The organism is Streptomyces sp. NPDC006552 (genome assembly GCF_040611655.1).
Classification (GTDB): Bacteria; Actinomycetota; Actinomycetes; order Streptomycetales; family Streptomycetaceae; genus Streptomyces.
Genome location: NZ_JBEXOS010000041.1, coordinates 1 through 57671 on the forward strand (window position 1 = coordinate 1; position 57671 = coordinate 57671).

A 57671-nucleotide genomic window follows, 5' to 3' on the forward strand; every position below is an offset into this window, starting at 1 on the left:
ATCGGATCGCCCGCAGCATGAACGTCGCCGCCTCCCCCCCCGCCCCGGCGGGCGGCCCGCGCGCGGGCCGCCCGGTCCGGGTCGGCGCCCTGATGGCGGCGCTGCTCGCGGCCAGCTTCGCCTTCCAGCTCAACGCCTCGATGCTCAGCCCCGCCCTGACCACGATGGCGGACGAGCTGCACACCTCGGCCTCGGCCATCGGCGCCACCCAGACGGCCTTCTTCACGGCCGCCGCGCTCTTCTCGCTGTTCCTGCCGCGCCTCGGCGACCTGATCGGCCGGCGCAAGGTGCTCACCGCGATGATGGTCCTGATGGCCGTCGGCTGTGTGATCTCCGCCCTGGCCGGCTCCGTCGGCACGCTCGCCGTGGGCCGCGTCATCCAGGGCGCCTCGGGCCCCACCATCCCGCTCGCGCTGATCATGCTGCGCGTCGAGGTGCCCGACCCGAAGCGGTACGGGACCCTGCTGGGCCTGGTCACCGCGGTCAACGGCGGGATCGCGGGCGTCGACTCGTTCGCCGGCGGCTCGCTGGCCGAACACCACGGCTACGCCTCGATCTTCTGGGTCATGACCGGCTTCGCGGCCCTCGCCGCCCTGCTCGTGCGCTTCCTGGCGCCCGACTCGCGCGCGGACGAGCGGCCCCCGATGGACTGGCCGGGCGTCGCGTTCCTGGTGGTCTCCGTCGGCGCGCTGCTGATCGCCTTCAACGAGGCGGGCAAGCTCGGCGACGCGAACTGGCCGCTCGCCGTCGGTCTGCTGGTCGTCGCGGCGCTCGCCTTCTGGGCGTTCTGGCGCACGGAGACGCGCTCCAGGCACCCGCTCGTCACCACGCACCTGCTGAAGCGGCGCGCCACCTGGTCGCTCCTGCTGTCGACGATGCTCACCATGACCGGCGTCTTCGCCGTCATGAACGGCCTGCTGCCCGGCTTCACCCAGGACACCGCGGCCGGCCTCGGCCTCGGCGCCGAGGGCGCGACCTGGTGGACGCTGACGCCGTACGCGCTCGCGGGTCTCGCCATGGGACCGCTCGCGGGCCGGCTCGCGGCGAGCTTCGGGTACGGCCGCGTCCTGCGCACCGGCCTGGTCGCCACGGCGGTGGCCACGGTGCTCGCCCTGCTGACCTTGCGGACCGACTCCCCGGGCCTGCTGCTCGCGTGCTCCCTCCTGCTCGGCGCGACCTACGCGGGCACGGTCAACATCATGCTCAACGGCCTCGGCATCCTGCTCTCCCCCAAGGAGAACCCGGGCTTCCTGCCAGGCCTGAACGCCGGCTGCTTCAACCTGGGCGCGGGCCTGAGCTTCGTCGTCCTGTACGCGGTGATGGACGCGGTCGCCCCCGCCGGCGGAACGTCCGTCGGCGGCTACAGCGCCGGCGTGGTGGCCGGCCTGGTGCTGATCGTGGCGGCCCTCTGCGCCTCACTGCTCATCCCGAAGCCGGTGGACGCGGAGGCGAGCACGTAAGCCCCGGTACGCGCCCCGACCGGCGCCTGCCCGCCGACCGGCCGGCCCTAGAAGAGGGCCGTGCCGCGTTCGAAGTCGAGCAGGCGCCGTTTGCGTTCCAGTCCGCCGCCGTAGCCGGTGAGTCCGCCGCTCGCACCGATCACCCGGTGGCAGGGGACGATGACGCCCACCGGGTTCTTGCCGTTGGCGAGCCCCACGGCCCGCGAGGCCGCCGGATTGCCGAGGGCCGCCGCGAGATCGCCGTAGGTACGGGTCTCGCCGTACGGGATCAGCCGCAGCTGCTCCCAGACGCGACGCTGGAAGGGCGTGCCGCGCAGGTGCAGCGGCAGGTCGAACGTCGTCAACTCACCCTGGAAATAGGCATTCAGCTGGTCGATGGCGGCGCCGAAGGGGCGCTCGTCGCGCTCGCCGAAGGTCTCCTCGGCGGGGCGGTGACGCTGCTCGGTCATGTAAAGACCGCACAGGGCGCCGTCGGCGGCGACCAGGGTGAGCGGCCCGTAGGGGCTGTCGAGGTGCGTGTGCTGCTTGTGTTCCATGGCCTTACGTCCTCACGCGGGCAGGAAGTTGATGGGATGGCTGTCGGTGGCCCACAGGTACTGGACGGCGTACGCCCGCCAGGGCCGCCAGGCCGCCGCGCGTGCGGTGAGGGCGGCCGGGGTGTGCGGCAGGCCCAACTCCCGTGCGGCGCGCCGCATTCCGAGGTCGGTGGGCAGGAAGGCGTCCGGGTCGCCGAGCGCGCGCATGGCGATGGCCTCGATGGTCCAGGGCCCGAACCCGGGCAGGGCGGCGAGACGGGCGCGGGTCTCGTCCCAGTCGGACTCGGGGCCCAGAGTCAGTGCGCCGTCGGCGAGTTGACGTACGAGGGTGAGGAGGGTGGTCCGGCGACTGCGCGGCAAGGCGAGTGTCTCGGGGTCCAGGGAGGCGAGCGCGGCCGGCGCCGGGAAGAGGTGGGTGAGGCCGCCCTCGGGGTCGTCGACGGGTTCGCCGTGGGCCTGGACGAGGCGGGCGGCGTGGGTGCGGGCGGCCGCGGTGGAGACCTGCTGGCCGAGCACGGCCCGCACCGCGAACTCGGCCTCGTCGACGGTGCGCGGCACCCGGCGGCCCGGCGCCTTGTCGACGAGGGGCGCGAGCAGCGGGTCGGTGCGCAGCCGCTCGTCCACGGCGACCGGGTCGGCATCGAGGTCGAGCAGGCGGCGGCAGCGGCTGATGGCGACGGTCAGATCGCGCCGGTCGCTGAGGACGAGCCGGCAGCCGATGTGCGTGACGCCAGGTGTCAGGGTCACGACGCCGTGCCCGTACGGGAGCCGCAGCGTGCGCCGGTAGGCGCCCGCGCGCCACTCCTCGACCCCGGGGACGGCGGTCGCCGCGAGATGGCCGAAGAGGTTGTCGGGGTTGAGGGGCGCGCGGAACGGCAGCCGGAGCGTGAGTGCGCCGGGGGCGCTCGGCGGGCCCTGGGGGGCGCGGGTGCGCAGTTCGCTCGGGGAGAGCGCGAAGACCTCGCGGACGGTGTCGTTGAAGGTGCGGATCGAGGCGAACCCGGCGGCGAACGCGATGTCCGCCATCGGCAGCCCGGTGGTCTCGATGAGCAGCCGGGCGGTCCCCGCGCGCTGGGCCCGGGCGAGGGCGAGCGGCCCGGCGCCGAGTTCGGCGCACAGCTGCCGCTCGATCTGGCGCGCGCTGTAGCCGAGCCGGCGGGCGAGGCCCAGGACGCCTTCGCGGTCCACGGTGCCGTCGGCGATGAGCCGCATGGCGCGGGCGGTCAGGTCGGCGCGCTGGTTCCACTCCGGCGAGCCGGGGCTGGTGTCGGGCCGGCACCGCTTGCAGGCCCGGTACCCGGCCTGCTGGCAGGCGGCGGCGCTCGGGTAGAAGACCATGTTGCGCGGTTTGGGCGGCACGACGGGGCAGCCGGGCCGGCAGTAGATGCGGGTGGTCAGGACGGCGGTGAAGAACACCCCGTCGAACCGGGTGTCCTTGGCCTGCACCGCGCGCACGCACCGTTCGGTGTCGGTGTGCATGGCGGCGGTGCCGGGTGCGTGCTCGGCGGTGGGCATGGTTCAAGGATCGGCCATGGTGAGCGGCTCGGCTGGCGGAAATCCGACATCATGGTGGGCCGGGCGCGGCCGGCTCGGCGGGGCCCGCAGGAGTCCCGTCGAGCGTGTTCAGCGCGGTCAGCGCGCGCACGGCCAGGTCGAGCGCGCCCTCCTCGCGGGCGCGGTCCAGGGTGTCCGTCAGGACGGCGACCGCGTCCCGCAGCCGCTCCTCGTCCACCTCGTCGGTCTCCCGCGCGACCGACAGAAGCGCTTCGCCGAGACAGACGCAGGCGAGCATGGGGCCCCGGCGTTCGACGGCGGTGGCACCGCACGCTCCGGCTGCTGCCGCCTGCGACGCGTACAGGCTCACCGACCTCTCGGCCGCCGCGAGCATCCGTGCCGGGCGGTTCAGATCACGCAGCACATCGGCCTTGAGGGCCCATAGCAGCGCGGCCCGTCGCGGGTCCGGCGGTTGTCCGGCGTGCAGGCAGGCGTCGAGCGTCTCCACGGCCCGCGAAGGGTGACCGGCCGCCACGAGCAGGCCGGCGAGGTTGATGCGGACGTCACCGAGGCGGGCCGCGGTGTCCTTGCCCCGGGCCGCTTCCGCGCACAGGATGCGTACCGCTTCCTCGGCCGGTGCCAGCCCCTGCGCCGCGCGGTCGGGTAGGTACAGGCAGGCGAGGTCGGACAGGCTCGCCGCGAGCCGCAGCCATCCGTCCGGGGTCCGGTCCGGGCCCTCGCGCCGCAGCCGGACGGCCTCGGCGAGGTCGGCGAGGCCGGCCTCGCGGTCGCCGGCGGCGGCGCGCCGATTACCGCGCCGATTCAGCAGGACGGACCGGTCCAGGCCCGGGTCCGCCGCCGAGTGTGCTCCTGACGCGTACAGCCGCAGGGCGCGGTCGAGCGTGGCGACGGCCCGGCCAGGGGCGCCGAAGTCGGCGAACGCCCGCTCCAGTACGAGGAGGGCGCCGAGCAGTCCGGGAGTCGGCGTCCCGTCCGCCGCCGCGGGCATGTCGCCGAGCACCTGCACCACCCCGTTGGCCGCGCGGAGGGCCAGGCGGTGTTCGCCGCGCAGCTGCCGCAATCCGCGGAGTTTGTCGAGCACCTCGGCGAGAACCGGGCGGAACGACGCGTCGTGGCGCACCCGGGCGCGGCACCACTGTTCCGCCTCGGCGAGCGCGTCGACGGCTGCGTCGGTGTCACCGTCGGCCCCGGCGCGGACCCCGGCCAACTGGAGAAGCCCGACCAGGTGGTGGGCGTAGGGTCCTGGCTGCCGCCGCGCGAGGGGGCGCAGCAGGCCGAGCCCTTCCTCGATCAGTGGCGCGGCGGCCGCGGTCTGTCCACCGCGCATCCTGACCCAGGCGGCCTGGGTCAGGATGGCACCGAGTTCGGCACGGCCGCTGTCCGGCACTGCCTGCGCTCTGCGCCGCACGTCCGGCAGGATTTCCTCGAAGACGGCGGCCGCTTCCTGGGGCCGTCCGGCCAGCTCCAGTTCGCGTGCGAGGTTGCCCCGCCACCCGTATGTGTCGGTCGTGCACTCCAGCGGCCGCGCCTCCCTGAGGCGCTCGCCCACTTCTTCGAGCGACGCGACCGCCTCGTCGTGCCGGTCGAGCCGGCTGAACACCATGGCCCGGGTGTTGAGCGCGCCCAGCAGCCGGCTGCGGACCTCGGGAACGTCGGCGGCGCTCCGGCCCCGGTCCACCGCCTCGTCGACCAGCGGCAGCGCCTCCTGCGGGCGGCCCGTGTCGCCCAGGTGCATGGCGCGCAGGTGGAGCGCGGTCACCAGGCCCGGCAGGTGCTCCTCCCCCTGCTCGCGGACGAGAGTGGCGGCGGCGCCGTGGAACAGCTCGAATATCGCGTCGGTGTCCCGGCCGTGCCCGCCCTGGCCGACCCGCCAGGTGAGTTCTTCCAGCGCCACGACGAGGTCGGCCAGCCACGGGGCCCGTCGCTCGTCGCCCTTGTCCGGCGCGTCCTTCATCAGCCCTCGCATCAGCACGGAGGCCATGTACATGGCATGACGCGCGAGGGCGTCGCTCTGCCCCGGCATGGCCTTCAGCATGCCGACGAGCATGTCCTGGCGGAGCCGGCGGGGCTTCAGGAGCAGCTCGACGGCGCGGACGACGGGTGCGGGGTCCGTCAGTTCGGCCACGGCGGCCACCGCGGCGGGGCCGAGCCGGGGGCCGTGCGCCACGATCAGCCGGGTGACGGCCTCGCCGAGCTCCGGTTGCTGCTGCCAGCCCCGGCCGAGGGCGGTGAGGGCCTGGTAGGAGAGGTGGCCGGGCAGGGCGGGCAGGAAGGCGTCGAGGAGGTCCGGGGTGGTGCGGACGGTCTCGGCGAGGTGGCGTTCGGCGAGCCGGTCCGGGCGCGGCGAGTCCCACAGCGCGGCCGTGTCGACGGGCGGGTAGAGGTCGGCGAGCCAGCCCGCCATGTCGAGGAGCTGTGCCTCGGGCTGGTCGCGCAGGCCCGGCATCGCGGCGAGCGCGGTGAGCGCGTCGGCCTCGGTGGCCGGGCGGACCAGGCAGGCCACCGTGACGGAGCGGCGCAACGCCCGGCCGGCCGGGGCCAGGCCCCGGTCGCGCGCGGCGCGGTCGCCGTAACGCCACTCGTGGTCGAGCAGCACGTCTTCCGGATCGGCTGTGCCGCCCGCCCGGGCGGCCACGGGTTCGGGTCCGCTCTGCAACAGGGCCGCCAGGACGTCCATCTGCCGCTCCAGCGCGGTGTGAGCGCTGCCCGCGCGGGGCCCGGGCGCGGGCAGCGCCGCGGCGAGCGAGGTCCAGTCGGTGTCCTGGTACTGGCCGAGCCGGGACAGCGCGGCCGCGAAGGCGTCGGCCACGGCCCGGTGCGGGGCGCCGGCCCCGTGCGCACCGGGAGCGCCGGCGTCCAGGACGGGCAGGGCGTGTTCGGGACGGGCCGCCTCGCGCAGCACCGGATGCCGTGTGCGCAGCCGCTGCCACCACTCGCCGGAGCCGCGCGCCAGCAGGAGCAGGCGGACGGGTCCGCCCGGGCCGCGCGCGGCGAACGCGCCGAGGAGCACGTCGAGCGCTTCGGCGCGTCCCTCGGCGTAGTCGACGGCCAGCAGGACGGGGGCCTGCGCCTGCGTCAGGTCCCGTACGGTCCGCTCGGCGGGCTTGCCCTCCGCGAGCAGACCGGCGATCCAGCCGTCCGCGCGCTTGCGCCGGGTCAGTTCCCGCGCGAAGCGCGTCTTGCCCTGGCCGCCGGGCCCGGTCAGCAGCAGCACGGACAGCTCGCCCGCCTCCTGCGCGCACCACTGCTCGGCGGTGGTGAGCAACTCCGCCCGCCCGTGGAACGGCACGGTCTCGGCGTCGGCGCGGAGCAGTCCCATCGGGGTGGCGGGGCGGTGCGGGGCGTGCGGGGCGAGCAGCGGTGCCAGTTCCACGGACTCCAGGGTCACCGGCGCCCCGGAAGCCGTCTCGACCAGGTGGCGGAACGCGGGGTCGGCGACCAGGAGTTCGATGGGGACGGCCTCGACCCTGCCGTGCCGCCAGTGCCGCGGGTCGACGACGATGACGCCGGTCAGCAGGTCGCCGCAGAACAGCGCGGCGCCCGAGGTGCCGGACCACGGGGAGTCGCCCAGGTCGGCGGGGGCCGTCCCGTCGACGAGGGCGAGGTATCTGCGTCCGCGGCGCCCGGTGCCGGGGTTCAGCGTGCCGCAGAGGTGCTCGGACTCGCGCAGGGCGCCGGCGTCGGGGGCCGCGTCCGGGAAGCCGACGGCCTGCCAGGGGATGCCGGGGGCCGTCCCGGTCAGGCGGCCCCAGCGCTGCGGTCCGGGGACGACGGACCGGCGGTCCGCGGCGACGATCCGCAGCAGGGCCGCGTCGACCGGCCCGTCGTCGCGGCTCCAGACGACCTCGCACCGCAGCCACGGGTCGCCTCCGTCGCTGTCGAGCGGCTGTACCTGCACCCGGGCTCCGGCGCGGACCGCGTCCGCGACGACATGACAGGCCGTCAGGACGAGGTCGGGGGCGACCAGATAACCGGACCCGTAGCCCCCGCACCACACCGTCATCACCCGCTGCCACGCGTCGTGCCGCACCGAGTCCCGCCTCTCCCCCGGACGCCGTCCGCTCCGCTCCGTGGTCAGGGGGCCGGTGGGGGCGGCGGTGTGCTGCCGCCCTTCGAGGCGATACGGGCGGCCTTGCCGTCCTGGGTGACGGGGTTGAGGGTCACCTTGATGCGGCTGGTCGCGGCCGTGGCCTGGTCGCCGCCCGCGGAGGCGTTGAGCACGTAGACCTTCACGCCGGCCGAGGCCGACCGGCTCTTGCGCACGTCGACGCCGAACTCCATCTCGATCGGGCCGAGTTCGAAGAGGATGCGCTCGTCCGTGCCGTCGTCGAGCGCCGCGTCGAGCTCCTCCCGGATGCCGCGCACCGCGTCGGAGAGCCCCACCCAGGGTTCCTGCTCCACCAGTTGCTCCGTTTCCCCGTGCCGCCCGGTCGGCGGCGTCTGTCCCGGACGGGAACGCTATCGCCAAGTGGCCGGGCGGGACAGCGGGTTGCCGTTACTCCAGCGCCCGTGCGAACACCTCGTGGGCCCGCTCGTCGAAGACGACGAACCGCACCTCCTCGATGCCGGGCGCGGGCGCGGTGCGGACCGTCGTGACGGCGATGCGCGCACCGTCGTCCAGCGGCCAGCCGTAGATGCCCGTGGAGATCGCGGGGAACGCCACCGTGCGGGCGCCCAGGTCGGCGGCGGCCTTCAGGGACCGGCGGTAGCAGGAGGCGAGCAGCTCGGAGCGGTCCTCGGTGGCGGACCAGCGGGGGCCGACGGTGTGGATGACGTGGCGGGCCGGGAGGCGGCCCGCGGTGGTGGCGACCGCCTGGCCGGTGGGCAGTCCCTTGCCGTAGTGGGAGGCGCGGAGCGCGCGGCAGGCGGCGAGGATCTCGGGGCCGCCCGCGCGGTGGATGGCGCCGTCGACACCGCCGCCGCCGAGCAGCGAGGAGTTCGCCGCGTTCACCACCGCGTCCACGTCCTGCCGGGTGATGTCGCCCTGGACCAGGACCAGCCGGGGGTTCACGCGGCGGCCCGCAGCCGGCGCCAGACGGCCTTCGCCGCGTTGTGCCCGGCCATGCCGTGGACGCCGGGCCCGGGCGGGGTCGCCGACGAGCAGAGGAAGACGGCCGGGTGCGGCGTGGTGTACGGGGAGAGGGAGAGCTTGGGGCGCAGCAGCAGCTGCAGGCCGCCGACCGAGCCGCACGAGATGTCGCCGCCGACGTAGTTGGCGTTGCGCGCGGCCAGTTCGGGCGGGCCCGCGGTGGCACGGGCGAGGACCAGGTCCCTGAACCCCGGGGCGAAGCGTTCCAGTTGGCGTTCGACGGCGTCGGTCAGGTCCCCGCTCCAGCCGTTCGGCACGTGGCCGTAGGCCCAGAACGTGTGCTTGCCCGCGGGCGCCCGGGTGGCGTCGACGACGCTCGGTTGCACGGTGATGAGGAACGGCCTCGCGGGTGCCCGGCCGTCGACCGCCGCGGCGCGCAGCGCGGCCGCGATGTCGGAGCGGTACGGGCCGATCTGCACGGTGCCGGCCCGCCGGGCCTCCGGCGCGGTCCAGGGCACCGGGCCGTCGAGCGCGTAGTCGAGTTTGAAGACGGCGGCGCCGTACCGGAACCGGTCGTAGTAGCGGCCGAGGCCCGCGATCCGGGCGAGGGCGGTGGGCGAGGTGTCGAAGACGTAGGCGCGGGCGGGCGGCAGGTCGTCGAGCCGCTTCACCGTGTAGTCGGTGTGGATCGCGCCGCCGAGATCCGACAGGTAGGCGGCGAGCGCGTCGGAGAGGGACTGGGTGCCGCCCCGGGCCAGCGGCCAGCCGCGCGCGTGGGCGGCGAGCGCGAAGACGAGGCCGATGGCGGAGGTCGCGAGGCCGGAGAGCGGGGCGATGGTGTGGGCGACGAGACCGGAGAAGAGGGCGGGGGCCCGCTCGTCGCGGAAGCGGCGCATCAGCCAGGTGGCGGGCGGCAGTCCGCGCGCGCCGAACCGGGCGAGGGTGAGCGGGTCCCGGGGCAGCGCGCTGAGCGGCAGGGACATGAAGTCCTGGACGAGGGCGTCCCAGCGGGGCAGGAGCGGCTCGACCAGGCGGCGGTAGGCGCCCGCGTCGCGCGGCCCGAAGGAGGCGGCCGTCTCGGCGACCGACCGGGCGAGGACGGCGGCCGTGCCGTCGGGGAAGGGGTGGGCCATGGGCAGGTCGGGGTGGGCCCAGCTCAGTCCGTACCGCTCCAGCGGCATCGCCCGGAACGCCGGGGAGTTGACGGCCAGCGGGTGCGCCGCCGAGCAGGGGTCGTGGCGGAAACCGGGCAGCGTCAGCTCCTCGGTGCGGGCGCCGCCGCCGACGGTGGACTCGGCTTCGAAGAGGGCCACGGACAGGCCCCGCCTGGCCAGTTCGACCGCGGCGGTCAGTCCGTTCGGCCCCGCACCCACCACGACGGCATCGAGCATCGACGGCACCTTCGGACTCCTTCGTCAGCCGACGGCCACTGCCCGCACAGGATATGCCGGACCGCCGGCGCCGCCGGGCGGGGGTGCGCCCGACCGGCGCCCGGGTGCGCTCAGGCGCCGCCGGCCAGGAGGGCCTGGATCCGGCGGGCCGTCGCGGCGTCGCGCGCGGCCGTGAACGGCAGGGCGTTCCCCCCGGTGAGCCGGAAGGGGACGCCGTCACGGGTGAGGTGGGCGCCGCCGGTCTCCTCGACCAGGAGCAGGCCGGCCGCGTGGTCCCACGCCAGCTCCCAGCCGAAGGCGACGGCGTCGAGGTCGCCGCGGGCGACGGCCAGGTACTCCAGGCCCGCCGAGCCGCACGGGCGCGGGGCGACGCCGTCCGTGCGCAGGCCCAGCAGGGTGCGCTTCTGCTCGTCGGTGGTGAAGTCGGGGTGCGAGGTGGCGACGCGCAGGTCACGGCCGGGCACGGGGGCGCCGGCGGGCAGGACGCGGCCGTCGAGCCGCGCGCCCCGGCCGCGCACGGCGACGGCGAACTCGCCGAGCGCGGGCGCGTACGTCCAGGAGGCGAGGACGACGCCGTCGAGCGCGAGGGCGACGAGGGTGCAGAAGCCGGGGTCGCCGTGGACGAACTGGCGGGTGCCGTCGACCGGGTCGACGATCCAGACGGGGGCGGCGCCCCGGATCGCGTCGTACGTGGCCGGGTCGGCGGCGACCGCTTCCTCGCCGACCACGACGGAGCCCGGCAGCAGGGCGGGCAGCTCGCGGGTGAGGTACTCCTCGGCGCGCCGGTCGGCGACGGTGACGAGGTCGTGCGGAGCGCTCTTCTGCTGGATCTCGTGGGCGGCGAGCTGCCGGAATCGCGGGGTGATCTCGGCGGCGGCCGCGGCGCGGACGGTGCGCTCGACGTCCGTCAGGAGCTGGGCGGTGACGTGGCGGGTCAGAAAGTCATCGATGCTTTCTGTGACTGTTTCGATCATGTCTCCATGAGAACACGCCTCACTGACACCGCGTACTGATCGGGTGAACTGTGGGTGGAATCACCGTGAAATCGGTGATTCCACCCACAACCGGATCCGGCCGGTCACCTGCCGACCGCGTACCCCTGCATGCCGCGCGGGTTCGCCGCCGCTGACAGGACGCCGGTGCGCGGGTCGCGGGCGACGGCGCACAGCCGTCCCTCGGACCAGGCGTCGCCGAGGGTCACGTCGTGTCCGCGGCGGCGCAGCTCGTCGACGATGTCCTTGTCCGTCCGCGACTCGACGGTGACCGAGCCCGGCCGCATGCCGCGCGGGAAGAAGGAACCGGGGAAGGAGTCGTTGTGCCAGTTCGGGGCGTCGATGGCGCCCTGGAGGTCGAGGCCGCCGCGGACGGGCGGGCGCAGCGCCACCGCGAGGAAGAAGTGCAGCTGCCACTGGTCCTGCTGGTCACCGCCGGGCGTGCCGAAGGCCAGCACCGGGACGCCGTCCCTCAGGGCGAGCGAGGGGGTCAGGGTGGTGCGGGGCCGGCGGCCCGGGGTGAGCGAGTTCGGCAGGCCCTCCTCCAGCCAGGCCATCTGGAGGCGCGTACCGAGCGGGAAGCCCAGCTCGGGCACGACCGGGTTGGACTGGAGCCAGCCGCCGGAGGGCGTCGCGGCGACCATGTTGCCCCAGCGGTCGACGATGTCGAGGTGGCAGGTGTCGCCGCGGGTCGCTCCGTCGGCGCCGACGTCGGGCTCGCCGGGCACCGGGGAGGTGGGGCTCTTGGCGACCGTCGGTTCACCGGCGCCGGCCACTCCCATGGCGTCGAAGCCCGGCTCTCCGGCGGCGACCGCGGTGGCGTGCGCGCTCAGCCGGGGTCCGGCGCCGAGCGGGCTGCCCGGCCGAAGCGCGTACGACGCCTGCGCCGGGTCGATCAGGGCGCGGCGCGCCGCGTTGTAGTCGTCCGACAGCAGGGCGGCCACCGGGACGTCCGCGGCGTCGCCGTACCAGGCCTCGCGGTCGGCCATGGCGAGCTTGCAGCCCTCGATGAGCAGGTGGACGTAGTCGGCGGACCCGTAGGCGGGCAGTTCCGGCGGGAGCAGGGCGAGCTGCTGGAGGAAGGCGGGGCCCTGGCTCCAGCCGCCCGCCTTGCAGAGGGTCCAGCCGTTCCAGTCGTAGGTGGCCGGGGCCTCGTAGGTCGCTTCCCAGGAGGCGAGGTCGGCGTGGGTGAGGGTGCCGGGGTGCCGCTCGCCGCTGGTGTCCAGGGTGGGGCGTGCGGCCTGGCGGACGAGCGCGTCGGCGATGAAGCCCTCGCGCCAGACCCGCCGCGCCTCCTCGATCTGCGCGGCGCGGTCGGTGCCCGCCGCCTCGGCGTCCGCTATGACGCGCTTCCAGGTGGCGGCGAGCCGGGGGTTGCGCAGCAGTTCGCCGGGGGCGGGGGCGTCGCCGCCGGCCAGGTAGATCTCGGCCGAGGAGGGCCACTCGTTCTCGAAGAGGTCACGTACGGTCTCGACGGTCTCGCCCACGCGCTCGACGGGGGCGTGCCCGTCCTCCGCGTAGCCGATGGCGTACTTCAGGACGTCGGCGAGGGACTTGGAGCCGTGGTCCTTGAGGAGGAGCATCCAGGCGTCGAAAGCTCCGGGCACAGCGGCGGCGAGGGGGCCGGTGCCGGGTACCAGGTCGAGGCCGAGCGCCTTGTAGTGGGCGACGGTGGCTCCGGCGGGCGCGACGCCCTGGCCGCACAGCACCCGTACCGCGCCGCCGGCCGGGGCCAGGATGATCGGCACCTCGCCCGCGGGGCCGTTCAGGTGCGGCTCGACGACGTGCAGCACGAAGCCCGCGGCGACGGCGGCGTCGTAGGCGTTGCCGCCGTCTTCCAGGACCGCCATCGCGGACTGGGAGGCGAGGTAGTGCGTGGAGGAGACCATGCCGAAGGTGCCCTGAAGGGTCGGCCGGGTGGTGAACAAGGAAGCTCCTAGCGGGGGCGGCAGTTCAGGAGTGCGGCATCGTACGAGACGCGGGCGCGGCGGCGGCGTAGAGGGACGGGCAGGGCAGATCGCGCCAGGCCCGCCCGCCCGTGCGCAACGCACGGGGCCCGGACCGAGCAGGTGAACTCGGCCCGGGCCCCGGGGTCCTACGGTGAACGATCTTCGGCCGTGGCCGGGCAACGGGTCAACCGCCCGCCCGGCCGGGACGGATCAGCTGTCCACCCAGCCGTGCTTGCGGCCGCTCTGCACCAGTTCGCGGCGGACCGCGAGGATCTGGTCGCCGGTCAGCGACGGAGCGGCGCGCAGCAGCAGTTCGGTGACCTCGTTCGTGAACTCGTCGACGCGCAGCACATCGCACATCACGTCGTCGCCGTCGGCCGCGACCCGGCCGGGCGCGGGCACGGTGGCCCCCTCGGCGAGCTGCACGGACGAGGCCTTGGGGCCCCGGTCGCCCTCCTCGATCTCGAAGGCCACCTTCAGCCCGGTGCGCAGGTACGACTCGGGGATGAGGAGGTCGTTCACGTGCAGGAAGACGTCCTCACCTCCGTCGTCCGGCGCGATGAATCCATATCCGCGCGCTCCGTCGAAGCGCACCACACGACCAGCGACCACGCCGACCCCCAACCACCACGGCGGACCCGGGGTCCGCGCCCTCCAGCAACTTCTGCGGATACTAGAGGGTCCCGCTCAGCGCCTGCGCCAGGCCGTGGTGCCGAGCCGGCCCGTGCTGCCCGGATCAAGGGGTGGATCGGGCCGCAGTGTCTGCGTGCCGCGGCCCAGGCGCGGGTCGACGGTGACCGGCGGGTGACCGGAGGCGCCCGCCTGCGGCGCCGTGTCCGGGGCCTGCGCCGCGCATGCCGTGACGAGCAGCGCCGCCACCGCGCACCCCGCGGCACGCCGGGCCGCCGCCGTCCCCACGTACCCTCACGCGCCCCGTGCGTGGTTGCGGGCCGCGACCAGGCCCGACTCGTAGGCGAACACGACGAGCTGGGCCCGGTCACGGGCGCCGAGCTTGGTCATGGCGCGGCTGATGTGGGTCTTCGCCGTGAAGGGGCTGATCACCATGTGCGCGGCGATCTCCTCGTTGGTCAGGCCGCGCGCGGCCATCGCGGTGACCTCGCGCTCGCGCGGGGTGAGGCACTCCAGGCCGGGCGCGCTCGTGCGGTCCGGGGGCCGGGCCACGAACGCGCCGATGAGGCGGCGCGTGACGGAGGGCGACAGCAGCGCGTCACCGCGGGCGACGACCGCGATCCCGGTGAGCAGGTCCTCCGGTTCGCTGTCCTTGAGCAGGAAGCCGGAGGCGCCCGCGCGCAGCGCCTCGAAGACGTAGGCGTCCAGGCCGTAGTTGGTGAGCATGACGACGCGGACGGGGGCCAGGGCGGGGTCGGCGGTGATGCGCCGGGTCGCCTCGATGCCGCTGGTGCCGGGCATCTGGACGTCCATCAGCACCACGTCCGGGACCCGCTCCCGGACGAGGCCGACGCCCGCGTCCCCGTCCGCGGCCTCCCCCACCACCTCGATGCCGTCCTCCGCGTCCAGCAGGGCCCGGAAGCCGGCGCGCATCAGCGCCTGATCGTCGACGAGCACGACGCGGATCACGGGGCGGTGCCCCGGCGTGCCGGGCGCCCGGCCAGAACCGCGTCCGGCGCGCCGCCGGGCGGGCCCGGGTACGGACCGGCGTCCGGCACCCCGGTGAGCGGCAGCACCGCGTGCACCTCGAAACCTCCGGCCTCGCGCGGCCCCGCCGTGAGCGTGCCGCCGAGCGCGCCGACCCGCTCCCGCATGCCGGTCAGGCCCGTGCCCTCGGTGACCGGCCGGGCCGAGGACCCCGAGCCGGTGTCCGTCACCCGGACCGTCAACGCGGCGTCGCCGTAGGCCAACCGGACCTCCGCCCGCGCCTCGCGGCCCGCGTGCCGGGCCACGTTCGTCAGGGCCTCCTGCACGATCCGGTACGCCGCCCGGTCCAGCGGGGCCGGCAGCGGGCGCTCGGCGCCGGTCACGGTGAGGTCGGCCGCGATGCCCGCCGCGCGGGCCCGCGCGACCAGCAGCGCGGGGCTGCCCGTGGGCTCGTCCGTGCGCAACACCTCAAGGGTGGACCGCAGTTCGCGCATCGCCTCGCCGCTCGCCTCCTGGATCGCGAGCAGCGCGGGCGGTATCTCCTCGCCGCGCTTGCGCGCGAGGTGGACGGCGACCCCGGCCTGCAGCTTGACGATCGAGATGGAGTGGGTGAGCGAGTCGTGCAACTCGCGGGCGATACGCAGCCGTTCCTCACCGGCGCGGCGCAGTCCCGCTTCCTCTCTGGTGCGCTCGGCCTCCAGCGCGCGCTGCTCGGTCTGGTGGAGGTACGCCTGCCAGTTCTTGTCGGCGAGCCCGGTCACGACGGCGCACAGGAACCAGCCCGCGAGCAGCATGCCGCGGGTCGCGGCGCCGTCCGTCGTGAGCGCGTCCCGGGTGACGTACGAGGTGAGGAAGACGCCGGCGGTGGCCGCCGCCAGGCCCCGGTGACCGGCCCGGGCCGCCGTGTGCACCGCGGCGAGCACGGGGAACGCCGCCCAGGGCCCGGGATGCGCGTGCACCACGTAGACCGTGGCGAGCGCCGCGGTGGCGAGCAGCACCGTGCGGGGCGCCCTGCGGTAGCCCGCCAGGGCGGCCGCCGAGGCCGTCATCAGGGCGAGGTCCAGCGGCCCGGGCCCCTCGTCCCCGAGCGCCGCGGCGAGCACCACGACGGCGCCGGCCACGGCGGCGAGCACCCCGTCCCCGAGATACGCGCGCCAGGAAGGCGCCGGCCCGGCGCCCCCGGCACCGGTGGCCGCCGCTCCCCCGCCCGCTCGCGTGTCCGCGTCCCCCGTCATGCCCCGAAGGCTAGAGGGCGCCACTGACAACGGCGTCCGCCGTGAGGACGGCTCCGGGCCCGCGGCTACTCCCCCGGGAGTAGAGCGAGGTGGGCTCCGCCGTACGACGCCCGCCGCACGGGCACCGGGCGAGGCTGGACGGGTCCACCAGCCCCGGCGCCACCGGCCCGAAGGAGCCCGCATGTCCGGCCCGTACCGCTACACCCGACCACCGTCGCCCGCGGCCGCCACCGGCACCGCCGCCACGGTCTGGGCGCAGACCGCCTCCGACTTCGGCATCGCCCGTCCCCCGACGCTCGTCGTCCTCACCTCCGCGCCCGAACTCCTCGCGCCGGCCTGGGCGTTGCTGCGCGAGTCGCTCATCGCGGGCAGTGGTTCGCGCACCGACCGTGAGCTGGTCGCGGCCGGTGTCTCCCAGGCGAACCGCTGCCCGTTCTGTGTCGACGCGCACGCCGTGCTGCTGCACGCGACCGGTGACCACGCGCTCGGCGAGGCGGTGGCCGCGGCCGCGGCCCCCCGCGACGAGCGGGCGGCCCGGCTGCTGGCCTGGGGGCGGGCCACCCGCGTGCCCGGCGCACCGGAGCTGACGCCACCGCCGTTCGCCGCCGCGGACCTCGCCTCGCACCTCGGCACCGCGCTGGCCTTCCACTTCGTCAACCGGATCGTCTCGGCGTTGTGCGACGAGAACCTGCTGCCCGCGGGCGCCCAGCGGCTGCGGGCGGTCCGTTCCCTGGCGGGCCGCAGCGTCTCCCGCGTCGTCCGCGCCGCGCACGCCCCGGGCGCTTCGCTCACCCTGCTCGACTCCCCGGGCCCGGGCCCGCGGTGGGCGGCCGGCACGTCGGTGGGTCCGGCCTACGACGCCCTGCGCGCCGCGGCGGCGTCCGGCGCGGACCTGCTGGACGACACCGACCTCGGCCTCGTCCTGGAGACCGTCGCGCGCTGGGACGGCTCGCATCCGGGGCCCGGCCCGGACGGGCTGCCGGACCGCGCCGAGCGGCCCGGGGCGCGGCTGGCCCTGCTCGCCGCGCTCGCGCCGTACCGGATCACCGCCGCGGACGTCGCGGCGTGGCGCGTACCGCCGTTCACCGACCGCTGTCTGGTCCGGCTGATCGCGTACGGGGCGTTCGCGGCCGTCGACCGGATCGAGTCGGCGCTGCCCGTGCCGGTGCCGCGGGAGCCGCGATGACCACCGCCAACCTCCGCCAGGAGCTGGCCTGGAACGGTCCGCTGGGCCGCCATTGGGCCGCCCACCACCGCCGCTTCGACGCGCTGCTGGGCGGGGCCGACGAGGCGTTGTTCGCGGCGGCCGCCCTCGCCCCCGGTGACCGGGTCCTGGACATCGGCTGCGGCGCCGGGGCCACCACCCGCACGGCGGCCCGGCTCGCGGCGCCGGGGCACGCCCTCGGCGTGGACATCTCGGTGCCGCTGGTCGAGCGGGCCCGCGCCCGCACCGCCGAGGAGGGGGTGCCGGGCGCGGCCTACGAGGTCGGGGACGCGCAGACGCATCCGTTCGCGCCGGGCGGCTACGACGTGGCCATCAGCCGCGGCGGGGTGATGTTCTTCGAGGACCAGGCGGCGGCCTTCGCGAACGTGGCGCGCGCCCTGCGCCGGGGCGGCCGGCTCGTCTTCGTCTGCCCGCGCCGGCCGGACGCGGGGACGGAGGAGAGCGTGGTGCTCGCCCGGTTCGCCCGGCAGCTCGCGGCGGGCGCGCGGGGCACGGTGCCCGCGGAGCCGGACCCCGGCGCGCGCGCCGCCGGCGCCGCCATGGCGTCCCTGTCCGAGCCGTACCGCGTCCACGGCGCGCTGCACCGCGCGTTCGGCCGGATCGCCGTCCGCCCGCTGGACGTGCACACCCGCTGGGGCGAGACGCCCGCGGACGCCGTCGACTTCCTCCTCGCGCGCACCCGGGCCCGGCAGGTGCCCGCCGCGACGCGCGCCGCCCTGGAGGACTCGCTGCGCCCCTATGCGAGCGCGCGCGGCGTCCGGACGCGCGCCGGGGTGTGGCTGGTCACGGCCGTACGCCGGGACGATGCCGGTCCGTGATTCCGGGGTGACGGAAGTGGCAGTATCGCCGCACAGGAACTCGTGTGAAACTGGCGTCCCCCACCCGCCGCTACGTAAGGGACGTACTGCGTGCGTTCTCTCCCGCTGCCGCTCACCCTGACCGCCCGGCTGCTGCCGGTCGCCGTGCTCGCCTGCGCGGGCTGGGCCTGGTCCACCGGGCCGATGTCCGACTCCGGCGACGCGGAGCACAAGGCGGCGGCGCCGCGGTCGTCGGCGCCGCACGACCCGAGCAGGAGCGTCGCCGCGAAGACATTCGCGAAGCCGCCCGCCCCGTGCGCCACCGTCACGGGCGCGACCGTCACCGCGCTGGTGCCGGGTGCGAAGGCGGCGGGCAAGGAACTCGCGGCGACCGACGAGTCGGTGCGCCGCGGCTGCTCCTGGAGCGCGCTCAAGGAGTACGACTACCGCTGGCTCGACGTCTCCTTCGAGGTGAAGGAGAGCGACGCCCTCGCCAAGGAGGCCTTCGTCTCCGGCGGTGACGCGGAAGGCACGGCGCAGGACCTCGGCGACCAGGCGCGGCTGACCACGGACCTCACCACCAAGGACAAGCAGCAGACCCGTGAGGCCGTGGTCACGGCCCGGGTCGGCAACGCCCTGGTGACCGTCACCTACAACGGCAGCGACTTCGAGTCCAAGGGCGCCCCGTCCGCCGGCACCGTGACGAAGGGCGCCCTGCGCGCGGCGGGCGACGCCGTCACCGCGCTACAGGCGGCGGCCAAGGACGCCTCGCGGCCGTCCTGACCTCGGCCGGTCCGGTCAACTTGCCTTTTGCAGCGGCCAGTTGCGGAACTTCTTGGGGCGCGGCGGCGCGTACGTGCGCACCTTGGACGTGGTGAGTCCGAGCCGGACGAGCGACTCGGCGACGGTCACGGCGGCGGCGACGCCGTCGACGACCGGGACGCCGGTGCGCTCGGTGATCCGCTCGGTGAGTTCGGCCATGCCGCCGCAGCCCAGGCAGATCACCTCGGCCCGGTCGTCCCGCACGGCGCGCGCCGCCTCCTCGACGATGGCCTCCACCGCGGCGTCCGGGTCGCGTTCGAGGTCGAGGACGGCCATGCCGCTGGCCCGCACGGACGCGCACCGGTCGGTGAGCCCGGCCAGCCTGAGCCGGTCCTCGATGAGCGGCACGGCCCGGTCCAGGGTGGTGACGACGGAGTAGCGGTGGCCGAGGTACTGGGCGGTGGACGCGGCGGCCTCGGTGATGTCGACGACCGGCACGTCCAGGAGTTCCTGGAGTCCCTCGCGCCCGTGTTCGCCGTATCCGGCCTGGATGACGGCGTCGTAGGGCTCCGGGTAGGCGCGCACCGTCTCCATGACGGCGATGGCGGCGAGGTAGCTCTCGTAGTTGCCCTCGACGGACTCGGCGCCGAACGCGGGGGTGAGCGCCACGATCTCGGTGCCGGGCGCGGCGACGGCCCGGGCCTGCGCGGCGATGGCCCCGGTCATGGACTCGGTGGTGTTGACGTTGCAGACGAGGATGCGCATGGCAGTGAGGGTGCTGCTTTCTGTGCGGGTGCCGGAGGCTCGGCTGCGGCCTCGGGCGCGGGTGGTGCGAAGGAGCCCGGCGTCAGGCGGCGTCGACCGCGATCGCCTCGCCGTCGATGTCGTGGGCAGTCCTGCTGCGGTCGGCGAGCACGACGTAGAGCAGCGCGGCGAGTCCGGCCCCGATGAACCAGGAGAAGCCGGAGACCGGGGTGAAGGCGGGCACCAGGGCGACGACGACGGCCACGGCCGCGGCGGGCCCGAAGGCTCCGACGGCGCGCAGGTGGAAGCCGGAGCGGTAGTGGTAGTCGCCGTCGGCGGCGTCGGTGTAGAGGGCGGGGACGTTCACGCGGGTCCTGCGCACCAGCCAGTAGTCGGCCATCACGACGCCGAAGGCCGGGCCGAGCAGGGCGCCGAGGCCGCCGAGGAAGTAGTTGACGACGGTCGGGCTGTTGTAGAGGTTCCACGGCAGGATGACCAGGCCGACGGCGGCGCTGACCAGGCCGGCGCGGCGGAAGTCGAGCTTGCGCGGGAAGAGGTTGACCAGGGCGTAGATGGGTGCGACGAAGTTCGCGAGGAGGTTCACGGCGATGGTCAGGGTGAGGAAGGCGAGGGAGGCGAGCACCATCAGCGGCGTGCTGGGGATGGTGGCGACGATGTCCTCGGGCCCGGTGACGACGGAGCCGTCGAGCGTGAACTGGCCGCCGGAGAGGACCACGACGATGCCGGCGAAGAAGAGCATGTTGAGCGGGATGCCGACGAGGTTGCCGACGACGATGGCGCGGCGGCTCTTGGCGGAGCGGGTGAAGTCGCAGAAGTTCAGCACGAACGTGCCGTAGATGACGACCCACAGGGCGGCGCTCTCGAAGACCTGCCGCCAGGCGTCGAGGCCGGTGGGGGCGGAGCCGGTGGAGACGGCGACGGTCAGGTCCGTCCTGGTCAGGATCCACCCGGCCAGGCAGCACATCGTGATGAGGATGGCGGGGGCGGCGAACGCCATGTACTTGCGGATCAGCTCCATGCCGTAGCTGACGATCACGACCTGGACGAGCCACAGCGCGAGGAAGGTGATCCAGCCGAGCGTGGACAGGCCGAGGACCGAGTTGTGGTCGAGGGAGGCTGCGCCAGGCGCGAGTTTCTTGACGACCGCGCGCAGGACGGACGACGCCAGGTAGGTCTGGATGCCGAACCACGCGATGGCGACGGCGCCGCGCACGGCGGCCGGAAGCTGGGCGCCCCGGGTTCCGAAGGAGATCCGGCTCATCACCGGGAACGGGACGCCCGTCTTGTGCCCCATGTAACCGGAGAGCGTGAGCAGGCCGAAGAGGAGCGCGGAGGCGATCGCGAAGGCGATGAGGATCTGCCAGACGCTCATCCCGAGCGCGAACAGGCCCATGGCGAAGGCGTAGTTGCCGAGGCTGTGCACGTCGTTGCCCCAGAGCGTGAAGACGTTGTACGCACCCCAGCGGCGGCCGGCCCTGCGGGTGGGGGCGAGGTCCGGACTGTAGAGACCGGGACTGGTCCCGTCCGGCCCCGCGGCCGCGGTGGTGGAGGTCTGTTCGTGCACGGCGACCATGACGCGCTCCTAAGTTCGAATGCGCCCAACTCGCCCACGGAAAGGGGCATTTGGGCGCACACCTCCGTGGGAGCGACGGCGCGCTCCGACGTCTTTGGTATACCAATATCGACGCGTGGAGGGCATCCGTCAATGGAATGCGTCATTCAGTTGAAGGCCGGACGACGATCCGCCGTCAGCGCACGACGTCGAACACGTTCTTCTGGAGCCCGTTGGCGTAGGCCTCGTGCTCGACGAGCTGCAACCGCTGGGCGTCCTTGTCCGCCGTGCTGAACAGGCGCTTTCCCGCGCCGAGCAGCAGCGGGAAGACCAGGAGGTGGTAGCGGTCGATCAGGCCGGCGTCCGAGAGGTGCCGGTTGAGCGTGGCACTGCCGTGGACGATGACCGGCCCGCCCTCGGTCTCCTTCAGCGCGGCGACCTCGTCGAGCGAGCGCAGGATCTCGGTCGGCCCCCAGTCGCCGGCCAGGGACTCCTCGCCGAGCGTCGTCGACACGACGTACTTGGGCATCGCCCGGTAATCGGCGAACTCCGGCATGCCCGGCCACACCGGGCTGAAGGCCTCGTAACTGACGCGGCCCAGCAGCATCGCGGTGGCCTCCCGCTGCTCGCGGCCCTTGATCTCGAAGGCCTCGGGCAGGAACTCCACGTCCTTGTGGGTCCAGCCGGCGTTGCGGTACCCGGCCTCGCCGCCCGGTGCCTCGACGACGCCGTCGAGCGAGACGAAGGCGGTGCTGATCAGTGTGCGCATGGGGATCTCCGGTGGTCGAGCGCGTCTGCGGCCGGTACGCCGCCACACGTCCCCGTGCGGTGCCGTGCCGACCCGGCCGGTCTCTTGGACCGCGGCCGCCGGCGGAACTCATCGCCGTAGTGCCGGACGGTTCCCGCCGAGCGCCATCAGGGCCAGGTACACGCACAGCGACGCGCCCAGGCCCACCGCCCAGCCGTAGTCCGCCAGCGGCTTCAGGAACGGGACGAGGCCGTCCGTCGGGAAGGGGCCCGCCTTCTCGCCCCGCGCGTTCAGCGTCGAGTACGAGCCGCCGACCGCCAGCACACCGCCGGCCACGAACGCGGCGACGGCCCGCCCGTTCCAGCCGTGCCAGTACCAGTAGCGGCCCTCGGCCACATACAGGTCGGTGAGGTGCAGCACGGTCCTGCGGATGATCCAGTAGTCGGCGATGAGGATGCCCGCGACCGTGCCGAGCAGCCCGCCGACCACGCCGAGCCACGTGAAGATGTAGAGCTCGGGCGTCGACGTCAGCTTCCACGGCATGACCAGCACCCCGACGACGCCGGTGATGATCGCGCCCGTCCGGAAGGAGATGAGCCGCGGGGCCAGGTTCGCGAGGTCGTACGCCGGGGAGACCACGTTGGCCGCGATGTTCACCGAGATCGTCGCCACGAAGACCGTGACGAGGGCGAACAGCAGCCCGAAGACGCTGTCCGTCTTGCCGGCCAGTTCGACCGGGTCCCAGATCGCCGCCCCGTAGACCCGCTCGGAGCCGGCCGTCACCAGGACCGACATCAGCGCGAAGGCCGTCATGGTCGTCGGCAGTCCGAGCACTTGCCCGAACACCTGCGCCCGCTGCCCCTTGCCGAACCGCGTGAAGTCCGGGATGTTCAGCGACAGGGTCGACCAGAACCCGATCATGCCCATGAGGCCCGGGAAGAAGACCTTCCAGAAGTCCGCGCCCCAGCCGACCTTCGACGGCTCGTGCAGCAGCGGGCCGAAGCCGCCCGCCTTGTGCGCGATCCAGACCAGCAGCACCACCGCGCCGACCAGCACGAACGGCGCCGCCCAGTTCTCGAACCGGCGCAGCGTGTCCATCCCCCGGTAGATCAGGGCGAGTTCGAGCACCCAGAAGACCACGAAGCACAGCCACAGGGTCCACGGGTAGCCGCCGACCCGCGCGGCGTCGGTCCACCCCCCGAAGATCTTCCCCAGCAGGACGAAGATCCCCTGGCCGCCGATCCACGTCTGGATGCCGAACCAGCAGCACGCGACAGCGGCCCGCACCATCGCGGGCAGATTGGCGCCGCGGATGCCGAACGAGGCGCGGGCCAGGACCGGGAAGGGTATGCCGTACTTCGGCCCGGCGTGCCCGGTGAGCAGCATCGGCAGCAGCACGATGACGTTGGCCAGGGCGATGGTCAGGACCGCCTGCTTCCAGTCCATGCCGAGCGCGACCAGACCCGAGGCGAGCGTCCAGGACGGGATGCAGTGGGCCATGCCGATCCACAGGGCCACGAAGTTGTACGTCGTCCAGCGGCGCTCGGCGAGCGGGACGGGGCGCAGGTCCTCGTTGGCGTAGCGGCTGTCGCCCGGGAAGGCGTCGGGCGCCAGGTCGGCCGCGCGGACGGGCGGGGCGGTGTCGGTCATGGGCGGTCCGTTCTGCTCGCGAGGAACGGTCAGGGGGCAAACGCCGGGATCACGTCCCGGCCGTACCGGTCGATCACCGCCTCCTTCGCGTCGTGCATGGCGTACACGGCGAACTGGTCGACGCCCAGCTCCCGCAGCAGGCCCAGCTTCTCGATGTGCGCGGAGGCCGGGCCGACGAGGCAGAAGCGGTCCACGATCTCGTCCGGCACGAAGGCCGTGTCCGGGTTGCCCGAGCGGCCGTGGTGCGCGTAGTCGTACCCCTCGCGCGCCTTGATGTACTCGGTCAGCTCGTCGGGGACCAGGCCGGAGTGCGCGCCGTACTTGGCCACGAGGTCCGCGACGTGGTTGCCGACCATGCCGCCGAACCAGCGGCACTGTTCGCGGGCGTGCGCGAGGGCCGCCGGGGAGTCGTCGTCGGTCACGTAGGCGGGCGCCGCGACGCAGATCTTCACGTCCTCCGGGGCGCGGCCCGCCGCCGCGGCCGCGTCCCGCACCGTCTTCACCATCCACTCCGTCAGGAACGGATCGGCCAGTTGCAGGATGAAGCCGTCGGCCTGCTCGCCGGTCATCTTCAGCGCCTTGGGCCCGTACGCGGCCATCCAGACGGGGAGTTCGGCGCCCTCGCCCACCCACGGGAAGCGGACCACCGCGCCGCCGCCGAGGTCCGCCTCCTCGCCCCGGCCGAGCGCGCGGATCACGGTGATCGCGTCGCTGATCCGGGCGAGGGTGTTCGGCTTGCGCCCGGCGACCCGCATCGCGGAGTCGCCGCGCCCGATGCCGCACACGGTGCGGTTGCCGTACATGTCGTTCAGGGTGGCGAAGGTCGAGGCCGTCACCTCCCAGGTCCGGGTGCCGGGGTTGGTCACCATCGGGCCGACGACGAGCCGCTCGGTCTCGGCGAGGATGCGGCTGTAGATGACGAACGGCTCCTGCCACAGCACGCACGAGTCGAAGGTCCAGCCGTGGGTGAAGCCGGCCCCCTCCGCGCGCTTCATCAACTCCACCACCCCCGAGGCCGGCGGGTCGGTCTGCAGGACGAGTCCGAAATCCATGAGGGCCCCTTCACTCCGTAAAGCCTGTGCGGTGCTCGGTCGTCGCTCAGCCCAGGTACTGACAGGTGCCGCGCGGGGTGTACGTACCGTGTCCGGCCCGCCCGGTGAACTCCCCGTCGGTCACCACGAGTTCGCCGCGGGACAGGACCGTCTCCACGCGTCCGGTCAGCCGCTTGCCCTCGTACGCCGAGTAGTCGACGTTCATGTGGTGGGTGGCGGCGCTCAGGGTCTGCTCGGCGTGCGGGTCGTAGATGACGATGTCGGCGTCGGCGCCCGGCGCGATGGTCCCCTTCTTCGGGTACAGGCCGAACATCCGGGCCGGGGTCGCGCAGGCGATCTCGATCCAGCGGCGGCGGGTGAGGTGCCCGTCGACGACGGCCTGGTGGAGCAGGTCCATCCGGTTCTCCACGCCGGGCAGCCCGTTCGGGATCTTCGAGAAGTCGCCGCGCCCCAGCTCCTTCTGGCCGGTGAAGCAGAACGGGCAGTGGTCCGTCGAGACGACCTGGAGGTCGTCGGTGCGCAGGCCCCGCCAGAGCGCCGCCTGATGGTCCTTGGGCCGCAGCGGGGTCGAGCACACGTACTTCGCGCCTTCGAACTCCGGCTCGGCGAGGTTGTCCGCCGACAGGAACAGGTACTGCGGGCAGGTCTCGCCGAAGACCGGCAGCCCCTCGTCGCGGGCGCGCGCCAGCTCCGCGAGGGCCTCTTGGGCGGAGACGTGCACGACGTACAGCGGCGCCCCCGCCACCTGCGCCAGCTTGATCGCCCGGTGGGTCGCCTCCGCTTCGAGCAGCGCCTTTCTGACCTCGCCGTGGTGGCGCGGGTCGGTATCGCCGCGGGCCAGCGCCTGCTGCACGAGGACGTCGATGGCGATGCCGTTCTCGGCGTGCATCATGATGAGCCCGCCGTTCCCGGCGGCGCGCTGCATGGCTCGCAGGATCTGTCCGTCGTCGGAGTAGAAGACGCCCGGGTACGCCATGAACTGCTTGAACGAGGTGACGCCCTCCGCGACCAGCAGGTCCATCTCCTTGAGCGTCCCGTCGTGCACGTCGGAGACGATCATGTGGAAGCCGTAGTCGATGGCGCACCGCCCGTCGGCCTTGGCGTGCCAGGCGTCGAGCCCCTCGCGCAGCGAGTGCCCGACCGACTGGATGGCGAAGTCGACGATGGTCGTGGTGCCGCCCCAGGCCGCCGCCCGGGTCCCGGTCTCGAAGGTGTCGGCGGCGAAGGTGCCGCCGAACGGCATCTCCATGTGGGTGTGCGCGTCGACGCCGCCCGGGATGACGTACTTCTGGCGCGCGTCGAGGGTGCGCGCGTCCGTCCAGGACGCGGCGGCGTCGCTGCCGGTGGCCGCGAGGGCCACGACGCGCCCGTCCTCGATAAGGACGTCGGCGTGCATCTCGTCGGCCGCGGTGACGACGAGACCGCCGCGGATGACGGTACGGACGGCGCTCATGCTCTCCTCCAGGTGCCGGATGCGGGGACGTGCGGGCTACGGGCGGGTGAGCGGCTCGTACGCTCCCGGGGCACGGTCCCGGTAGAACTGCCAGCGGTCGCGGACCTCGCGCAGCTTGGCGATGTCGAGGTCGCGTACGACGAGTTCGGGCGCCTTGTCGTCGGCGACCGCGCCGACGAACTGGCCTTCGGGGTCGGCGAAGTAGGAGGTGCCGTAGAAGTCGTTGTCGCCGTACTCCTCGACGCCGACGCGGTTGATGGCGCCGACGAAGTACTCGTTGGCGACGGCGGCGGCCGGCTGTTCCAGCTGCCACAGGTAGCGGGAGAGGCCCCGGCTGGTCGCGGAGGGGTTGAAGACGATCTGCGCGCCTTCGAGGCCGAGCGCGCGCCAGCCCTCGGGGAAGTGCCGGTCGTAGCAGATGTAGACGCCGATCTTGCCGACGGCCGTGTCGAAGACGGGCCAGCCGGAGTTGCCCGGCCGGAAGTAGAACTTCTCCCAGAACCCCTTCACCTGGGGGATGTGGGTCTTGCGGTACTTGCCGAGGTACGAGCCGTCGGCGTCGATCACGGCGGCCGTGTTGTAGAGGACGCCGGGCTGCTCCTCCTCGTACATGGGCAGGACGAGGACGATGCCGTGCTCACGGGCGAGGTCCTGGAAACGGCGCACCACGGGCCCGTCCGGGATCGCCTCGGCGTACTCGTAGAACGCCGCGTCCTGGACCTGGCAGAAGTACGGCCCGTAGAACAGCTCCTGGAAGCAGAGGACCTGGGCGCCCTGCGCGGCAGCGTCGCGAACGGCCTGTTCGTGCACCTCGATCATGGACTCCTTGTCGCCGGTCCATGCGGTCTGGAAGATCGCGGCGCGGATCACGGGACTCATCGGGACCTCCGGCTGAGGGGGGAGCGCGGTGTGCTGACGACGATAGGAACACCGGCCGCGGCGGCCGAGTCACACCGTGTCACGTCGTGGACCCGGGGGCGATGCACGCTGTCACGTTTCGTGCTGCGCGTCGTGCGCGAGGAGCGCGATGTGGACGGAGGCCGCCTGCTCGAAGTCGTCGAGGGCGACGCCGAGCAGCGTCTCGATCGTCTCCAGACGGCGGTAGAGGGCGGGCCGGCTCATGTGCAGGAGCTGGGCGGTACGGGACTTGTTGCGGCCGGTGGCGAGGTAGGTGCGCAGGACGGGCAGGAGCCCGCCGGCGTCGGCGGCGCGGAGCAGCCCGGACAGCTCCCGCTCGGCGAAGGACTGCAGGTGCGGGTCGTCGCGCAGCAGCCGTACGAGGCCGCGCAGCCGCACGTCGCGCAGCCGGACCACGGCCGGCAGGCCGGGCGGCGCTCCGGTGACGGCCTCGGCGACGTGCAGCGCCTCGCGCAGCGCCTCGGGCACATCCTCCCAGGCCGTGCGGGCGGGGCCGGCCGCGACGCGGGCCGGGGCGCCCGTCTCGGCGCTCAGCCGCGCCGCGAAGTGGGCGGCGAGCGGCTCGGGGGCCTGGTCGCGGGCGAGGCTGAGCAGCACGGCGGTGGTGTTCTCGGCGACCTCCGCCACCAGCGCCGAGAGCCCCGACAGACGCAGGACGCGCTCGATCCGGGCGGGGGCGAGGTCGCGCACGGCGAGGGGGACGAAGGTGCGGAGGTTGACCGGGAGGCCCGCGGCCCGCGCCCGGGGCAGCAGATGCCGGGCGGCGACTCCGCCGCAGGCCAGGTCGGTGAGGAGGCACCGCGCGGACTGCTCCTCCCAGCTCGCGGCGGAGCCGGCCAGCATGCGGTGCAGGACGAGCGCCTCGGCGGCGCGGTCGGCGAGCAGCCGGGCGGAGGCGGCGTCGCCGCGGTAGCCGCAGAGCACGACGGAGCCCCACCGCTCGCCGCGCCCGCCGAGCCCGGCCCTGACCCAGCCCTCGCCGTCGCTCTCCCCGGGCTGCCGGGCGATGCGGTCCCAGTCGCGCAGCACGTCGTCGACGGCGGGCCGCTCCCCGGCGGTGGCGAGGACGCGGTGCGCGAGGTTGGTGACGACGACCGGGCAGGCGCCGTGCGCGGCGATCTCGTCGAGCAGGCTCTGCAGCGGGGCGCCCGCGGTGATGAGGGCGGTGAGCGCGGTGCGGATCGTCTCCGAGAGGCGGACGGCGGCGAACTTGCGCCGCACCAGGCGGGACTGCACCTCCTCGGTCAGCTCGGCGAAGGGGAAGGGCCGGTGGAGCACCACCATGGGCAGCCCGTAGCGCTCGGCGGCGCGCCGCATCTCCTCCGGCGGGGCCGGGAAGGCGCGGCCGAGGCCGAGCACGAGCGCCGCCGCCTCGGCCCGGTGCAGGGACTCGATGTACGCGGCCTGACCGCGGACGTCACCGGCGAGCAGGACGCCGGTGGTCAGGATCATCTCGCCGCCGGTGAGCATGACGCCCACGTCCGCCGCCTCCGCCACGTGGACCCAGCGCACGGGGTTGTCGAGGTGGCCCGCCGCCGCGACCACCTCCGGTTGTCCGGCCGCGATGCGGTCCAGAGCGAGTATCTGGCGGATGGACAGGGCGTGCTCGTTCGCTCTGGTCATGGCCGTCCTCTCCTGCACGGACCACTCGCCGCGGGGCGCTTGTGCCGTCGGCCGGCCGCGGATCCGTCATGGCTGGTCACGCCCGCGCGGCGGAGCCGCATGTCGATACCGTCCCGCGCCCCTGGCGGGGTCGATCGCACCCCTAGGCGAATTGGCGCAGCGCCCGGTCCAGGATCGCCGCGCCTTCCTCGGCCTCGGCGACGGTCAGGGAGAGCGGCGGCGCGATGCGCAGCACGCTCGTGTCGTGGCCGCCGCCCTTGCCGATGAGCAGGCCGTCGGCGCGGCAGGCCTCCAGGACCGCGGCGGCGGCCTCCGGGGCCGCTTCGTCGGTGCCGGGTTCTGCCAGCTCGATGCCGATCATGAGGCCGCGGCCGCGCACTTCGCGGACTTCTGGCACATGGGCGGCGATCGCGCGCAGCCGCTCGATGAGGAGACCGCCGACGCGGCGCGCGTTGCCCTGGAGGTCGTGTTCCAGGAGGTAGGAGAGGTTGGCGAGGCTCGCGGCCATCGTGACGGGGGAACCGCCGAAGGTGGAGATGGAGTTGGCGTCGAGGCAGTTCATCACCTCGGCGCGGGCCACGACGCCGCCGACGGACATGCCGTTGCCGATGCCCTTGGCGAAGGTGAGGATGTCCGGCGGCCCGGACTGCCCGTGTGCCTGCCAGCCCCAGAAGTGGTCGCCGGTGCGGCCCCAGCCGGTCTGTACCTCGTCGGAGATCCACAGGATGCCGTGCTCCTGGAGGACGTCGCGGAAGCGCGCGAAGAGGCCGTCGGGCGGAGAGGTGAAGCCGCCCACGCCCTGCACCGGTTCGGCGATGAGCGCCGCCACGTCGCCGCGGGTCTGGCCGAGCATGTCCCGCAGGTCCCCGACGCAGGCGTCGGCGAACGCGGCGTCGGACAGCTGGGCGTAGGGGCCCCGGCTGCGGACCCCGCCGTGCACGTACAGCGTCTGCAGCGGGGACAGGCTCGTCGGCGACCAGCCGCGGTTGCCGGTGATGCCGACGGCCGAGAAGGAGCGGCCGTGGTAGCTGTTGCGCAGCGCCAGGACCTGGTTCGAGCGGCGGTGGGCGGTGGCGAGCAGCAGCGCCGCGTCGTTGGCCTCGGTGCCGGAGGTGGTGAAGAAGACGCGGGCGTCGGGGATGCCGGAGAGCCGGGCGATCCGCTCGGCGAGGTCGACCATGGGGCGGTTGAGGTAGAGCGTCGAGGAGTGGATGAGGCGGCCGGCCTGCTCGCTCACCGCCTTGGTGACCTCGGGCAGGGCGTGCGCGGTCATCGTGGTGAGGATGCCGCCGAAGAAGTCGAGGTACTTGTTCCCCTCGGCGTCCCAGACGTGGCGGCCCTCGCCGTGGGTGAGTTCGATCGGTTCGGCGTAGTACAGCGCCAGCCAGTCCGGCAGAGCGGCGCGGTGGCGGGCAAGCAGATCGCGTGACGGCACGGCAGCGGTGTCCCTTCGTCGGACGGCACGGCTGGGTGTCTACGCCCGTAGACCCAGTCGTAGAGGGACGAACGTAAGCCCACCCGGAAGGCTTGCCAAGACCATCGTCGGCAACCCGCTGCTCCGGTCCCGATTCGCACCCCTGCGGGTGACCCGGCCGCCGGGCCCCTTCCGCCGCATCCGCCGCATCCACCCCGGCCGGCTCAGGCGGGCACCAGGGCGCAGCTCACCACCAGCTCGTCCATCGACAGGCCCAGCTCGCGGGCGATGGCGGCGACGGTGAAGAAGGCCGGCGTCGGCGCCCGGCCCGTCTCGATCTTGCGCAGCGTCTCCACGGAGATGCCCGCCGCCGCGGCGACCTCGGTCATGCTGCGCCCGCGCCGTGCCTCGCGCAGCAACCGGCCGAGACGCTCGCCGCGTTCGCGCTCTTGCTGGGTCAGAGGGGTTCGCACCATGGCACCAGCGTACCCGAGCGGCGATTCCTATACCGGATACAAATACCGGTACAGTAATTGGCTCCTCCACCGGGTCCGCCACCTGCCGTGGCGGGGGGGCCGGTCAGGAGGACGGCGCCACGAGCCCCCACTCGTACGCGGTGATGACCAGTTGGACGCGGTCGCGCGCGTCCAGTTTGGTGAAGAGGCGGGAGACGTGGGACTTGGCGGTGGCCACGCTGATGACCAGTTCCGCGGCGATCTCCTGGTTGGAGCGGCCGAGACCGACCAGGGTCAGCACCTCGCGCTCCCGCTGCGTGATCCCCTCGGCCGGCCGCCGCGGGCGCGGCGCGGCCGGCTCGGGCCGGTCCACGAAGTCGGCGATCAGGCGGCGGGTGACACCGGGGGCGATCAGGGCGTCGCCCGCCGCGACCACCCGGATCGCGGCGAGGATCTCCTCCAGCCGCATGTCCTTGACCGCGAACCCGGCGGCGCCGGCCCGCAGCGCCCCGTAGACGTAGGCGTCCTCGTCGAAGGTCGTGAGCACGAGGACGCGGCTGCCGGAGCCCGCCGCCGTGATCCGCCGGGTCGCCTCGATGCCGTCGGTGCCGGGCATCCGGATGTCCATCACCACGACATCGGGCCGCAGCCGCGCGGTCAGCCCGACGGCCTCGGCGCCGTCCTCCGCCTCGCCGACGACCTCCAGGTCGGCCGTGTCGGCGATGAGGACCCGCAGCCCGGAGCGGATCAGCGGCTGGTCGTCGACGAGCAGCACCCGTACGGTCATCGCGCCGCTCCCGGCAGCGGTATCCGCGCGGCCACCCGGAACCCGCCTTCCGGCCGCGGTCCGGCGCTGAACTCGCCGCGCAGCAGGCTCACCCGCTCCCCCATCCCCGTGATCCCCGTCCCGGGCACGGTGGGCGCCGCTCCCGTCCCGGCGTCCACGACCTCCAGGAACAGCGCGTCGTCGGCGTACGCGATCCGGACGCGGCAGGTGTCGGTGCCCGCGTGCCGGACCACATTGGTCAGGGACTCCTGCACGATCCGGTACGCCGACAGGTCGACGTCCGGCGGGAGCCGGCGCCGCGCGCCTTCCCGGACCACCTCGACGCGCACGCCCGCGTGCCGGGCGGTGCCCTCGGTGAGCCGTCCCAGGTCGGCGAGGCCCGCGGCGGGCGCGAGCGGCGCCGCCCCGCCCGGCTCGGCCCCGCGCAGCGCGACGAGCGCCCGGCGCAGCCCCCGCAGGGTCTCGCGGCTGGTCGCCTCGACCGCCTCCAGGGCCTGCCGTGCCTCCTGCGGCTGGGTCTCGATGACCCGGCTCGCGACCCCCGACTGGATCGCGACAACGCCCAGGCCGTGCGCCACCATGTCGTGCAACTCCCGCGCTATGCGCAGCCGTTCGGCGGTCACGGCCTCGGTCACGGCCCGCTCGCGCAGCGCGGCGGCGTGGTGGCGCCGCTCGCGGCCGAGCAGCCCCACCATGCAGGCGACGAGCAGCGCGAGGACGGCGACGATCCCGAACGCGAGGAGGTTCTCGGCGTGCACGAACGCCAGGACCGCCCCCGTCTGCGCGACGCCGCACAGGGCGACGCCGACGGCCCACTGGCGGCGCGAGCGGGTGGCGACGAGATACCCGAGCACCACGTCCGCCGCGACGAACGCCGCCACCGTCGTCTGCCGCGCCTCGTCGGCCGGCCCGTGCGTGGGCAGGACGGTGATCGCGAGCAGGGTGCCGAGCAGCACGGCGGTCAGAGCGAGCAGCGGCACCCGGCGGACGACGCCGGTCAGCAGCACGGCCGACAGCGCCACACCGAGCGTGCGCACCGACGGCAGCACGGCGGAGGAGCCGAACAGCACCAGGCCACCCGTCGGCAGATACAGGGCGAGCCCGGCCCAGGCGGCGGCGGTGCGGGCGGACGAGGTTGCGTTCACACCGGTGAGCGTACGAGGAGGGGGCGCGTGCGGTCATCGTTCCGTGGGATGCATTCCCGGGGCCGATGTGCGCCCGTGGTCCCGCCCGGCACGGTGGAGCACATGATCGAAGTCAGCGCAGTGACCAAGCGGTACGGCCGCAGGACGGCCGTCGACGGGCTGTCCTTCACCGTGCGGCCCGGTGTCGTCACCGGGTTCCTCGGCCCGAACGGGGCGGGCAAGTCCACCACTTTGCGGGTGATCCTCGGCCTGGACGCGCCGGACGCGGGCGCTGCCGCGGTGTGTGGGGTGCCGTTCGCCTCGCTCCCGCGCGGTCTGCGGCACGCCGGCGCGCTCCTCGACGCGCAGCAGGTGCACGGCGGCCGTACGGCCCGCGCCCACCTCGCGGCGCTCGCCCGCTCCAACGGGCTGCCCGGCCGGCGGGTCGCCGAGGTGCTGCGCGAGGTCGGCCTCGCCGAGGCGGCCGGGCGGCGCGTCGGCGGCTTCTCGCTCGGCATGAAGCAGCGGCTCGGGGTGGCGGCGGCGCTGCTCGGGGACCCGCCGGTGCTGCTGTTCGACGAGCCCTTCAACGGCATGGACCCCGAGGGCGTGCTGTGGCTGCGCCGGCTCTTCCGGCGGCTCGCCGCGGAGGGCCGCACGGTGTTCCTCTCCAGCCATCTGATGTCCGAGATGGAGTCCACGGCCGACGAGCTGATCGTGATCGGCCGGGGCCGGCTCGTCGCCGCGGAGCCGCTGCGGGAGTTCGCGGCGCGCGCCGCGCGGACCGGTGTGGTGGTGGGCGCCGCACGCGCCGGCGCCCTCGCCGGCCCGCTCACGGCGGCCGGGGCCGCGGTGAGCGCGGAGGGCGAGGGGCGCCTCGTGGTGACCGGCCTGCCCGCCGCACGGATCGGCGCCCTCGCCCTGGAACACGGCGTCGTCCTGCACGAACTGACCACCCGCACCGCGTCGTTGGAGGAAGCCTTCATGGAACTGACCGCCGACCGCGTCGAGTACCCGGCGGGGGCCGCCCGATGACCGGCCTCGCCCCTGTCCGCTTCCGCGACCTGCTCGCCGCCGAGTGGATCAAACTGCGTTCCCTGCGCTCCACCCCGTGGATCCTGGCGGCCGTCACCCTGACCGTGCTCACCACCGCGGCGCTCGCCGCGTGGAGCGACTACCAGGACCTGCCCGGCATGGCCGCGGACGCCCGGCGCGACCACGTCTTCGCGCTGGGCGACGCGTTCCCCGCCGAGGGTTATCTGACGCTGATGCTGGCGGCGGGCAGCGTCGGCGCGATCGCCGTCGTCAGCGAGTACGGCAGCGGACTGATCCGCACGACGACGGCGGCGGTGCCCGCGCGCCGGGCCGTCATGCTGGCCAAGGCGGCCGTGACCGCGGGGCTGTGGACGGGCGTCGGACTGCTCTGCGCCCTCGGTTCCTTCGCCGTCTCGCAGGCGATCCTGGGTGGCCGGGGCGCCGCCGCCCCGGTCACCGACCCGGCCTCGCTGCGGGCCGTCGCCGCCTCCGCGCTGCTCGCACCGGTCTGCGCGCTCGTCGGGTTCGGCCTGGGTGTGCTGCTGCGGCACAGCGCGACGACGATGGTGGCGACGGTCTTCGTGCTGCTGATGCTGCCGCTGTTCTTCGGCGGGGACCGCCCGTGGACCGAGCGGATGCGGCACATGATGGTGCAGCACGCCTGGCAGCGGCTGGTCACGCTGTACGGCTGGGGCCCCGACGCCTACGGCGGCGCGACGGTCGCCGGGGCCTGGGCGGTGTTCGCCGCCTGGCCGCTGGTGGCCGTCGCGCTCGCCCTGGTCGTCGTGGGCCGCAGGGACGTGTGAGCGGGCCGGCTCACCGGCCGGGGTCGACCACCATCGCGGAGCCGCCGCCGCGCCGCACCGTCTCCGCGGCGGCGAGCCACTTGCCGCCCGGAAGCCGCTGGACGCCGGTGGCGGCGCCGATCTCCGGGTTGGCCTTGAAGGAGTGCCCGATCGCCTCCAGCTTCCCGCGCAGCGCGCTGTCGTACAGGGCGGGTTCCAGCTCGGTCTGCGCGGCGTTGCGCTGGCTGGCGCGGGGCGCCGCGATGGCGTCGACGAGCGGCAGGCCCCGGTCGAGGAAGCCGGTCAGGGTCTGCAGGACCGTGGTGATGATGGTGGCCCCGCCGGGCGAGCCGAGCGCGACGACTGGCCGCCCGGCCCGGTCGAGCACGATCGTCGGGGCGATCGAGGAGCGCGGCCGCTTGCCGGGTCCCGGCAGGTTCGGGTCGTGGACGGCGGGGTTCGCGGGCGCGAAGGAGAAGTCGGTCAGTTCGTTGTTGAGCAGGAAGCCGCGGCCGGGCACGGTGATGCCGCTGCCGCCGGTCTGCTCGATGGTGAGGGTGTAGGAGACGACGTTGCCCCACTTGTCGGCGGTGGTCAGATGGGTGGTGTTCTCGCCCTCGTACGTCGTCGGGGCCGCCTTGTCACCGGTCTTGCCGCAGGCGCCGGGGTGGCGGGGATCGCCGGGCGCGAGCGGGCTCTTGAGCACGGCGTCGTCCGAGACGAGGCACTCCCGCGCGTCGGCGAACCGCTGCGAGAGCAGCTGCTCGGTCGGCACGTCCTCGAAGGCGGGGTCGCCCACCCAGCGGCCCCGGTCGGCGAAGGCGATCCGGCTCGCCTCGATGAACCGGTGCAGGTACCGCGTCTTCGACGCCTTCGACAGGTCCGTGCGCTCCAGGATGTTGAGGGCCTCGCCGACGGTGGTGCCGCCGGAGGAGGACGGCGGCATCGAGTAGACGCCGAGCCCGCGGTAGGAGGTCTTCGAGGGGGCCCGGAACAGGGCGTGGTACGCCTTCAGGTCCTTCGCGGAGAGCTTGCCGGGCCGGGCCGGGTACGACGAGCCGGGGGCCACCGGCGGCTTGTTGACGGTCTTGACGACGTCGGCGCCGATGTCCCCGCGGTACATCGCCCCGGTCCCCTCACGGGCCAGCTCCCGGTACGTACGGGCCAGGTCGGGGTTCTTGAACGTCGAGCCGACGACCGGGAGCCGCCCGCCCGGCAGGAAGAGCCGCGCGGTGTCGGGGAAGGCGCGGAACCGTGCCTCGTTCTGCGCGGTCTGCGCGCGGAACGTGTCGTCGACGGTGAATCCGCGGCGCGCCAGCCGCTCCGCGGGCGCGAGCACCGCGGGCAGCCGCTTGGAGCCCCACGCGTCGAGCGCGGCCTGCCAGGTGGCGGGGGTGCCGGGGGTGCCGACGCTCAGGCCGCTGGTGACCGCGGCGTCGAAGGGGAGCGGCTTGCCGTCCTCCAGGAAGAGGTCCTGGCCCGCCGTCAGCGGCGCCGTCTCGCGGCCGTCGAGGGTGTGGACCGTGCGGGTCCTGGCGTCGTAGGCGACGAAGTAACCGCCGCCGCCGACGCCGGAGGAGTACGGCTCGCTCACGCCGAGCGCGGCCGCGGTGGCGACGGCGGCGTCCACCGCGTTGCCCCCGGCGCGCAGCACCTCGATCCCGGCCGCCGAGGCGTCCGCGTCGACGCTCGCCACGGCGCCGCCGTATCCGACGGCGACCGGGGCCTTCCGGGCGGCGCCCCCGGCGCCGCCCGGGCCGTGGGCGGCCGCGGTGGGCGGGGCCGCTGCCCCGACCGCCACCATCGACGCCGCCACCGCGCACAGGGCCAGATTCCGCGCGACTGGACTCCTCATCAGTACCTCCGGTCAACAGGCGTCTGCGCAGCGTAACTTGAGTTCGTACGGCCGTCAGGACCCCCTTGAACACCGGTGCGTGTGTTGGTGGGAGTGCGCGCCCATGACGGAAGACGTGCGCATCCTCGTCCCCGGCCTGATCGCGGCGGGCGTCGGCGCCGCGCCGGGCCGGCTCGCCCGCGGCTCCCTGGGGAAGCGCCGGCTCCGCCGCGAGCAGGCGTTCTCCGGGCTGCCCGGCAACGCCGAGTCGCTGCTGGTCGTGGGCCGCGAGGCGGGCGGCCCCGAGCTGACGGTGCGCCGGCACGACGTCTTCGCGCCCCGCCGCGAACCGGGCCCGGACCGCGGCGCCTTCCGGATCGGCGCCGAGCGGTACCGCCTGGAACCGGGGATCGCCGAGGACGTGGTCCTGGCGCGGCTGACGGCGGGCCGGGCCGGCGACGCGGCCGGTCTTCCTCTTCTGCGGCCACTCCTGAAGCTAAGGCTGTGAGAACCAAGGGGAGCGGTGCCCCTGTCGCGTACGAATGCGACAAGGGCCCGCTCGGCCTCGGCAAGCAGGCGCGTCCCGTCCCGCGCGCAGCTGACCTTCTCCGCACGGGATGTGCGGAGTGATCTCCGGCTGCTGGGCGGTGACTGCCCATGCTCCGCCTACTGCACCCCCGGCAGCAGCGTCCCTGGTTCCGCCGCGGCGACGTCCGCGGCGTCCGTCTTGGGGTTGCGCCGCTGGCGCTTGGACACCCACCGGGCGAACCACGACAACACCATGCACATCCCGATGTAGATCGGCGAGATCACCATCACCACGGGGATGAAGGGCAAATCGTAGTCGAGGTTCGACGCGATGAGCTTCCCGGCATGGAGGAACTCCTCATAGGTGATCAAATAGCCGAGCGAGGTGTCCTTCAAGGCCACCACCAGCTGGCTGATGATGGCTGGCAGCATGGCCCGGACCGCCTGCGGCACGAGGACGTGGGTCATGACCTGCGACTTGCGCATCCCGAGCGCGTAGGCCGCCTCGTGCTGCCCGCGCTCCACGGAGTTGATGCCGGAGCGGAAGACCTCGGCGAGCACGGAGCCGTTGTAGAGGGTCAGGCCCGCCACGAGCGCGGACAGGGGCTCCGCCTTCAGGGCCACGTAGATGAAGAAGATCATCACGAGGACCGGCATGGCGCGGAAGAACTCGACGAAGAGCGTGGCGAGCCGGCGCACGGGCCAGTGGTCGGAGAGGCGCCCCACGGCGAGGAGGGTGCCGAGCACGAGCGAGAGGACGGCCGCGAGGGCGAAGGCCTTGAGCGTGTTGCCGAGGCCGCGCAGCAACAGCTCCTGGATGCCCTTGTACTCGAACGGTGTCCACTTCGTGCGGGTGAACTGGTCGGTGTCGAAGAGGAGATAGAGGACCCAGCCGAGCAGCGCGAGCACGAGCAGCGTGGAGATCAGCCCGTAGAGGCGGTGGCGGCGCTCGGTCCTGGGGCCCGGGATGTCGTAGAGGGCGGTGGCGCTGTGGTCGAGCGCCTTCATCGTGCGCGTCATCGGGCGACTCCCCAGCGCTTTTCCAGGAGGTTGAAGACCGCGCTGATGGCGAGCGTGATGATCAGGTAGCCGAGCGCGATCCAGACGAACGTCCAGATGATGTTGTAGCCGAGCTCGCTGAGGGTCTTGTACGTGCCGAGCAGCTCGACCACGCTGAACGCGCCAGCGATCGCCGAGTTCTTGGCGAGGGCGATGAGGGTGGAGCCGACCGGCGGGATGACGGACCGGAAGGCCTGCGGCAGGATCACGGCGGTCAGCGTCTGGGCGAACGTCATGCCGAGGCTGCGGGCCGCCTCGCCCTGCCCCCGCGGCACCGTGTTGATGCCCGAGCGCAGCGCCTCGCAGATGAACGCGGAGGTGTAGCAGCCGAGCGCGAGTACCGCGAAGACGGTGAAGGGCAGTACGAGCCCGAAGCGCGGCAGCCCGAGCAGGACCGCGAAGAAGAGCAGCGTCAGCGGGGTGTTGCGCAGGACGGTGACCCAGGCGGTGCCGAGGGCGCGGAAGGAGCCGACGGGCGCGACGCGGAAGGACGCCATGACGAAGCCGAGCACGAGGGCGAGGATCGAGGCGTAGACGGTGAGTTCGACGGTACCGAGGAAGCCCTTCCAGTACGTCGAGAAGTTGTCGGTCAGGACATTCACGTGGCCCCTCCTCAGCTCGCCGGATAGCGGTCGACGGCGGGCGGTTTCGGGGCGGGCGCGCCGGACAGGCCGAGCGTCGCCGCGAACGCCCGCTTCCAGTCCCCGTTCTTCTGGCGGGCCTCCAGGGCGTCGTTCATGGCGGACCGCAGCGCGTTGTCGCTCCTCGGGAGGCCGATGCCGTAGGGCTCCTTCGAGAACGGCCGGCCGGCCAGCTTCATCTCGTCGGGCGCCTTCGCGGCGAATCCGAGCAGGATCGCGTCGTCGGTGGTGACGGCGTCGACCTGATAGGTCAGCAGGTTGTCGACGCAGATCGAGTACGTGTCGTAGGCGACGAGGTCCGCCTCGGGGTGGTCGGCCTGGATGCGCTGGTAGGGGGTGGACCCGGCGGCGGAGCAGACGCGCTTGCCGTCGAGGTCGTCCGGTCCCTTGATGCCGTCCTCGTCGGTGCGCACGAGCAGCGACTGACCGGCCAGATAGTAGGGACCGGCGAAGCCGACGAGCTTCTTGCGGTTGTCGTTGATGGTGTAGGTGCCCACGTAGTAGTCGATCTGGCCGTTCTGGAGGGCCGTCTCGCGGTTGGCGGAGGCGATCGTCTTGAAGGTGATCTTCTTGGGGTCCAGGCCGAGCGAGGCGGAGACCATCTTGGCGATCTCGATGTCGAATCCGGAGTAGACGCCGTTCGCCGGGTTCTTCTCGCCGAGGTAGGGCTGGTCCTCCTTGGCGCCGACGACGAAGTGGCCCCGGCGCTCGGCCTTCTCCCACGTGCGGGAGGCGGGCAGGGAGAACCCCTGGGCGACGGCGTACCGGGGCAGTCGGTCTCCAGCCGGGCCCTTGACGGGCGGGCTGCCGTCCTTGCCGCAGGCGGTGGCGGCGAGCGCCGTCAGCGCCAGGGCGGCGAGCAGTTGTAGCGATGTGCGCGACATGCGTGCTGCACTCCCCCGTCAGTGCTTGAGGATCTTGGAGAGGAAGTCCCGGGCGCGCTCGCTCTCGGGGTGGGTGAAGAAGTCCTCGGGGGCGCGGTCCTCCACGACGGCGCCGTCGGCCATGAAGACGACGCGGTCCGCGGCGGTGCGGGCGAAGCCCATCTCGTGGGTGACGACGACCATCGTCATGCCCTCGCGCGCCAGTTGCCGCATGACCTCCAGGACCTCGTTGATCATCTCGGGGTCGAGGGCCGAGGTCGGCTCGTCGAAGAGCAGGGCCTTGGGGTCCATGGCCAGGGCGCGGGCGATGGCCACGCGCTGCTGCTGGCCGCCGGACATCTGCGCGGGGAACTTGTTCGCGTGCGCGGCGAGCCCGACCCGGTCGAGGAGTTCGCGGGAGCGCCGGTCGGCCGCTTCCTTCTTGCGCTTCCTGACCTTCACCTGGGCCAGCGAGACGTTCTGCAGGACCGTCTTGTGCGCGAAGAGGTTGAAGGACTGGAAGACCATGCCGACTTCGGCTCTGAGCTGCGCGAGCGCCTTGCCCTCCGCGGGCAGCGGCTGTCCGTCGAGCCGGATGGATCCGGACTGGATGGTCTCCAGCCGGTTGATCGTCCGGCAGAGCGTCGACTTGCCCGACCCCGAGGGGCCGATGACCACCACCACCTCCCCCTTGCCGACGGTGAGGTCGATGTCCTTCAGGACATGCAGCTCCCCGTAGTACTTGTTCACGTCACGCAGCTCGATCAACGGATCGACGGCCATGGCAGTACCTGCCCACTCTCAGCTGTGTCGGTCCGCGCAAACTATCCATGCAGATATGGGACTTAGCAGACGACACGCACTTATGGGCATTAACCGTATTTGCGGCTCAACGACAGGTCCTAGGACTCCGCGGCCTCGGCGTAGAACTGGGACAACTCGGGGGCGCCGCTCGCCGCCCAGGCCTGGCCGGCCTCCACGACGTCGATCTCCCGGCCCGACGCGAGCCGCACCACCGGCTGCCCGTTGGGCCAGATCACCCAGGCGGCGCCGGGCACCCGGCGCACCAGGACCGTGCCGAGGTACAGACCCGCGTCGTTGCCGAGCCAGAGCAGCGCCTCCTCGTCCTCCCGCCAGCGCGGCACCAGCTGGTCGAGGGCCTCCAACGACCGGACGGAGTCGTCGAGTTCGACGCCGGAGCGCTCGGCCTGGGCGCGCAACAGCTCGCACTCGGCGAGGAGTTCACCGACTCCGGCGGCGCCGGCACCGTCCGGCGGGAAGACGGCCACGGCCGCGGCGCCGTGCCTCTTGCGCCAGTTGTCCACGAAAGGGATCTTCATACCGTCCACCCTCGCATCCGGCCCCGCGCTCGCACCACAGGCGCGCTGGCCTACGTTCCCGGTGAGTTCACGCCGCATTCGGGCGTACCTCGTTGACGCCTTCCCACCCCCTTCCTACCTTCGTGGCGCACCTGTCACACCGGCCGCGACACGGAAGGGAGCCGGTCTTGCGCCGACGCACCTGGGGAACGACCGTCCTGCTGGCCCTCTGCGCGGGGCTCTGCCCGCACACGGCGGCCCAGGCCGCCGCCCCGCACCGACCCGGGCCGCTCCCGCTGGAGCGGCTCTTCGACAACCGGGCGGTCAGCGACGACCGGTCACCCGCGCGGGCGGACTTCGACGGGGCGGGCGGCTCCCTGTCCGCGCAGGACCTGACGGCCGCGGGCTGGACACCGGGGACCGGCCTCGGAGTTGAGGGCGCGCGGCTGACCTGGCCGCGCTCGGCGGGGTCCGGCCCCGACAACGTACGGGCGAACGGCCAGCGGGTCCGGGTGAGCGGCCAGGGCGACGCGCTGGCGTTCCTGGTCGCCGGCACCGGCGGGGACGCCCGCGGTCCGGGCGCCGTGCGCTACGCGGACGGGACGCGCTCCGGGTACACGCTCACCGCCCCCGACTGGCGCGCCGGACCGCTCGCCACGAAGACGGTCGCGCTGCCGCACCGCAACACCCCGGGCGGCCAACTCCTCGACAGGACACGGCTGTACGTCGTGACCGTGCCGGTCAGGGCGCACCGCCGGATCGCCTCGGTGGAGCTGCCGCGGGCCACGGGCGGCGCCGCGCTGCACGTGTTCGCGCTCTCGGTGCGCGCGGCGACGACGGGGTGGACCGGGACCTGGGCGGCCTCCCCGGCCGGGTACACCGCGGTGGGTCCCTGGGCGGACCGCACGGTGCGGCTCGTCGTGCACACGAGCGTGGGCGGGCCGCGGGTGCGCATCCGCCTCGACAACACGTTCGCGTCGACACCGGTACGGATCGGGAGCGCCTCGGTGGCGGTACGGGAGGCCGGGGCGGCGGCGCGGGGCGCGCCCGTGCCGCTGCGGTTCCGGGGCGCGCGGGGCGCCCGGCTGCCCGCGGGCGCCCAGGCCTACAGCGACCCGGTCGGCCTGCGGGTGCCCGCCGACGCCGACCTGCTGATCAGCTTCCACCTCCCCGATCCGGTGGCCGCGGCCCCCGTGCACAGCCAGGCCCTCCAGACGTCGTACGTGAGCGGGCCCGGGGACCACGCGGCCGAGGCGGCGGGCACGGCGTACACCGCGACGCTCGCGTACTGGCCGCTGCTCACGGGCGTCGACGTCGGCGGCGGGCCGGGCTCCGTGGTGCTGCTGGGCGACTCCATCACCGACGGCGTGCGCTCCACGCCGGACGCGAACAGGCGGTGGCCGAACGTCCTGGCCAGGCGGTTGCTGGCCCAGTCGGACGTGCCGCGCTACGGCGTGCTGAACGCAGGCATCTCGGCGAACCGGGTGGTCGCCGACCGCTACCCCGGGGACGGGATCTCCACGGACACCGGCGGGGTCAGCGCCCTGCGCCGGCTGGACCGGGACGTGTTCGCACAGACCTCCGCGCGGACCGTCGTGGTCTTCCAAGGCGTCAACGACGTGCGCTGGGGCGCGAGCGCGGAGCAGGTCGAGGCGGGGCTGCGGGAGGTCGCGCGGCGGGCCCACGCGCGGGGGCTGCGGGTCGTCGGGGCGACGATCACCCCGTGCGGAGGGGAGGCGCTGTGCACGGCGGCGGCCGACGCGGAGCGGGTCGCGGTCAACGGGTTCCTGCGGGGGCCCGGGTCCGGGTTCGACGGGGTGCTCGACTTCGACGCGGTGCTGCGGGATCCGGCCGAGCCGTCGCGGATGCGGGTGGAGTTCGACAGCGGGGACCACTTGCATCCGGGTGACGCGGGGCTGGCGGCGCTGGCACATGCGGTGCCCCTCACCACCCTGACCCCGCGCCCCTGAGGGGCGCTGGAGCTGCGGCGAAGCCGCATGCTTCAGGGGCGCGGGGAACTGCGCGACCAGCCACGACGGTGCGGCAGCCGAACGACCACCGTTGAGGGGCGCGGGGAACTGCGCGAGGAGCCCCACCGGGCCGCGGCCGCGTCACACGTCCAGATCCACCACCACGGGGGCGTGATCAGACGCCCCCTTCCCCTTACGCTCCTCGCGATCGACATACGCATCCTTCGCCGCCGAAACAAACGCCGCGTTCCCGTACACCAAGTCGATCCGCATACCCCGGTTCTTCGGGAAGCCGAGCTGGCGGTAGTCCCAGTACGTGAAGGGCCGGTCGTACTTGAGGGGCCGCGGTACCACGTCGGACAACCCCGTGCCCCGCAGCGCGGCCAGCGCCCCCCGCTCACCCGGGGTGACATGCGTGGCCCCCTCGAAGAGCGAGATGTCCCAGACGTCGTCGTCGGTCGGCGCCACGTTGTAGTCCCCCAGGACCGCGAACGGCCGGGAGCCGCCCGCGTCACCCGCGACGGCCGCCGTGAGCGCCTCGAACCAGCGGAGCTTGTACGCGTAGTGCGGGTGGTCCACCTCGCGGCCGTTCGGCACGTAGACCGACCAGACGCGGACCGGGCCGCAGGTCGCGGAGACGGCGCGGGGCTCCTCGACGCCGTCGTAGCCCGGGTCGCCGGGCAGGCCGCGGACGACGTCCTCCAGGCCGACGCGGGAGAGCACCGCCACCCCGTTCCACCTGCCGTCCGCGTGCACCGCCGCCTCGTAGCCCAGCTCCCGCAGCTCGTCCGTGGGGAACTGCTCCGCCGAGCACTTGGTCTCCTGGACGCAGAGCACGTCCGTGCCGCTGGACTCCAGCCAGGCGAGGAGGCGCGGGAGGCGCGCGGTGATCGAGTTCACGTTCCACGTAGCAATGCGCATGCGTCCCAACCTACCGGGCGGGTCCGACAGCGGGCCCGTGCCACCTCGGCACATAGACAGGCAACCTTGCAAGTTTTCCTGTCAGACAGGTAGCCTGCCGAGTATGAGCATCAGCACCCCCCTGGACGAGCGCCCCGCCCTCGTCCTCATCGACCTCCAGAACGGCATCCTCGGCCTGCCCACCGTGCACCCCTCCGCCGAGGTGCTGAAGAACGGCGCCCGGCTCGCCGACGCCTTCCGCGCCAAGGGGCTCCCCGTCGTGCGTGTCCGCGTGACCTGGTCGCCCGACGGCGGCGACCTGCCGATGAGCCGGTCCGAGGGGCCGGGCATGACGCAGGCGCCGCCGCCCGAGTTCGCCGAGTTCCCGGCCGAGCTGGGTCCGCTCGGCGACGACATCGTGATCACCAAGCGGCACTGGGGCGCGTTCACCGGCACCGAGCTCGACCTCCAGCTGCGCCGGCGCGGCGTCACCCAGATCGTGCTCGGCGGCATCTCGACGTCGATCGGCGTCGAGTCGACCGCCCGCTCCGCGTTCGAGCTGAGCTACCACCAGGTGATCGTGACGGACGCGACGACCGACACGGACGCCGCGTCCCACGAGCACTCCTTCGGCAAGATCTTCCCGCGGATCGCGGAGCTCGGCACGACGGACGAGGTGCTCGAACTCCTCGGCCGCTAAGGCCCGTTCGACGTCCGCGGGGTCAGAGCCGGGCCGAGTCGCCGGGCGTCAGCCGCAGGTGCTCCGCGCCGCCGAGGCCGCCGATCTGCCGGTCGTAGATCGGCCGGGCCAGATCGGTCAGGAGCGCGTCGTGGATGTCGTAGGCGCGGTCCGGCTTCACCTCGCGTACGTAGTCGATCACCTCGGAGATCTTGTTCCACGGCGCCATCACGGGCAGCATCAGCGTCCCGACCGGGTGGTCGGGGACGGTGAGGGCGTCGCCGGGGTGGAAGACCGTGCCCGCGTCGACGAGGTAGCCGACGTTCGTGACGCGCGGGATGTCCGGGTGGATGACGGCGTGCAGTTCGCCGTGGACCTGGACGTCGAAACCGGCCGCGGTGAAGGTGTCCCCGTGGCCGACCGTGTGCACCCGGCCCGGGAACGCGGCGGCGAGCTGCTCCGCCACCGACTTCAGGGTCCAGATCCGCGCGCCGGGGTTCTCCTCCATCCCGGCGCGCAGCCGTGCCTCGTCGAAATGGTCCGGGTGCTCGTGGGTCACGAGGATCACGTCGGCGCCGAGGGCCGCGTCCTGTTCGGAGAACCCGCCGGGGTCGATGACCAGGGTCTGTCCGTCCTTCTCCAGGCGGACGCAGGAGTGGGACTTCTTCGTGAGCTTCATGGCTCCATCCTGCTCCTCTCGGACCCGCACGGGCGCGGGGAGCCGGGTGCGCGCGCTACCTGCCTGCCGCTCACTCCGGCGGGGTCGTCTCCTCGCGGATCACCTGCTGGGCGACCTTGAAGGCGGCGCCGGCCGCGGGGACGCCGCAGTAGACCGCCGTCTGGAGCAGGACTTCCTTGATCTCGTCGGCGGTCAGACCGTTGCGCAGCGCCGCCCGGGTGTGGGCGGCCAGGCCGTCGAGCTGGCCGCTGGCCACCAGGGCGGTCAGGGCCACGCTGGACCGCATCCGGCGGTCCAGGCCGGGGCGGCTCCAGACCTCGCCCCAGGCGTAGCGCGTGACGAATTCCTGGTAGTCGCCGGAGAAGTCGTCGGCGGTGGCCAGGGCCTGGTCCACGTGGGCGTCGCCCAGCACGGCGCGGCGCACCTTGAGGCCCACGTCGTGCCGGTCGGGGCGGACGGCCGCCTCGGGCTGCGCGGCCGCGGCGATCTCGGCGACGGGGGCGACCGGCGGGGGCGGCGGCGCGAGGACCGGCTTGACGGGCGCGGCCGGGATGGCGTGCTGGCCGGTGTCGTAGGCCGGGAGCCAGGCGGACGAGAAGTGGCGCACGAGGAGGTCTGTGACGGCCGCGGGCTGCTCGACCGGGGCCAGGTGGGAGGCGCCGGGAACCACCGCGAGCCGGGCGTCCGGGATGCCCGCGACGAGCGTACGGGCCTGCGCCGGGCCGGTGACCTGGTCCTCCGAGCCGACCAGGACGAGGGTCGGGACGCCGATGGCGCCCAGTTCGGCGCGGATGTCGAAGGCGGCCAGCGCCTCGCAGGCGGCTATGTAGCAGCCGGGGTCCGTGGTGCGGACCATCTGGACGGCCCAGTCCGTGATGGCGGGCTGCGCGGCGGCGAACCCGGAGGTGAACCAGCGCTCGGGCGACGTGCGGGCGATCGGGTCCAGGCCGTTGCTGCGCACGATGACACCGCGCTGGCGGAACTCGTCGGCGGTGCCGAACCGCGGCGAGGCGGCGATCAGGGCGAGCGAGGCGACGCGCTGCGGGTGGCGCAGCGCCAGCTCGGCGCCGATCGCGCCGCCGAGCGAACAGCCCGCGTACCCGAAGCGCTGCACGCCGGCCGCGTCGAGCGTGGCGAGGAGCCGGTCCGCGAGCCCGGCGACGGAACCGACCGGGTGGGCGGGGGCGCCACCGTGGCCGGGGAGGTCGAAACGGAACACCCGCCACTGTCTGGCCAGCTCGGGCACCTGGCGGTCCCACATGTGCCAGGTCGTGCCCAGTGAGGGACCCAGGATCAGGACCGGGGCGTCTTCCGGCCCGTCGAAGCGGTATTGCAGGGTGTTCTTCGGCGTCTCACTCACCTGCCTGACCCTCTCATCAGTCACTACCGCCCCTATGACTGGGGTGCCGTGTACGTACGTCTGACCAGGTGGAAGACCTTTCGTACCGTCTCGCCGCAGCGCATGCCCGTCCCTCTGCTCTCTGCTCAGCCCGTCAACGCGTCGCGTTGCCGGTACCGGGTGGCGTCAGGCGGTCAGGTAAGTGAGAGAGCCTTGTTGATCGGCAGGCCCCTACGGGGACACACCCCGCCGACCCGGCACCGGCAACGCACCGTCCTCAATCCGCAGCCGACAGGGTGTGATCCAGGCACTTCGGCCAAGGTAGTCATGAGTCAGACCTCGGACTCGGGACAGCACCCGCCCATTCTCCCAGCGAGGATGCTGCGGCGAGGGAGAATTCCCGAGATCCGTTCTTCGCTGGGCAACCACAGTTCAGGCAGATCCATGACTGATCGAACTTCAAAACTGGTCCGGGACCGGCATTGGCGGGCAGCCGAGCGGGGGGCGATCACTGAACCTCTTTCATCCTGTGCGGGCGGGTGAAATGGGCTGGTCAGCCGGGGTGGTGACGAGGCAGGGCCCCTCGTCGTTGGCGTGGTGATTCCACCCAGCACACCAGCGACCGAAAAGGCCCTGTTGGTTCCGTCCCGCATGAGCTCGTCGAGCATGTTCCTGGCTGCTCTACGAGCACCGCCGCGCACGCAACACCCGCTGGCGGAAGCTCGGCTGCTTCGACCAGGCACTGCTCACGCTGGTCCACCTGCGCAAGAACGAGACGTTCGCCCAGCTCGGCGCCGGGATCGCGATATCGCAGGCCACCGCCTGGCGCTACGTGGACGAGGCCGGGCCAGGACGGGCCAGCCCAGTCGAGGGGCTCGTCGCCGAGGCCGAGGTAGATGTCGGTGAAGTAGCGCGGGTAGGAGATCGGGCCGTAGCCGCGGCAGTGGACGTAGTAGGTGTACAGCAGGCCCGGAATGATCATCAGCGCGCCGACGAGGACGGCAGGTCGAGGCGCAGCAGGCAGCCGGTGAGGAAGCGCCGGGCGCCGCGGCGTTCGCACGAGCCAGGGATGAAGACCGCCGAGACGAAAGAAGAATAGGCTCATGAAGAAGGCCGACGACCGCGGACAGCGTGCCCAGTGCGGGGATGCGGGGCTGGTCTTGGACGCACCACCAGTCGGCGGGGCCGTAGGGCTGGGCGGAGTGGCGGCCCCGGCTGGGGGCTGGCCGACGCCCCAGCACGGAACATCCTCGCTGGCGCGGGGTCGACCGTCTCTCCCCCAGCGAGGAGGTCTCCGGGGCACAGGTCGGCGGGGAGTTCGGCGTCGGCGGCCAGGATGTCGCCCGCCTCGCAGTGCCGACCCACCACGGTGACCCACTCGCGACCGGCCGGAATGTACTGTGGCGTCCGATCAGGCATGGCGAGTAGCGGACGCCGTACAGGGCAGGCTAGCCAGCGCTCCGCTTGCCCGGGAATTTATTCAGCAATCGAATCGCAGGTTCATGATTATACCTCTGCGCCATTTCCAGAGCAGTTTTTCCGCCATCCGATGTGAAGTTGGGGTCCGCTCCATATGCAAGCACAATCGCAGTCAGGGCCGCATTCACCGCGGTTCCGGACTGCAGCGCCGAGTCACCCTCAAGCTCGATCGCATGCTGCAAGAGAGTGAAGCCGAAGCAAATTTCATTCGGATCGGCCCCGGAGTCAAGGAGCGATGCAAGCTCCTCGTATTCGCTCATTTCGACCGCCTGATGAAGGGGCGACCATGGCTCAACTTCGGGGAACTTTGGGGTAGTCAAAATGACACTCTCCTGCTCTTTGATCAGCAATGGTTGAGGGTGACCGTCCGCGGGATGGTCACCCTCAACCCTCGTTCAGAACGTCGACTCTACCTCACTTGCCCGACGTGTAGTTGATTCTGATATTCGGGAACTCTTGAGCAAACTGGCCGATGACGGGGGTGCAAGAGACACACGCCTGCTGAGTAGAGTACAGGGTGAGAGACCCGCTCACGTCAGAAGGTTTACCGAGTTGGTTGGCGATATACGTGAGCATCTTGTACTCCGTATCGAACTCGCGACTATTGTTTCCCGTAGCGGTCGCACGGTAGCGGACCGGGTTGCCCTTTGTCCCCACGTCAGGAACGACGCCTGTTCGCTGCCTTTTCTCACCGCTCACCGAAAGAAGCATCTGGGCATCGCCACCGTTGGTACGCAGCACGCCAGCCAGTCCTGCCTTCTTTTTGCCAAACAGCCTGGCGGCGATCTGCGCGTCAACAGCTGCTCGCGCCGCTGCACTGTCCGCATAGACCTCAGCCCGATTGAGCAGGCGCCCCTCGAATCTCTTCGAGAGGGTGACCGCCGCACCACCAGCCATGCTGGCGCCACCGGATGAGAATGCGCCACCGGCGACGTCGCAAGCCGTGTCGTCGTGGTGCACCATGCAGTTGTAGTAGTCGTCGAGGACTGTGAGGTCCTTGAGGTCTTGTCCTGCACGTTCACGGAAGCCGGCGTCACACCCGTTACTCACCGACACACCACAGATGTTCGCGTTGGTGATCTTGGGTGCCTTCATGGCGTAGTCGAGCGTCGCCGAGCAGACCAGGTCACAGGTGTTGGTGAAGACCCGGTTGTCGTAGTTGCTCAGGTGCGCCATTTCCCACGGGTATTTGTCCTCCCATGACTCACCCTTCATCATGTCCGGCGCGGCATGCGACTCCATGAACTGCGCTTCGGCATCGCACTCGTTGCCTGTGCAGGAGAACGACGAGAGACCGGTCGGGTCCGATGAGGTGACGGGATTGTTGGCGGCATAGGCGTAGCCGTTGAGAGTTTGCGGGTGGTCGGTCTCCAGGAGCGGGTCGACGGAGACGAATCGGCCCGTTGCGGGGTCGTAGTCACGGGCTCCGAGGTGGGTGAGGCCGGTGGCGGTGGTGTCGTCCGTGCCGCCGACGAAACCCTTGCTGCCTGACCAGTTCTTTGGTGTTTCGCCGCGGGTTCCGCCGAAGGGCACGCTTCGGCGCTGGGCGATGGCCAAGTCGACGGCGTCGATGGAGAGGAGGCCGGTTCCCTGGTGGTCGCCGATGGTGAAGTCGAAGGTGCCGTCGTCGCTGCGGATGGCGTTCTGTCCACCGCCGAGGTCGAAGTAGCGGGTGGCCTTGGCCGTGTCCGCGCCCTTGGCGATGGTGACCTCTGTGTGCCCGAGGTAGAGCGTGGTTCCGGTGCTGGTGCGACCGATCAGACGGTTGCCGTCGGCGTCGTAGACGTACTCCGTGGTCTTGGCGCCCTCGGTGACCTTGGCGAGGTGGCCTTCGGAGTCCCAGGCCAGACTCTGCCCCGGTCGAGCCGTTGTGTTGCCGGTGGCGTCGTAGTCGTAGGTATCGGTCTTGCTTCCGGACGGGCCGGTCGTGGTGACGGACTTCAGACCGTGGTCATGAGGCTGTCCGGGGCCCGGGTAGGCGTAGGTGCGCTTGATGTTCTTGGAAGCGTCACCCGTGGGGTCGTGCAGGGTCTCGGTGCTGCGGTTGCTGGCCTTGTCATAGGTGTAGGACTGCCAGTACGACGCCGGGCCGCCGATCTTGTCACCGGCTGGTGCGGCAGCGCATGCAGTGGTGTTCTGGGTCCACGCCTCCGAGAGGCGGTTGAGGTAGTCGTAGGTGAAGCACTGGTTGTCTATCCCAGTCCGTGAGACGTCGGACATGGACAGGATGTTGCCCGACTCGTCGTAGCCGTAGGTGACGCTGCGGTCCACCCCACTCTGGCCGGTGCGGTCGACGCGCGAGTTGGACAGCCGCTGGGTGCCCCATTCGTAGGTGTTGGTGACCTGAGCCTTCTTGGTGCCATCGGTCAGGCCCATCGTGAACTGCTGAGGCTTGCCGGTCAGGCTGTAGCTGACTCTGCTGGTCATGCCCTGGCCGTAAACGGACGTGGGGCGCAGGGTCTGGTCCTCGTAGTCATAGTTGACCGAGCCACCGGGCAGAGAACCTGCCGCGGAGTAGCTCATGGATGCGACGAGGCCGGACGGCTTGAAGGTCGTTCCGGTCTGGTAGGTGCCCTGCAGCTTCCCTTCTGCAGCAGGAATGACCACGGCCGTCCTGATCGGACGGTAGCGCCGGTCGTAAGCGTTGATCTTCGAGGTGTACGCCTGGTCGCCGACGTAACGCGTGGATTCGGCGAGCTGTCCCTTGGCGCCACTGACCGTGTCGTAGACCCACTTGGCGCGGAGCGATCCGGTCGCACTGCCCTCGTGCAGTTCGGTCTTGCGGCCGAGGTTGTCGTACACAGTGACGAGCTTGGGCACGTCGGTACGTGCGTCGTCGACGGAGACGAGCTGGCCGCGGTCGTCATACTCGTTGACCGTCTTTCCCCGGTCGGGGTCGGTCACGGTTTTTTCGTGGCCCAGCTGGTCGTAGGTGTACGTCCACGAGCTGCCGGCCGGGTCGGTGACCTTGTCCAGTTCGCCGCGCGGGTTGTAGTGGTAGACCGTGCTGTCATAGGCGGCGTCGGCGCTGCGGGTGTGAAGCTGGCGGAGTTCCGTGGTGTTGCCCCGCGCGTCGCTTACCGTGGTGGTTCCGGTACCGCCGACGGGCGGAATGACCGTGATCCGGTCGCCTCCATAGATGGTCTTCGTGGTGTTCAGGACTGTTCCGCCGTCCCCATTGCCAGCGATCTGCTGGACTTGGATGGGCCGGTTCAAACCGTCGTAACTGGTACGAGTCTGGCTCTCCACGCTGAGCGCGTCAGCAGGCTTGAAGAGATCTGTACTCGGCTTGACCGTGGTGTAGTACGGCGAGAAGGTCTTGGCCTCCAGTCCCCGCTCGTCATAGAAGACATCCGTAACCAGGGAGCCGTTGTCAGGACCTGGTGTCTGGGTCTGACGCGAGCGCAAGAAACCGTCGTACAGCACATAGGTCGCGACCTGGCCACCGTTGTTGTCCAGTGTCTTGGTGGCAACCGCTACCGGCTTGCCTTCCGTGTACGTGTAGGAGAACTCGTAGTTCGGGGTCTGGGTGTTCTGACGGTCGGCCAACCAGACCTTGATGGAACGGCCGAGAGCGTCGTAGGCAAACTCGGTGGCGTTGCCATTGGTGTCGGTCTGCTTGACCGTCTGGCCGCGCAGATCCAAATCCTTGGTCGTGGTCTGCGCGGTGGTGGCGTCCAGCGCCTTGGCCGGCGGCGTAGTCACCTTTGTCTGAGTGAGAAGTCCGGTAGCGGGTGAGTAGGTCGTGGTGGTGGTGCGTCCGTCGCTGCGCGGACTGCGCACCGGTGCTGCACCGCTCGTGGCGGTGACGTCCGCCGTGATGTCGGTGTTGGTGAGGACACGGCCGTAGGAGTCGAACGTGGCACCTGACTCCAGGTAGGTGGCCTTCGTTCCGTCGTGGCTCTTGAGCGTGGCGCTTGCGGTCACGTCCCCCTTGGTCGGCGCCTCTCCGTATGCCTTGCCGTCATACGCCGTCAGGGCGTCGGACTCGACGTCCTTGGACCGGTCGGGCGTGGCGTCGCAGGCGCCAGTGACGGTCTCCACACGGGACACCAGGTTGAGGATGTTGGCAGCCGTGTTGGTGGCGTAATCGGTGCGGATGCAGCGGTTGTCCGAGGCGGTGGACGTGTCACCTGCGTCGTGCTGGACAGTCACCCTGCCGGCCACAGTGTCATGGCTATAGGAGCTGTAGGTCTTGCGCCACTTGCTCCCGGCTCCGTCGTCGAGGGAGGTCCAGTTGTAGGTGTTGAGCGTGCCGGTGAAGTTGGCCGTGACGGTTCCCCAGTCGCGCACTTTCTTCGCCGTCTCGTAGTGCCAGGGCTGGCTGACCTGCTTGGAGATGGCCTTGCCGTCGGGCTTGTCGAACGTGACGGACTTGTACTCGAACCCGGCAGAGGACGCATGATCGGTGATCGCGTCGCCCTCGCCGTCGCCGAGGGCGACGGTGACCGACTTGGTACCGCCGGACTTGTTCTTGCGGTCGCCATCCATGCCGCGAAGGAAGTACGAGTCCTTCTGGGTCTTCATCGCGTCGGCGCCACCCTGGCCGCCGGTCTGTACGCGAACCTGCCCGTAGCCGCGCCACTGCGACCAGGTCTTGCTCTTCTCCTTGGTCAGACCGTCGTCGTCATCGAAGTGCCAGGCCGCATCGCCCAGGTACTGGTACTTCGTGACCTGATCGGGAGAACCACCGGTGCGGTCGGTCGCAGTGACCGAGTTGACCACGTACTTATTGAACCACTGCAGTTCGGGGTCGCTTTCGCTGTCACCGCCGATGTACTGCGGGAAACACCGCGTGGTGTTCGTCTCCGGCGTCGGCAGATTGCTCCAGTCACACACCGGCGCCGAGTAGTTGGCGTCGATTTGCCCACCGGACTCGTCGGCAATCGTGGACAGGCGGGCCTTGATGAACGGTGCGTAGCCGTCACCGGTCTTGTCGAGCCGGTTGGCCAACTGCGTATAGGCGAGGGTTGTCTTGGGCAGCGTGATGGACGGGCTAGCCGATTCACCGGTGTGCTGAATGCTGTCGAGCAGGAGTTGGTAGTCAGTGTCGGCCATACCCCAGCGGTGGTTCAGCTTCCAGGAGTCGACCTTGCCGTAGGTGCCGTCGGACTTGAGGAGCTGTGTGGTGACCTCGGTCAGCCGCTTACGCGTCCAGAACGAGGGCGACAAGCGGCCCTTGTCGCAGTCCGTGCCCGCCTTGCAGTTCAAGTCCCAGGGCGTGTCGTACCAGTAGGCGGCCTTGTTATCGATCGTATCGGCGGCACACGTCACACCATCCTGGGGCAGGCAGCGCTCAGCGTTGTCGAAGACCACCTGGGCCAGCGGCTTATCGGCGAACATCCTGGAAGACGTCAGCCCGTAGTCGAGGCGCTGCAGGTAGCCACCACGGGTATAAGAGGTGTCGTCTGTGGCCTTGAGGTTGCGGCCGTAGGAGTTGGTCTCCTTGCCATAGTGGTAGGCCATGGCGTTGCCGTGCGGGTCGACGACATAGTCAAGATTCCACCGCCAGGCTTGCTGGCACCAGGAGTCGGCGAACGCGTCGGCGTGGCACGGCTCGCCGACGTCGTCGCCGAAGACCGGTACGGTCCAGGTCGAGTCGGTGGTCTCCTTGCCGTCGGCCCAGCCCGGGAGCCGGTTGTATCCGAAGTAGTAGCGGGTGCCGTCGGGCGCGGTCAGCCGCCAGTACTCGCCGTCGTCATCGCCGTTGCCTCGATTGGTGGACTTCAGACGGGCGATGCGCGTGCCATCGTCCTGCTTCAGCTTGAACTCGTCATCCTTGCCGGTCGCGACGAGTTCACCACCCTTGCCGTTGAAGGTGATGAAGGCGTTGTCGTAGCCCCAGCACTGGTCTCCGGGCTTGTTGCCATCGGCGTTCTTGACGCCGTCGTCTGCGCAGGGCTTGTAGCGCCGCTCGATGAAGCCCGGGGACAGGTCGAAGCCGTCCCCGGCCCACGAGCCCTGGTTATTCGTGCCTCCCGTACGGCCGTCGATGGAGCCGGAGGAGTAGGACAGGCTCACGTCGGGCTTGAGGCCACCGGGCACTCCGGGGGTGCCCATGGGGTAGGACCAATTGAAGTCACCGGTGTTGAGGTTCGTTTTCCATGCGGACGACGGCGACAGCGGGGTCGCCTTGTAGTCACCCTTATCGCCTGACGCCGCCGGTTCAGCGGCCAAGACGGTCGCGGTGCCCGATTGAAGGGTGATGCTCTTCGCCGTGAGCGTGCTGCTGCTGGTGTCGTTGGCCGTGGAGATGGGCTTCCCGGTCTGACAGTTCTTCTTGTCTGGGGAGGTCAGCACGCACGCGGGCAGTTCCACCAGCGTCAGTCGCGAGGCATAGGAGCCGCCGAAGGCGGTCTTGAAGGCGCTGTAGTCCACGGCCACCGACACATCGCCGGACGGCTCAGGTGCCGTCTTGGTCTTCTGCGGTGTCAGGGTGAACAGCATGCCCTTCACGCCAGCGCGCTTTGCGTGCTTGCGGTCCAGTACCCGGGTGGTGACAGCGGTCACCCGGGACTCGCTCGACCGCGTCTTGCCTGCTCGCCGAGGGGCGGCCGGCCCTATGCTGACGGGCTGGTCTTCGGCCGGAGCGAGCTTCTTGTCAACCTTACTGTCAGGCAGGATCACGGTCGTGGTGGTCGACTTGGGCCATGTTGCGTGAGGGGCTTTGGCCGGGACGCGGGGGCCCTTGGTCAAGGTGCGAGGCTTTACGCGGATGGAGTGCGCGCCCTTGACGGGCTTCTCTGCGTTCGGCAGCCCCGGTAGGGCGCCTGCGGTGGGAGTAGCCACGAGCTGGAGGAGCGAGGCGACCAATGCTGTGGACAGCAGCGTTACCGCTGGTCGTCGGAGCCCGCCTCGTTGGCGGGCCGTTCTGGTTTTGGACATGCGTCATCCAGGTCTGGGGGGCGCCGGCGGGCGGTGCCCACGAGGAATTGGGAAGGGGCTGGGCCGGGAGCAGCATCTGCTGCTCCCGGCCCAGCGGTCAGGATCCGGCGGGGACGTCGGTGGGGATGTCAAAGAACTGGCCGGACAGTTCCTGGACTTGGCTGTCGTTCAGCGCTCCTTGGAAGGCCCACACGTCATCGATGTTGCCGGGGAAGTAACTGCCCCACTTGTCGGCCGCCTTGGCGCGGCCTACCTGCAGGGTGCCTCCGGTCTTGAAGGTGAGGACGTTCTCTGCCCAGGCGATGAGGTCCTGGCACGAGGTGTCGTCGGCATTGCCGTCACCGTTGTCGTCGCTGCAGGCGGTTTCCTGCAGAACGCCGTTGACGTACAGGCGCGCTTCCTTGGCGAACCCGTCGTAGACCAGGGCCAGGTGGTTCCACTCGGTGACCGGGTACATCTCGGTGTTGGAGACGCTCGCCATCCCTGGGGCCGCGACGTCCTGGTCGTGAAGGTCAGCCGTGAAACTGCCCAGTCCTGCAGGATCCTTGGGATCCGGGGTGAAGTGCAGGTCGAAGGGGCTGGTGTGGGTGCCGTCCGCGCTGAGCACGGACACGTTGTGGTCTGGGATGGCCGCGGCTCGAGCCCAGGCGGTGACGGTGAAACTGGCCGAGGTGTCCAACGGCTGCTTGGAAGCAGCCGCGTAGTCATCGGTGCCGTCGAGTTCCAGACCGCTGTTGTCGATCCAGCCGGCGCCCTGGTGCGCTTGGGCTCCCAGGTTCATGGTGTTGGCGTTGTCGGACAGGTCCGCTGTGGTGGCCGGGGTGCCCTGGATCTGCTCGAAGTTCCAACGGCCCTTGACCAGGGCACGCTGCTTGAACATCTGCTGGGCTTCCTCAGCAGAGACGGGCCGGTCCAGGACGCGGACGTCGTCGATGGTGCCGGGGAAGTAAGCGCCCATGGCGCCGCTGTAGTTACTGGCGCCGATGTACATCGACTGGTCCGCGTAGAAGGCATCCACCAGGGTGGTCGAGCCGGCCTTGACGCCGTTGACGTACAGAGTGAGCGTGTTGGCGATGGTGTCGTGCACGCCGATCAGCTGCACCCACCGCCCCACACACGGGCTCTGGCCGTTGACCGGTGCGCACACGTTCACACCGTCAGGCTGCATGGCGCGCACCGGGGTGGCGTCGGGGGCGTCCGCGGAGTACTGGTTGAACGCCCACCGGTCGTAGGCGGACGAGTAGTACAGCTCGAAGCCGGGTTTGTCCTTGCCTGCCTGCGCAGTGATGACCGCGGCGCCGTCCGGCTTCTTATCGAGGCGGGCCCAGGCCGAGACGGTGAAGCTGCGTTCGGTGTTCACGTGCGGCCCGCTGGTCTGCCCGATCTTCGCGTAGCCGGACGTACCATCGAAACGCGTGGCATTACCCGCGATCCCCTCGACGCCTGGGGTCACTTTGCCGCTGTACTTGGCGGGCAGCACCCCACCATGACCGGTGATCTCGGTGGCGTCCGACGGCTCGTCCAGGTCGAAGACGGCGATGGCGGGGCGGCCAGGGTCACCGATGGTCTGCTTGGCGTTGAGCTTGTCGACCTCGTCCTGCGCCAACGGCTTGTCGAAAATCTGCAGCTGGTCGATGCTGCCGGGGAAGAAGCACTCCGAGGTTCCGGTGAGGTTTCTGCCGCCGATCTGCAGACCGCGCCGCGCCTCCCACGGCGTGCTGTAGGGCGTGGACGCGGCAAGCTTGCCGTCCACGAACAGCTGCAGAAGATCGTTGGTCGAGGAGTACGACCCGACCAGATGCGTCCAGGTCCCCGCTGTGACCTTGCTGGTGTTGCCCTGAGCGGCGCGCGCGATGCCGCCGTTGACGTCGTCAGTCTTGTACTGGTTGAACGACCAGCCGTAGGTGCTCGAGTAGTACAGCTCGAGTCCTGGCGCCGAGTTGCCCGGCATCACCGCAACGTCTGCCGTGGTGGTCGGGATCTTGTCAAGCTTGACCCAGGCCGACACCGCGAAGCCACCACTGGTGTTCACCGGCGTCAGGTCCGTCGAGGCGTAGCTGTCGGTGCCGTTGAAGTGCACCGCGGTGCCCTGCACGCCCTCTACGCCCGGTGTCGCCCCGCCGTGCAGGGCCAGAGTGCGCGCCGACGTCGAGCCCTTCGCTTCGGTCGCGGTCGCTTCCTCGTCGAGCTGCCAGGTAGCACGCTCCGGCTGACCGGCCTTGACCCGGTACCGGTAGGTGCGGATCTCACTGCCGTTGCCGGCGGAGTCGAATGCCTGCGCTGTGAAGAAGTTCAGGCCCGCTTTGGCCGGGAGCACTTTCGCGATCTGCGCAGCACCACCCGACGTGGTGATCTTGTTCTTGGAGGTGGGGTCGCCATTGACGCCGTACCAGTACGTGGTCACATCGGTCTCGGCGGCCTTCACCTGGAACGAACCGTAGCGGCCCACGCCGTCGTACCACGGGTCGTTGGGGTCCTCCGGGTCGGAGGCCGGGTACTCACCCGAACTGACCGAGGGTGCCTTGGGGACCTTGGTGTCATAAACGAAGTAGCAAGCTTGCGGATCACCGGCGTACGACCAAGGCGAGTACTGCGCCCCGTCGTACACGCGGGCGTACCAGTTGACCGTCTTGTTCTGGGGGATAGAGGACGGCAGGCTGATCGCGAAGTCCGAACCCGACTTCTTGGCCGTGGTCTTGGCCGGATTCCACGAGCCGCCGTCCCAGGCGGCCTGGAACTGGACGGAGACGCTGTCGCCGTCCGGGTCGGTCACATTGTTCGCGTAGATTTTGCCCAGGGTGCGCACGTGTGCGGCCTTGGACGACGGCTTGCACGTGCCGCCGTACTCCATGGTCAGCTGCGAGGTCTTCATCTGCGCGGGCGGGCGGTTGTAGTGGACGCGCAGGTAAGCCTTGTCGGAGAACCGCTTCCAGCCGTAGCCGTCTGACTCGCTGCCGGCCTTCAGGCCGAACGTCATGGTCGAGTCATGGTCGTTCGCGGCCGTCTGGACCGCGGACTTCACATTGAACTCCGCGTCCTTGGCGCTGCAGCCGGAGTAGCCGTAGGCGAAGGAGTCCGAGGCAACCTGCTTGATCCAGAACCCGGACGCGTTCTGTGAGTTCCACGTGGTGCTGTCTGAGATGCCCTTCGTCTCCCATAGCTCGACCTCACGCTTGCTACACGAGGCGGACCATGTGTTGCGGACCACGAACTCGGCCGACAGGATCGACTTGCCTGCGAACTTGGATACGGGGATGCGGTAGAAGAGCCGCTTGGTGTCATTGGGCTCGCAGTAGTTCCAGTTGCAGTAGCCCATACCGGCATCGGAGTCGCCATTGAACTTCCACTGAGGGGACGAGGCCCAGTACTTCGACGCCATCGTCCACGCCGAGGTCCGCGGCGAGTACCACTGGGGGTCGATGAACACTGGGTACCGCGTGTCCTTGCCCTTGAGCACATCTGCATCCGGGGTCAGGACCAGCTCGTCTTGCGTGTCAGGCACGTTGACGCCGACGGGAGCCAGTTTGCCCGACTCGCCAGCAGCAGGTTCGGCATCTGCGCTGTCAGCCGCTGCTGACAGGGCGGCCTTGGTCGCCGGGGCGGTCGATCCGGCCGCTGTGCCGGTGC

44 protein-coding genes and 3 pseudogenes (1 of these 47 running past the window's edge) are annotated in these 57671 nt (G+C 71.9%); 10 read left to right on the forward strand and 37 right to left on the reverse strand.

The annotated features are described in order from the left end of the window. Positions 1-17: 17 nt before the first annotated feature. The gene (locus tag ABZY33_RS22865; protein WP_356493532.1) at positions 18-1460 is read left to right on the forward strand and encodes an MFS transporter; all 1443 of its coding nucleotides are present in this window, start codon (positions 18-20) and stop codon (positions 1458-1460) included. Positions 1461-1507: 47 nt separating this feature from the next. Here ABZY33_RS22865 and ABZY33_RS22870 read toward each other — a convergent pair whose 3' ends face one another. The 12 genes from ABZY33_RS22870 to ABZY33_RS22925 form a co-directional block, all read right to left on the reverse strand. Next, on the reverse strand, positions 1508-1996 hold the full coding sequence (locus ABZY33_RS22870) for a methylated-DNA--[protein]-cysteine S-methyltransferase (RefSeq protein ID WP_356493481.1): 489 nt from the start codon (positions 1994-1996) through the stop codon (positions 1508-1510). Positions 1997-2008: 12 nt separating this feature from the next. Next, positions 2009-3475: an AlkA N-terminal domain-containing protein gene (locus ABZY33_RS22875; protein WP_356493533.1), complete on the reverse strand. Its 1467-nt coding sequence runs from the start codon at positions 3473-3475 to the stop codon at positions 2009-2011. Positions 3476-3560: 85 nt separating this feature from the next. After that, the gene (locus ABZY33_RS22880; protein ID WP_356493482.1) at positions 3561-7541 is read right to left on the reverse strand and encodes a serine protease; all 3981 of its coding nucleotides are present in this window, start codon (positions 7539-7541) and stop codon (positions 3561-3563) included. Between the two features lie 44 nt (positions 7542-7585). Continuing rightward, positions 7586-7912, reverse strand: coding sequence for a trypco2 family protein (locus ABZY33_RS22885; RefSeq protein WP_356493483.1), 327 nt, complete (start codon positions 7910-7912; stop codon positions 7586-7588). 94 nt (positions 7913-8006) lie between these two features. Continuing rightward, a complete protein-coding gene (locus tag ABZY33_RS22890; RefSeq protein WP_356493484.1) occupies positions 8007-8522 on the reverse strand; it encodes an O-acetyl-ADP-ribose deacetylase in 516 nt (171 codons plus the stop codon). Beyond that, positions 8519-9931: an NAD(P)/FAD-dependent oxidoreductase gene (locus ABZY33_RS22895; protein ID WP_356493485.1), complete on the reverse strand. Its 1413-nt coding sequence runs from the start codon at positions 9929-9931 to the stop codon at positions 8519-8521. The genes ABZY33_RS22890 and ABZY33_RS22895 overlap by 4 nt, the downstream gene beginning before the upstream one ends. A gap of 110 nt (positions 9932-10041) precedes the next feature. Beyond that, a complete protein-coding gene (locus ABZY33_RS22900) occupies positions 10042-10905 on the reverse strand; it encodes an inositol monophosphatase family protein (protein WP_356493486.1) in 864 nt (287 codons plus the stop codon). A 104-nt stretch (positions 10906-11009) separates the two neighbouring features. After that, the gene (locus ABZY33_RS22905) at positions 11010-12851 is read right to left on the reverse strand and encodes a gamma-glutamyltransferase (RefSeq protein ID WP_356493487.1); all 1842 of its coding nucleotides are present in this window, start codon (positions 12849-12851) and stop codon (positions 11010-11012) included. Between the two features lie 231 nt (positions 12852-13082). Next, complete coding sequence (locus ABZY33_RS22910) at positions 13083-13484, reverse strand: cold shock domain-containing protein (protein WP_356493488.1); 402 nt, start codon at positions 13482-13484, stop codon at positions 13083-13085. 75 nt (positions 13485-13559) lie between these two features. After that, positions 13560-13790, reverse strand: coding sequence for a hypothetical protein (locus ABZY33_RS22915; protein ID WP_356493489.1), 231 nt, complete (start codon positions 13788-13790; stop codon positions 13560-13562). Positions 13791-13796: 6 nt separating this feature from the next. Continuing rightward, a complete protein-coding gene (locus ABZY33_RS22920) occupies positions 13797-14471 on the reverse strand; it encodes a response regulator transcription factor (protein ID WP_356493490.1) in 675 nt (224 codons plus the stop codon). After that, the gene (locus ABZY33_RS22925; RefSeq protein WP_356493491.1) at positions 14468-15724 is read right to left on the reverse strand and encodes a histidine kinase; all 1257 of its coding nucleotides are present in this window, start codon (positions 15722-15724) and stop codon (positions 14468-14470) included. The genes ABZY33_RS22920 and ABZY33_RS22925 overlap by 4 nt, the downstream gene beginning before the upstream one ends. Before the next feature lie 181 nt (positions 15725-15905). Between ABZY33_RS22925 and ABZY33_RS22930 the strand changes: the two genes are divergently transcribed. The 3 genes from ABZY33_RS22930 (at position 15906) to ABZY33_RS22940 (ending at position 18529) form a co-directional block, all read left to right on the forward strand. After that, on the forward strand, positions 15906-16910 hold the full coding sequence (locus ABZY33_RS22930; RefSeq protein WP_356493492.1) for a carboxymuconolactone decarboxylase family protein: 1005 nt from the start codon (positions 15906-15908) through the stop codon (positions 16908-16910). Further along, a complete protein-coding gene (locus tag ABZY33_RS22935) occupies positions 16907-17767 on the forward strand; it encodes a class I SAM-dependent methyltransferase (protein WP_356493493.1) in 861 nt (286 codons plus the stop codon). Before ABZY33_RS22930 ends, ABZY33_RS22935 begins: the two co-directional genes overlap by 4 nt. Before the next feature lie 90 nt (positions 17768-17857). Further along, the gene (locus ABZY33_RS22940) at positions 17858-18529 is read left to right on the forward strand and encodes a hypothetical protein (RefSeq protein ID WP_356493494.1); all 672 of its coding nucleotides are present in this window, start codon (positions 17858-17860) and stop codon (positions 18527-18529) included. A 15-nt stretch (positions 18530-18544) separates the two neighbouring features. Here the strand turns inward: ABZY33_RS22940 and ABZY33_RS22945 are convergent, their stop codons facing one another. From ABZY33_RS22945 to ABZY33_RS23000, 12 genes are all read right to left on the reverse strand, one after another. Beyond that, positions 18545-19273 carry an aspartate/glutamate racemase family protein gene (locus tag ABZY33_RS22945; RefSeq protein ID WP_356493495.1) on the reverse strand — a complete coding sequence of 243 codons (729 nt, stop codon included), beginning with the start codon at positions 19271-19273 and terminating at the stop codon, positions 18545-18547. Between the two features lie 82 nt (positions 19274-19355). Further along, a complete protein-coding gene (locus tag ABZY33_RS22950; protein ID WP_356493496.1) occupies positions 19356-20846 on the reverse strand; it encodes an NCS1 family nucleobase:cation symporter-1 in 1491 nt (496 codons plus the stop codon). 175 nt (positions 20847-21021) lie between these two features. After that, entirely contained in the window at positions 21022-21594 is a 573-nt protein-coding gene (locus tag ABZY33_RS22955; protein WP_356493497.1) for a dihydrofolate reductase family protein, read from the reverse strand. A gap of 108 nt (positions 21595-21702) precedes the next feature. Next, complete coding sequence (locus tag ABZY33_RS22960) at positions 21703-23223, reverse strand: NCS1 family nucleobase:cation symporter-1 (RefSeq protein ID WP_356493498.1); 1521 nt, start codon at positions 23221-23223, stop codon at positions 21703-21705. Positions 23224-23252: 29 nt separating this feature from the next. Continuing rightward, positions 23253-24275 carry a TIGR03842 family LLM class F420-dependent oxidoreductase gene (locus ABZY33_RS22965; protein WP_356493499.1) on the reverse strand — a complete coding sequence of 341 codons (1023 nt, stop codon included), beginning with the start codon at positions 24273-24275 and terminating at the stop codon, positions 23253-23255. 46 nt (positions 24276-24321) lie between these two features. After that, entirely contained in the window at positions 24322-25728 is a 1407-nt protein-coding gene (gene hydA, locus ABZY33_RS22970) for a dihydropyrimidinase (RefSeq protein WP_356493500.1), read from the reverse strand. Positions 25729-25764: 36 nt separating this feature from the next. After that, the gene (locus ABZY33_RS22975; RefSeq protein WP_356493501.1) at positions 25765-26607 is read right to left on the reverse strand and encodes a nitrilase-related carbon-nitrogen hydrolase; all 843 of its coding nucleotides are present in this window, start codon (positions 26605-26607) and stop codon (positions 25765-25767) included. A gap of 111 nt (positions 26608-26718) precedes the next feature. Then, on the reverse strand, positions 26719-28269 hold the full coding sequence (locus ABZY33_RS22980; RefSeq protein WP_356493502.1) for a PucR family transcriptional regulator ligand-binding domain-containing protein: 1551 nt from the start codon (positions 28267-28269) through the stop codon (positions 26719-26721). A 142-nt stretch (positions 28270-28411) separates the two neighbouring features. Next, positions 28412-29704: an aspartate aminotransferase family protein gene (locus tag ABZY33_RS22985; protein ID WP_356493503.1), complete on the reverse strand. Its 1293-nt coding sequence runs from the start codon at positions 29702-29704 to the stop codon at positions 28412-28414. 203 nt (positions 29705-29907) lie between these two features. Continuing rightward, a complete protein-coding gene (locus tag ABZY33_RS22990) occupies positions 29908-30159 on the reverse strand; it encodes a helix-turn-helix transcriptional regulator (RefSeq protein WP_356493504.1) in 252 nt (83 codons plus the stop codon). Between the two features lie 103 nt (positions 30160-30262). Continuing rightward, positions 30263-30925, reverse strand: a complete 663-nt coding sequence (locus tag ABZY33_RS22995) for a response regulator transcription factor (protein ID WP_356493505.1) — start codon at positions 30923-30925, stop codon at positions 30263-30265. Continuing rightward, on the reverse strand, positions 30922-32070 hold the full coding sequence (locus ABZY33_RS23000) for a sensor histidine kinase (RefSeq protein WP_356493506.1): 1149 nt from the start codon (positions 32068-32070) through the stop codon (positions 30922-30924). The genes ABZY33_RS22995 and ABZY33_RS23000 overlap by 4 nt, the downstream gene beginning before the upstream one ends. Positions 32071-32172: 102 nt before the next feature. On the opposite strand from ABZY33_RS23000, the gene ABZY33_RS23005 reads away from it, so the two are divergent. Further along, on the forward strand, positions 32173-33084 hold the full coding sequence (locus ABZY33_RS23005) for an ATP-binding cassette domain-containing protein (RefSeq protein ID WP_356493507.1): 912 nt from the start codon (positions 32173-32175) through the stop codon (positions 33082-33084). Further along, positions 33081-33890 (forward strand): ABC transporter permease, encoded by an 810-nt coding sequence (locus ABZY33_RS23010; protein WP_356493508.1) that lies wholly within the window; start codon positions 33081-33083, stop codon positions 33888-33890. Before ABZY33_RS23005 ends, ABZY33_RS23010 begins: the two co-directional genes overlap by 4 nt. Before the next feature lie 10 nt (positions 33891-33900). Here the strand turns inward: ABZY33_RS23010 and ggt are convergent, their stop codons facing one another. Beyond that, on the reverse strand, positions 33901-35724 hold the full coding sequence (gene ggt / locus ABZY33_RS23015) for a gamma-glutamyltransferase (RefSeq protein ID WP_356493509.1): 1824 nt from the start codon (positions 35722-35724) through the stop codon (positions 33901-33903). Positions 35725-35827: 103 nt separating this feature from the next. Here ggt and ABZY33_RS23020 point away from each other — a divergent pair. Further along, positions 35828-36188, forward strand: a pseudogene (locus tag ABZY33_RS23020) (hypothetical protein); the annotation flags it as partial. 181 nt (positions 36189-36369) lie between these two features. On the opposite strand, the gene ABZY33_RS23025 reads toward ABZY33_RS23020, so the two are convergent. The 5 genes from ABZY33_RS23025 to ABZY33_RS23045 form a co-directional block, all read right to left on the reverse strand. Continuing rightward, a complete protein-coding gene (locus ABZY33_RS23025; protein WP_356493510.1) occupies positions 36370-37251 on the reverse strand; it encodes an amino acid ABC transporter permease in 882 nt (293 codons plus the stop codon). After that, positions 37248-37892 (reverse strand): amino acid ABC transporter permease, encoded by a 645-nt coding sequence (locus ABZY33_RS23030; protein WP_356493511.1) that lies wholly within the window; start codon positions 37890-37892, stop codon positions 37248-37250. Before ABZY33_RS23030 ends, ABZY33_RS23025 begins: the two co-directional genes overlap by 4 nt. An 11-nt stretch (positions 37893-37903) precedes the next feature. Continuing rightward, positions 37904-38815 (reverse strand): glutamate ABC transporter substrate-binding protein, encoded by a 912-nt coding sequence (locus tag ABZY33_RS23035; RefSeq protein WP_356493512.1) that lies wholly within the window; start codon positions 38813-38815, stop codon positions 37904-37906. A gap of 18 nt (positions 38816-38833) precedes the next feature. Next, positions 38834-39577 (reverse strand): amino acid ABC transporter ATP-binding protein, encoded by a 744-nt coding sequence (locus ABZY33_RS23040; RefSeq protein ID WP_356493513.1) that lies wholly within the window; start codon positions 39575-39577, stop codon positions 38834-38836. Positions 39578-39696: 119 nt separating this feature from the next. Further along, positions 39697-40134 carry a DUF6278 family protein gene (locus ABZY33_RS23045; protein WP_356493514.1) on the reverse strand — a complete coding sequence of 146 codons (438 nt, stop codon included), beginning with the start codon at positions 40132-40134 and terminating at the stop codon, positions 39697-39699. Between the two features lie 167 nt (positions 40135-40301). Here ABZY33_RS23045 and ABZY33_RS23050 point away from each other — a divergent pair, with 167 nt between their 5' ends. Continuing rightward, complete coding sequence (locus ABZY33_RS23050; RefSeq protein WP_356493515.1) at positions 40302-42083, forward strand: SGNH/GDSL hydrolase family protein; 1782 nt, start codon at positions 40302-40304, stop codon at positions 42081-42083. 141 nt (positions 42084-42224) lie between these two features. Here the strand turns inward: ABZY33_RS23050 and ABZY33_RS23055 are convergent, their stop codons facing one another. Next, a complete protein-coding gene (locus tag ABZY33_RS23055; RefSeq protein ID WP_356493516.1) occupies positions 42225-43004 on the reverse strand; it encodes an exodeoxyribonuclease III in 780 nt (259 codons plus the stop codon). Positions 43005-43107: 103 nt separating this feature from the next. On the opposite strand from ABZY33_RS23055, the gene ABZY33_RS23060 reads away from it, so the two are divergent. Then, positions 43108-43683 carry an isochorismatase family protein gene (locus ABZY33_RS23060; RefSeq protein WP_356493517.1) on the forward strand — a complete coding sequence of 192 codons (576 nt, stop codon included), beginning with the start codon at positions 43108-43110 and terminating at the stop codon, positions 43681-43683. A 22-nt stretch (positions 43684-43705) separates the two neighbouring features. Here ABZY33_RS23060 and ABZY33_RS23065 read toward each other — a convergent pair whose 3' ends face one another. Further along, entirely contained in the window at positions 43706-44341 is a 636-nt protein-coding gene (locus ABZY33_RS23065; protein WP_356493518.1) for an MBL fold metallo-hydrolase, read from the reverse strand. 70 nt (positions 44342-44411) lie between these two features. Beyond that, positions 44412-45701, reverse strand: coding sequence for an alpha/beta fold hydrolase (locus ABZY33_RS23070; protein ID WP_356493519.1), 1290 nt, complete (start codon positions 45699-45701; stop codon positions 44412-44414). Positions 45702-46274: 573 nt separating this feature from the next. On the opposite strand from ABZY33_RS23070, the pseudogene ABZY33_RS23075 reads away from it, so the two are divergent. Further along, positions 46275-46521 (forward strand): annotated as a pseudogene (locus tag ABZY33_RS23075) (transposase family protein); the annotation flags it as partial. Between the two features lie 440 nt (positions 46522-46961). On the opposite strand, the pseudogene ABZY33_RS23080 reads toward ABZY33_RS23075, so the two are convergent. The 4 genes and pseudogenes from ABZY33_RS23080 to ABZY33_RS23095 form a co-directional block, all read right to left on the reverse strand. Beyond that, a pseudogene (locus tag ABZY33_RS23080) lies at positions 46962-47128 on the reverse strand (diaminopimelate decarboxylase); the annotation flags it as partial. Continuing rightward, positions 47129-47509, reverse strand: coding sequence for an ankyrin repeat domain-containing protein (locus ABZY33_RS23085; RefSeq protein WP_356493520.1), 381 nt, complete (start codon positions 47507-47509; stop codon positions 47129-47131). Between the two features lie 64 nt (positions 47510-47573). Then, positions 47574-54044: an RHS repeat-associated core domain-containing protein gene (locus ABZY33_RS23090; RefSeq protein WP_356493521.1), complete on the reverse strand. Its 6471-nt coding sequence runs from the start codon at positions 54042-54044 to the stop codon at positions 47574-47576. Positions 54045-54141: 97 nt separating this feature from the next. Further along, positions 54142-57671: the 3' portion of a LamG-like jellyroll fold domain-containing protein gene (locus ABZY33_RS23095; protein ID WP_356493534.1), read on the reverse strand. It continues 757 nt past the right edge of the window; only the last 3530 of its 4287 coding nucleotides appear in the window; its start codon lies off the right edge, out of view — the gene reads right to left on this strand; its stop codon occupies positions 54142-54144.

What these genes read in the sequence shown, in the direction of transcription:
- ABZY33_RS22955 (WP_356493497.1), bottom strand. Translation starts at nt 21,594, where the DNA reads ATGCGCACACTGATCAGCACCGCCTTCGTCTCGCTCGACGGCGTCGTC.
- ABZY33_RS22990 (WP_356493504.1), bottom strand. Translation starts at nt 30,159, where the DNA reads ATGGTGCGAACCCCTCTGACCCAGCAAGAGCGCGAACGCGGCGAGCGT.
- ABZY33_RS23025 (WP_356493510.1), bottom strand. Translation starts at nt 37,251, where the DNA reads ATGACGCGCACGATGAAGGCGCTCGACCACAGCGCCACCGCCCTCTAC.
- ABZY33_RS22995 (WP_356493505.1), bottom strand. Translation starts at nt 30,925, where the DNA reads ATGACCGTACGGGTGCTGCTCGTCGACGACCAGCCGCTGATCCGCTCC.
- ABZY33_RS22895 (WP_356493485.1), bottom strand. Translation starts at nt 9,931, where the DNA reads ATGCTCGATGCCGTCGTGGTGGGTGCGGGGCCGAACGGACTGACCGCC.
- ABZY33_RS23010 (WP_356493508.1), top strand. Translation starts at nt 33,081, where the DNA reads ATGACCGGCCTCGCCCCTGTCCGCTTCCGCGACCTGCTCGCCGCCGAG.
- ABZY33_RS22965 (WP_356493499.1), bottom strand. Translation starts at nt 24,275, where the DNA reads ATGGATTTCGGACTCGTCCTGCAGACCGACCCGCCGGCCTCGGGGGTG.
- ABZY33_RS23045 (WP_356493514.1), bottom strand. Translation starts at nt 40,134, where the DNA reads ATGAAGATCCCTTTCGTGGACAACTGGCGCAAGAGGCACGGCGCCGCG.
- ABZY33_RS22945 (WP_356493495.1), bottom strand. Translation starts at nt 19,273, where the DNA reads ATGCGCATCCTCGTCTGCAACGTCAACACCACCGAGTCCATGACCGGG.
- ggt (WP_356493509.1), bottom strand. Translation starts at nt 35,724, where the DNA reads ATGAGGAGTCCAGTCGCGCGGAATCTGGCCCTGTGCGCGGTGGCGGCG.
- ABZY33_RS22870 (WP_356493481.1), bottom strand. Translation starts at nt 1,996, where the DNA reads ATGGAACACAAGCAGCACACGCACCTCGACAGCCCCTACGGGCCGCTC.
- ABZY33_RS22975 (WP_356493501.1), bottom strand. Translation starts at nt 26,607, where the DNA reads ATGAGTCCCGTGATCCGCGCCGCGATCTTCCAGACCGCATGGACCGGC.
- ABZY33_RS23055 (WP_356493516.1), bottom strand. Translation starts at nt 43,004, where the DNA reads ATGCGCATTGCTACGTGGAACGTGAACTCGATCACCGCGCGCCTCCCG.
- ABZY33_RS22950 (WP_356493496.1), bottom strand. Translation starts at nt 20,846, where the DNA reads ATGGTCGCCGTGCACGAACAGACCTCCACCACCGCGGCCGCGGGGCCG.
- ABZY33_RS22900 (WP_356493486.1), bottom strand. Translation starts at nt 10,905, where the DNA reads ATGATCGAAACAGTCACAGAAAGCATCGATGACTTTCTGACCCGCCAC.
- hydA (WP_356493500.1), bottom strand. Translation starts at nt 25,728, where the DNA reads ATGAGCGCCGTCCGTACCGTCATCCGCGGCGGTCTCGTCGTCACCGCG.
- ABZY33_RS22960 (WP_356493498.1), bottom strand. Translation starts at nt 23,223, where the DNA reads ATGACCGACACCGCCCCGCCCGTCCGCGCGGCCGACCTGGCGCCCGAC.
- ABZY33_RS22865 (WP_356493532.1), top strand. Translation starts at nt 18, where the DNA reads ATGAACGTCGCCGCCTCCCCCCCCGCCCCGGCGGGCGGCCCGCGCGCG.
- ABZY33_RS23060 (WP_356493517.1), top strand. Translation starts at nt 43,108, where the DNA reads ATGAGCATCAGCACCCCCCTGGACGAGCGCCCCGCCCTCGTCCTCATC.
- ABZY33_RS22930 (WP_356493492.1), top strand. Translation starts at nt 15,906, where the DNA reads ATGTCCGGCCCGTACCGCTACACCCGACCACCGTCGCCCGCGGCCGCC.
- ABZY33_RS22875 (WP_356493533.1), bottom strand. Translation starts at nt 3,475, where the DNA reads ATGCACACCGACACCGAACGGTGCGTGCGCGCGGTGCAGGCCAAGGAC.
- ABZY33_RS23005 (WP_356493507.1), top strand. Translation starts at nt 32,173, where the DNA reads ATGATCGAAGTCAGCGCAGTGACCAAGCGGTACGGCCGCAGGACGGCC.
- ABZY33_RS22980 (WP_356493502.1), bottom strand. Translation starts at nt 28,269, where the DNA reads ATGACCAGAGCGAACGAGCACGCCCTGTCCATCCGCCAGATACTCGCT.
- ABZY33_RS22925 (WP_356493491.1), bottom strand. Translation starts at nt 15,724, where the DNA reads ATGACGGGGGACGCGGACACGCGAGCGGGCGGGGGAGCGGCGGCCACC.
- ABZY33_RS23065 (WP_356493518.1), bottom strand. Translation starts at nt 44,341, where the DNA reads ATGAAGCTCACGAAGAAGTCCCACTCCTGCGTCCGCCTGGAGAAGGAC.
- ABZY33_RS23040 (WP_356493513.1), bottom strand. Translation starts at nt 39,577, where the DNA reads ATGGCCGTCGATCCGTTGATCGAGCTGCGTGACGTGAACAAGTACTAC.
- ABZY33_RS23035 (WP_356493512.1), bottom strand. Translation starts at nt 38,815, where the DNA reads ATGTCGCGCACATCGCTACAACTGCTCGCCGCCCTGGCGCTGACGGCG.
- ABZY33_RS22935 (WP_356493493.1), top strand. Translation starts at nt 16,907, where the DNA reads ATGACCACCGCCAACCTCCGCCAGGAGCTGGCCTGGAACGGTCCGCTG.
- ABZY33_RS23090 (WP_356493521.1), bottom strand. Translation starts at nt 54,044, where the DNA reads ATGTCCAAAACCAGAACGGCCCGCCAACGAGGCGGGCTCCGACGACCA.